This window comes from Pseudomonas sp. WP18 (assembly GCF_036689585.1).
In the GTDB taxonomy this organism is placed as follows: domain Bacteria; phylum Pseudomonadota; class Gammaproteobacteria; order Pseudomonadales; family Pseudomonadaceae; genus Aquipseudomonas; species Aquipseudomonas chlororaphis_E.
In genome coordinates, this window is sequence record NZ_CP144758.1 from 4,162,904 (window position 1) to 4,219,475 (window position 56,572).

At 62.1% G+C, this 56,572-nt stretch carries 53 protein-coding genes (2 of these 53 cut by a window edge); 25 read left to right on the top strand and 28 right to left on the bottom strand.

Annotated elements, in window-relative coordinates:
* Both folD and pbpG read left to right on the top strand, forming a co-directional pair.
* Positions 1–185: the 3' portion of a bifunctional methylenetetrahydrofolate dehydrogenase/methenyltetrahydrofolate cyclohydrolase FolD gene (gene folD, locus V5F23_RS18335; protein ID WP_338495975.1), read on the top strand. The gene continues 670 nt to the left of window position 1, outside the view; only the last 185 of its 855 coding nucleotides appear in the window; its start codon lies off the left edge, out of view; it ends in the stop codon at positions 183–185.
* A gap of 309 nt (positions 186–494) precedes the next feature.
* Positions 495–1,433 (top strand): D-alanyl-D-alanine endopeptidase, encoded by a 939-nt coding sequence (gene pbpG, locus V5F23_RS18340; RefSeq protein WP_123579785.1) that lies wholly within the window; start codon positions 495–497, stop codon positions 1,431–1,433.
* Positions 1,434–1,515: 82 nt separating this feature from the next.
* Here pbpG and V5F23_RS18345 read toward each other — a convergent pair whose 3' ends face one another.
* From V5F23_RS18345 to V5F23_RS18360, 4 genes are all read right to left on the bottom strand, one after another.
* Positions 1,516–1,716: a DUF6021 family protein gene (locus tag V5F23_RS18345; protein ID WP_042727842.1), complete on the bottom strand. Its 201-nt coding sequence runs from the start codon at positions 1,714–1,716 to the stop codon at positions 1,516–1,518.
* 99 nt (positions 1,717–1,815) lie between these two features.
* The gene (locus tag V5F23_RS18350) at positions 1,816–2,493 is read right to left on the bottom strand and encodes a PA2778 family cysteine peptidase (RefSeq protein WP_338495976.1); all 678 of its coding nucleotides are present in this window, start codon (positions 2,491–2,493) and stop codon (positions 1,816–1,818) included.
* 479 nt (positions 2,494–2,972) lie between these two features.
* Positions 2,973–3,731, bottom strand: a complete 759-nt coding sequence (locus V5F23_RS18355) for a TerC family protein (RefSeq protein ID WP_338495977.1) — start codon at positions 3,729–3,731, stop codon at positions 2,973–2,975.
* Between the two features lie 25 nt (positions 3,732–3,756).
* Complete coding sequence (locus V5F23_RS18360; RefSeq protein ID WP_042727845.1) at positions 3,757–4,008, bottom strand: hypothetical protein; 252 nt, start codon at positions 4,006–4,008, stop codon at positions 3,757–3,759.
* A gap of 137 nt (positions 4,009–4,145) precedes the next feature.
* Here V5F23_RS18360 and nhaR point away from each other — a divergent pair, with 137 nt between their 5' ends.
* A complete protein-coding gene (gene nhaR, locus V5F23_RS18365; RefSeq protein ID WP_042727846.1) occupies positions 4,146–5,042 on the top strand; it encodes a transcriptional activator NhaR in 897 nt (298 codons plus the stop codon).
* Here nhaR and V5F23_RS18370 read toward each other — a convergent pair.
* Positions 5,039–6,199 carry an MFS transporter gene (locus V5F23_RS18370; protein ID WP_338495979.1) on the bottom strand — a complete coding sequence of 387 codons (1,161 nt, stop codon included), beginning with the start codon at positions 6,197–6,199 and terminating at the stop codon, positions 5,039–5,041. The genes nhaR and V5F23_RS18370 overlap by 4 nt on opposite strands.
* A gap of 277 nt (positions 6,200–6,476) precedes the next feature.
* On the opposite strand from V5F23_RS18370, the gene sstT reads away from it, so the two are divergent.
* Complete coding sequence (gene sstT, locus V5F23_RS18375) at positions 6,477–7,706, top strand: serine/threonine transporter SstT (protein ID WP_042727848.1); 1,230 nt, start codon at positions 6,477–6,479, stop codon at positions 7,704–7,706.
* Between the two features lie 89 nt (positions 7,707–7,795).
* On the opposite strand, the gene V5F23_RS18380 is transcribed toward sstT, so the two are convergent.
* Positions 7,796–8,305, bottom strand: a complete 510-nt coding sequence (locus tag V5F23_RS18380) for a DUF1993 domain-containing protein (protein ID WP_042727849.1) — start codon at positions 8,303–8,305, stop codon at positions 7,796–7,798.
* Positions 8,306–8,436: 131 nt separating this feature from the next.
* Between V5F23_RS18380 and V5F23_RS18385 the strand changes: the two genes are divergently transcribed.
* Positions 8,437–9,084: a DUF480 domain-containing protein gene (locus V5F23_RS18385; RefSeq protein ID WP_042727850.1), complete on the top strand. Its 648-nt coding sequence runs from the start codon at positions 8,437–8,439 to the stop codon at positions 9,082–9,084.
* Here V5F23_RS18385 and V5F23_RS18390 read toward each other — a convergent pair whose 3' ends face one another.
* Positions 9,085–9,903 (bottom strand): shikimate 5-dehydrogenase, encoded by an 819-nt coding sequence (locus V5F23_RS18390; RefSeq protein ID WP_123579783.1) that lies wholly within the window; start codon positions 9,901–9,903, stop codon positions 9,085–9,087.
* A gap of 178 nt (positions 9,904–10,081) precedes the next feature.
* On the opposite strand from V5F23_RS18390, the gene V5F23_RS18395 reads away from it, so the two are divergent.
* Complete coding sequence (locus tag V5F23_RS18395; RefSeq protein ID WP_042727852.1) at positions 10,082–10,432, top strand: hypothetical protein; 351 nt, start codon at positions 10,082–10,084, stop codon at positions 10,430–10,432.
* A gap of 191 nt (positions 10,433–10,623) precedes the next feature.
* Here the strand turns inward: V5F23_RS18395 and V5F23_RS18400 are convergent, their stop codons facing one another.
* The 5 genes from V5F23_RS18400 to V5F23_RS18420 all read right to left on the bottom strand — a co-directional run bounded on the left by V5F23_RS18400 (position 10,624) and on the right by V5F23_RS18420 (position 18,313).
* Positions 10,624–12,141, bottom strand: coding sequence for a nucleobase:cation symporter-2 family protein (locus tag V5F23_RS18400; RefSeq protein ID WP_042727853.1), 1,518 nt, complete (start codon positions 12,139–12,141; stop codon positions 10,624–10,626).
* Between the two features lie 141 nt (positions 12,142–12,282).
* Complete coding sequence (locus tag V5F23_RS18405) at positions 12,283–13,101, bottom strand: arylamine N-acetyltransferase (RefSeq protein ID WP_042727854.1); 819 nt, start codon at positions 13,099–13,101, stop codon at positions 12,283–12,285.
* Between the two features lie 100 nt (positions 13,102–13,201).
* Positions 13,202–13,996, bottom strand: coding sequence for an exodeoxyribonuclease III (gene xth, locus V5F23_RS18410; protein ID WP_042727855.1), 795 nt, complete (start codon positions 13,994–13,996; stop codon positions 13,202–13,204).
* Between the two features lie 69 nt (positions 13,997–14,065).
* The gene (locus tag V5F23_RS18415; protein WP_123579782.1) at positions 14,066–16,645 is read right to left on the bottom strand and encodes an EAL domain-containing protein; all 2,580 of its coding nucleotides are present in this window, start codon (positions 16,643–16,645) and stop codon (positions 14,066–14,068) included.
* 96 nt (positions 16,646–16,741) lie between these two features.
* Positions 16,742–18,313 carry a diguanylate cyclase gene (locus tag V5F23_RS18420; protein WP_338473705.1) on the bottom strand — a complete coding sequence of 524 codons (1,572 nt, stop codon included), beginning with the start codon at positions 18,311–18,313 and terminating at the stop codon, positions 16,742–16,744.
* Between the two features lie 272 nt (positions 18,314–18,585).
* Between V5F23_RS18420 and chrA the strand changes: the two genes are divergently transcribed.
* On the top strand, positions 18,586–19,941 hold the full coding sequence (gene chrA, locus V5F23_RS18425) for a chromate efflux transporter (protein ID WP_042727857.1): 1,356 nt from the start codon (positions 18,586–18,588) through the stop codon (positions 19,939–19,941).
* A 132-nt stretch (positions 19,942–20,073) separates the two neighbouring features.
* Positions 20,074–20,562 carry a hypothetical protein gene (locus V5F23_RS18430; protein ID WP_042727858.1) on the top strand — a complete coding sequence of 163 codons (489 nt, stop codon included), beginning with the start codon at positions 20,074–20,076 and terminating at the stop codon, positions 20,560–20,562.
* A 50-nt stretch (positions 20,563–20,612) separates the two neighbouring features.
* Here the strand turns inward: V5F23_RS18430 and V5F23_RS18435 are convergent, their stop codons facing one another.
* On the bottom strand, positions 20,613–20,861 hold the full coding sequence (locus tag V5F23_RS18435) for a hypothetical protein (protein ID WP_212802828.1): 249 nt from the start codon (positions 20,859–20,861) through the stop codon (positions 20,613–20,615).
* Positions 20,862–21,124: 263 nt separating this feature from the next.
* Here V5F23_RS18435 and V5F23_RS18440 point away from each other — a divergent pair, with 263 nt between their 5' ends.
* The gene (locus V5F23_RS18440; protein WP_237614113.1) at positions 21,125–21,610 is read left to right on the top strand and encodes a hypothetical protein; all 486 of its coding nucleotides are present in this window, start codon (positions 21,125–21,127) and stop codon (positions 21,608–21,610) included.
* A gap of 159 nt (positions 21,611–21,769) precedes the next feature.
* On the opposite strand, the gene V5F23_RS18445 is transcribed toward V5F23_RS18440, so the two are convergent.
* Positions 21,770–22,651 carry a TIGR03915 family putative DNA repair protein gene (locus V5F23_RS18445; RefSeq protein WP_080921996.1) on the bottom strand — a complete coding sequence of 294 codons (882 nt, stop codon included), beginning with the start codon at positions 22,649–22,651 and terminating at the stop codon, positions 21,770–21,772.
* Positions 22,642–23,862: a putative DNA modification/repair radical SAM protein gene (locus tag V5F23_RS18450; protein WP_042727860.1), complete on the bottom strand. Its 1,221-nt coding sequence runs from the start codon at positions 23,860–23,862 to the stop codon at positions 22,642–22,644. The genes V5F23_RS18445 and V5F23_RS18450 overlap by 10 nt, the downstream gene beginning before the upstream one ends.
* Positions 23,863–24,029: 167 nt before the next feature.
* Between V5F23_RS18450 and V5F23_RS18455 the strand changes: the two genes are divergently transcribed.
* The 4 genes from V5F23_RS18455 to V5F23_RS18470 all read left to right on the top strand — a co-directional run bounded on the left by V5F23_RS18455 (position 24,030) and on the right by V5F23_RS18470 (position 26,150).
* A complete protein-coding gene (locus V5F23_RS18455) occupies positions 24,030–24,200 on the top strand; it encodes a YhfG family protein (RefSeq protein WP_123579870.1) in 171 nt (56 codons plus the stop codon).
* On the top strand, positions 24,200–24,799 hold the full coding sequence (locus V5F23_RS18460; protein ID WP_042727861.1) for a putative adenosine monophosphate-protein transferase Fic: 600 nt from the start codon (positions 24,200–24,202) through the stop codon (positions 24,797–24,799). Before V5F23_RS18455 ends, V5F23_RS18460 begins: the two co-directional genes overlap by 1 nt.
* A gap of 64 nt (positions 24,800–24,863) precedes the next feature.
* Positions 24,864–25,586: a metallophosphoesterase gene (locus V5F23_RS18465; protein ID WP_042727862.1), complete on the top strand. Its 723-nt coding sequence runs from the start codon at positions 24,864–24,866 to the stop codon at positions 25,584–25,586.
* An 87-nt stretch (positions 25,587–25,673) separates the two neighbouring features.
* A complete protein-coding gene (locus V5F23_RS18470; protein ID WP_042727863.1) occupies positions 25,674–26,150 on the top strand; it encodes an SMI1/KNR4 family protein in 477 nt (158 codons plus the stop codon).
* Between the two features lie 71 nt (positions 26,151–26,221).
* Here V5F23_RS18470 and V5F23_RS18475 read toward each other — a convergent pair whose 3' ends face one another.
* Positions 26,222–27,847 (bottom strand): methyl-accepting chemotaxis protein, encoded by a 1,626-nt coding sequence (locus V5F23_RS18475; RefSeq protein WP_042727864.1) that lies wholly within the window; start codon positions 27,845–27,847, stop codon positions 26,222–26,224.
* A 388-nt stretch (positions 27,848–28,235) separates the two neighbouring features.
* Between V5F23_RS18475 and dusA the strand changes: the two genes are divergently transcribed.
* Together dusA and tal are read left to right on the top strand one after the other, a co-directional pair.
* Complete coding sequence (gene dusA, locus V5F23_RS18480) at positions 28,236–29,231, top strand: tRNA dihydrouridine(20/20a) synthase DusA (protein ID WP_042727865.1); 996 nt, start codon at positions 28,236–28,238, stop codon at positions 29,229–29,231.
* Positions 29,232–29,409: 178 nt separating this feature from the next.
* A complete protein-coding gene (gene tal, locus V5F23_RS18485; RefSeq protein WP_042727866.1) occupies positions 29,410–30,336 on the top strand; it encodes a transaldolase in 927 nt (308 codons plus the stop codon).
* Positions 30,337–30,495: 159 nt separating this feature from the next.
* On the opposite strand, the gene rssC is transcribed toward tal, so the two are convergent.
* The 3 genes from rssC to V5F23_RS18500 form a co-directional block, all read right to left on the bottom strand.
* Positions 30,496–30,984, bottom strand: coding sequence for an anti-sigma factor antagonist RssC (gene rssC / locus V5F23_RS18490; protein WP_003183367.1), 489 nt, complete (start codon positions 30,982–30,984; stop codon positions 30,496–30,498).
* Positions 30,984–32,165: a two-component system response regulator RssB gene (rssB, locus tag V5F23_RS18495; protein WP_042727867.1), complete on the bottom strand. Its 1,182-nt coding sequence runs from the start codon at positions 32,163–32,165 to the stop codon at positions 30,984–30,986. Before rssB ends, rssC begins: the two co-directional genes overlap by 1 nt.
* A 360-nt stretch (positions 32,166–32,525) precedes the next feature.
* Positions 32,526–33,215 (bottom strand): VacJ family lipoprotein, encoded by a 690-nt coding sequence (locus V5F23_RS18500; RefSeq protein ID WP_042727868.1) that lies wholly within the window; start codon positions 33,213–33,215, stop codon positions 32,526–32,528.
* A 202-nt stretch (positions 33,216–33,417) separates the two neighbouring features.
* On the opposite strand from V5F23_RS18500, the gene V5F23_RS18505 reads away from it, so the two are divergent.
* Both V5F23_RS18505 and V5F23_RS18510 read left to right on the top strand, forming a co-directional pair.
* Entirely contained in the window at positions 33,418–34,038 is a 621-nt protein-coding gene (locus tag V5F23_RS18505) for a phosphatase (RefSeq protein ID WP_042727869.1), read from the top strand.
* 109 nt (positions 34,039–34,147) lie between these two features.
* Positions 34,148–34,414: a DUF4404 family protein gene (locus V5F23_RS18510; RefSeq protein ID WP_212802834.1), complete on the top strand. Its 267-nt coding sequence runs from the start codon at positions 34,148–34,150 to the stop codon at positions 34,412–34,414.
* Positions 34,415–34,677: 263 nt separating this feature from the next.
* On the opposite strand, the gene queF is transcribed toward V5F23_RS18510, so the two are convergent.
* Positions 34,678–35,508, bottom strand: coding sequence for an NADPH-dependent 7-cyano-7-deazaguanine reductase QueF (gene queF, locus V5F23_RS18515; RefSeq protein ID WP_042732700.1), 831 nt, complete (start codon positions 35,506–35,508; stop codon positions 34,678–34,680).
* A 61-nt stretch (positions 35,509–35,569) separates the two neighbouring features.
* Complete coding sequence (locus V5F23_RS18520; RefSeq protein ID WP_042732701.1) at positions 35,570–36,091, bottom strand: cupredoxin family protein; 522 nt, start codon at positions 36,089–36,091, stop codon at positions 35,570–35,572.
* A 152-nt stretch (positions 36,092–36,243) separates the two neighbouring features.
* Between V5F23_RS18520 and V5F23_RS18525 the strand changes: the two genes are divergently transcribed.
* Together V5F23_RS18525 and V5F23_RS18530 are read left to right on the top strand one after the other, a co-directional pair.
* The gene (locus tag V5F23_RS18525) at positions 36,244–36,924 is read left to right on the top strand and encodes a heavy metal response regulator transcription factor (protein ID WP_042732702.1); all 681 of its coding nucleotides are present in this window, start codon (positions 36,244–36,246) and stop codon (positions 36,922–36,924) included.
* Positions 36,921–38,279 (top strand): heavy metal sensor histidine kinase, encoded by a 1,359-nt coding sequence (locus V5F23_RS18530; protein WP_042732703.1) that lies wholly within the window; start codon positions 36,921–36,923, stop codon positions 38,277–38,279. The genes V5F23_RS18525 and V5F23_RS18530 overlap by 4 nt, the downstream gene beginning before the upstream one ends.
* A 137-nt stretch (positions 38,280–38,416) precedes the next feature.
* On the opposite strand, the gene V5F23_RS18535 is transcribed toward V5F23_RS18530, so the two are convergent.
* The 3 genes from V5F23_RS18535 to V5F23_RS18545 all read right to left on the bottom strand — a co-directional run bounded on the left by V5F23_RS18535 (position 38,417) and on the right by V5F23_RS18545 (position 41,666).
* Complete coding sequence (locus tag V5F23_RS18535; protein WP_047737749.1) at positions 38,417–39,661, bottom strand: lipoprotein-releasing ABC transporter permease subunit; 1,245 nt, start codon at positions 39,659–39,661, stop codon at positions 38,417–38,419.
* Between the two features lie 63 nt (positions 39,662–39,724).
* Entirely contained in the window at positions 39,725–40,408 is a 684-nt protein-coding gene (gene lolD / locus V5F23_RS18540; RefSeq protein WP_172679754.1) for a lipoprotein-releasing ABC transporter ATP-binding protein LolD, read from the bottom strand.
* A 7-nt stretch (positions 40,409–40,415) separates the two neighbouring features.
* Positions 40,416–41,666, bottom strand: coding sequence for a lipoprotein-releasing ABC transporter permease subunit (locus tag V5F23_RS18545; RefSeq protein ID WP_123579765.1), 1,251 nt, complete (start codon positions 41,664–41,666; stop codon positions 40,416–40,418).
* Positions 41,667–41,760: 94 nt separating this feature from the next.
* On the opposite strand from V5F23_RS18545, the gene V5F23_RS18550 reads away from it, so the two are divergent.
* Entirely contained in the window at positions 41,761–42,357 is a 597-nt protein-coding gene (locus V5F23_RS18550) for a PilZ domain-containing protein (protein WP_042732711.1), read from the top strand.
* On the top strand, positions 42,354–43,076 hold the full coding sequence (locus V5F23_RS18555) for a glycerophosphodiester phosphodiesterase family protein (RefSeq protein ID WP_042732712.1): 723 nt from the start codon (positions 42,354–42,356) through the stop codon (positions 43,074–43,076). The genes V5F23_RS18550 and V5F23_RS18555 overlap by 4 nt, the downstream gene beginning before the upstream one ends.
* Before the next feature lie 42 nt (positions 43,077–43,118).
* Here the strand turns inward: V5F23_RS18555 and sthA are convergent, their stop codons facing one another.
* Together sthA and V5F23_RS18565 are read right to left on the bottom strand one after the other, a co-directional pair.
* Positions 43,119–44,513 carry a Si-specific NAD(P)(+) transhydrogenase gene (gene sthA, locus V5F23_RS18560; RefSeq protein WP_003183399.1) on the bottom strand — a complete coding sequence of 465 codons (1,395 nt, stop codon included), beginning with the start codon at positions 44,511–44,513 and terminating at the stop codon, positions 43,119–43,121.
* A 212-nt stretch (positions 44,514–44,725) separates the two neighbouring features.
* On the bottom strand, positions 44,726–45,715 hold the full coding sequence (locus tag V5F23_RS18565) for an FAD:protein FMN transferase (protein ID WP_338498960.1): 990 nt from the start codon (positions 45,713–45,715) through the stop codon (positions 44,726–44,728).
* A gap of 233 nt (positions 45,716–45,948) precedes the next feature.
* On the opposite strand from V5F23_RS18565, the gene V5F23_RS18570 reads away from it, so the two are divergent.
* The gene (locus V5F23_RS18570; RefSeq protein ID WP_042732682.1) at positions 45,949–47,247 is read left to right on the top strand and encodes an MFS transporter; all 1,299 of its coding nucleotides are present in this window, start codon (positions 45,949–45,951) and stop codon (positions 47,245–47,247) included.
* A 147-nt stretch (positions 47,248–47,394) separates the two neighbouring features.
* Here the strand turns inward: V5F23_RS18570 and V5F23_RS18575 are convergent, their stop codons facing one another.
* Positions 47,395–48,858, bottom strand: a complete 1,464-nt coding sequence (locus V5F23_RS18575) for a glyceraldehyde-3-phosphate dehydrogenase (RefSeq protein ID WP_042732681.1) — start codon at positions 48,856–48,858, stop codon at positions 47,395–47,397.
* Positions 48,859–49,026: 168 nt separating this feature from the next.
* Between V5F23_RS18575 and mfd the strand changes: the two genes are divergently transcribed.
* The 3 genes from mfd to V5F23_RS18590 are packed head-to-tail and all read left to right on the top strand — an operon-like array spanning position 49,027 to position 55,758.
* Positions 49,027–52,476, top strand: coding sequence for a transcription-repair coupling factor (mfd, locus tag V5F23_RS18580; RefSeq protein WP_338496006.1), 3,450 nt, complete (start codon positions 49,027–49,029; stop codon positions 52,474–52,476).
* A gap of 10 nt (positions 52,477–52,486) precedes the next feature.
* Positions 52,487–53,053, top strand: coding sequence for a CsiV family protein (locus V5F23_RS18585; protein ID WP_042729265.1), 567 nt, complete (start codon positions 52,487–52,489; stop codon positions 53,051–53,053).
* A gap of 11 nt (positions 53,054–53,064) precedes the next feature.
* Positions 53,065–55,758, top strand: a complete 2,694-nt coding sequence (locus tag V5F23_RS18590) for a DEAD/DEAH box helicase (RefSeq protein ID WP_042729266.1) — start codon at positions 53,065–53,067, stop codon at positions 55,756–55,758.
* Between the two features lie 116 nt (positions 55,759–55,874).
* Here V5F23_RS18590 and nagZ read toward each other — a convergent pair whose 3' ends face one another.
* A protein-coding gene (gene nagZ / locus V5F23_RS18595; RefSeq protein WP_172679759.1) for a beta-N-acetylhexosaminidase crosses the window boundary here: on the bottom strand, positions 55,875–56,572 show its 3' portion. The gene runs 301 nt beyond the window's last position; only the last 698 of its 999 coding nucleotides appear in the window; the start codon falls outside the window, past its right edge — the gene reads right to left on this strand; its stop codon occupies positions 55,875–55,877.

The window sequence follows — 56,572 nt, forward strand, 5'->3', positions numbered from 1 at the left end:
GGGCCATCGTCATCGACGTGGGCATCAACCGCCAGGAAGACGGCAAACTGGTAGGCGACGTGGTCTACGAGACCGCCCTGCCCCGCGCCGGCTGGATCACGCCAGTGCCCGGCGGTGTTGGCCCGATGACCCGCGCCTGCCTGCTGGAAAACACGTTGTACGCAGCAGAAACGCTGCACAGCTGATACACGTTAAAAAAACCTGTGGGAGCGAGCTTGCTCGCGATAGCGGTGTGTCAGTCAACTGGATGTTGGCTGGTCCATCGCTATCGCGAGCAAGCTCGCTCCCACAGATGTTTCTGGCGACGGATTTTGCCGCCAAATTACATATTTTTCAGATTCGTTTCGCCAAAATCCCCCTCCATGAAACTTTATTTATTCACAAGCCTCGGCGATACAGGCATGTAGCGCTGCTGTCGCCCATACTCCTAAAATGCGACGGTTTTTTTAAAGCCGTTACTCAACGGCACCTTCAACTCCATCGAGTCTACTCGCGTGAAAATCCGTCTTTCGATCCTCAGCCTGCTCTTCGCTTTCACAGGCACCTTTATCACGCACACTGCCAGCGCACAGGAAACGATCGCGGCCCCACGGGACACCACCAAGCTGCAAGTTGCCTCGGGCAGCGCGCTGCTGCTGGACCTGCAGACGGACAAGGTGGTCTATTCGAATAACCCGGACGTGGTGGTCCCCATCGCATCGGTGACCAAGTTGATGACCGGCTTGATCGTGCTGGACGCCAAACAGAACCTCGACGAATACATTTCCATCACCATCGCCAACACCCCGGAAATGAAAGGGGTGTTTTCCCGGGTCAAGCTCAACAGCGAACTGTCGCGCCGGGACGTCCTGCTGATCGCCCTGATGTCATCGGAAAACCGCGCCGCCGCCAGCCTCGCCCACCATTACCCGGGCGGCTACGCCGCGTTCATCGCCGCCATGAACGCCAAGGCGAAGGCCCTAGGCATGACCAGCACCCACTACGTGGAACCCACGGGCCTGTCGATCCACAACGTTTCCACCGCGCGCGACCTGACCAAGTTGCTGATCGCCGCGCGCAAGTACCCGCTGTTGAGTGAACTGAGCACCACCAAGGAAAAGACCGTTACCTTCCGCAAGCCCGTCTATAGCCTCGGTTTTCGCAACACCGACCATTTGGTCCACAAGGCCAACTGGGATATTCAACTGACCAAGACAGGCTTCACCAACGAAGCCGGCCATTGCCTGGTGCTGGTCACGAAAATGGGTAATCGGCCAATGGCGCTGGTGATCCTCGATGCGTTTGGCAAGTACACGCACTTCGCCGACGCCAGTCGGATTCGCAGTTGGGTGGAAACCGGCAAAAGTGCGAGCGTGCCGGCGGTGGCGCTTCAATACAAGGCCGCCAAGAACCTAAAGAGCCGCCAGACCGGCGTGGTAGAAGCGTCCAAGTAATCTGTCCACGCCAGCCTGGACCCGTGGCGAGGGAGGCTTCAAACAGCCCGGCGCAAGCCAACCCTTGCCACGACCTGCCGGTTCAGGGTTTCAGATCGCCCAATGGGTCGTAGGCCCTGGATTGCGCCTTATCCTGCTTATCCTCGTCCAGCGGCGCCTTGGCCGGGCCGACCGGATCGACCTGAGGATCATCGAGGTCTGGCGAATCCGGGTCGAAACCCAGGTCATCACCGGACGAATGATCTGACGAATGTGGGCCCGTAGGTGTTTTCGACTGTGCCATCGCTGCCTCCTCAAATCATGGCCGGGAACGTCCCGACCCTGACGGTAAGAGCCTCAGGCGTGCCGGGTCGTGCCCGGCAAGTGACGAACGGGGCCGCCATCAATGTGCGGCATTCAGCGTCTGGGTGGCCCGTGCAGCGGCTTGTTCCTGCCCTGCCCCGGCCAACTCCTGCGCGGCCTTCAACCAGCGCTGGGCGTCGACATTGGCCGGAAGCTGGGTCGGCCGCTGCACCAGCACCGCCCAGGCGCCTGCGTTCTGGTAGTCCGATTCGAAAGCGCCGAAGCTCATCGTTTCACGGCGATTCATGCCGGATCGCAACAGGACCGTCTGCTTCTGACGGTTGTAGCCGGCCAGGATCCCATACCGTAGCTCAGGCCAGAACGGTGTACCCGCGTTATAGCGCACCAGGACCGGGTAGCCGGCGGCGACCTGTTCCAGCAACGCAGGCAACTGGGCACGCAGTGGATACACCACGAATCCGTACTGGCGCACCAGGGTTTGCATGTTCTGCTGCAAATCAGCCTCGCCGCCCGGCAGGTGCAAGGGTTTTTCCAGCAACCCAGGCGTGATCACCGTGCCTTGGAACGTCAACAGCGCCGCCAGGGATTGCGGCGCGCCCTGATACATCTCGCCTCGGTAAAACGGCACGCTGTTGAGCTCCACCCGCTCAGGCAGGCTCCGGATCCTTGGCGACACATCGCTCGCGCAACCCGCCAGGGTAGCCAGGCATACCGTCGCCAGGACCAGTGATCGAAAAGAGGGAATGAGCGGCAACATGAAGACTCTCTTGTTCAGGCACCCGACGTTAGAGCCGGGCTGGGGCTGTCGATCATAAAGCGCCCATGGGCCAGGGTATAGCCTTAAACAGCAGTCCCTATGGCTGGATAGAACGAACCGGTCCGTTCTGGCCGCCACCCATCGACTGCCTGAAACACTGCATGGACTAGACTGTCCATTGAACTGAGTGCGTTGTCCCGGAACGGGATAAAAGGAGGCACAGATGAGCCTGACGACGACAATTCTGATGCTGATATTTGGCTGGCTGAGTGTGGCGACCGCCATGTTGTGGGGTGTGCTTCGCATCGCTCGACGCCACCATCACGCGCCGTCCGTCCAACCGAAAAAAACCGCAGGACCCGCCCGGCGCCACGCTGCGGCACACTGACGTTTCTTTCCCATACATCGCGATCACGCCCACGCAGAGGTGGAAACGAGCCGCCCGGACCTGAGTCCGGGCGGTTTGCATGCGCCTGGAATCAGGCGTTGTCGGTCAAGGTCTTATGCGCCCTCTGCTTGGCGCGGCGGGACATCATGTTCAACACTTCGATGGCGGCCGAGAAAGCCATGGCGGCGTAGATGTAGCCTTTAGGCACATGGGCACCAAAACCTTCGGCGATCAGCGTCATGCCGATCATGATCAGGAAGCCCAGGGCCAACATGACCACCGTCGGGTTGTCATTGATGAACTTGGCGAGCGGTTCAGCCGCCAGCAGCATCACCAGCACCGAAACCACGACGGCGATGATCATGATCGGCAGATGCTCGGTCATGCCCACGGCAGTGATGATGCTGTCGATGGAGAACACCAGGTCCAGCATCAGGATCTGACCGATCGCGGCAGCAAAACCCAGGGTCACACCGGACGACGCGGTCTTGGGATCATGGGGCGCCGGGTCCATGCTGTGATGGATTTCGGTGGTGGCTTTCCACAACAGGAACAGGCCACCGGCGATCAGGATCATGTCTTTCCAGGAGAACGCCTGGCCCAGGATCTCAATGACAGGTTCGGTCAATTGCACAATGAAGGCGATGGTGCTCAACAGGCCCAGGCGCAGGATCAGCGCCATGCCGATACCGATTCGCCGTGCCTTGGTACGGTGCTGCACAGGCAGCTTGTTGGTCAGGATCGAAATGAAGATCAGGTTATCGATGCCGAGCACGATCTCCATCACGACCAATGTTGCCAAGGCGATCCACGCGGTGGGGCTGGCGGAAAGCTGTAAAAGATAATCCATGAGTCAGTCCTGGCTGATGTGCGGGTTAAAGGGTCTTGGTCGAGGTTTCGGGTTCTTCGGCGTCGTCCGCCGGCTTTTTGCCAGGGTTGATCAACCCTCCGCTGGCTTCGCTGAGGGCCTGTTCGGCGGCCTTGTGGGTATCGTCGATGGCCTGCTTGGCCGTTTCTGCGGCCTGCCCCATCAGTTGCTGGGCGCTTTTTTCGGCTTGCTCGCAACCTGCCAGCGCCATGGAAGCTGTAACGAGCATCGCGGCAAGACCCAAGGATTTATAGCTCATGAATGAATGCCTCTTTAGAAATACCAAGCGCACGAAAGGTGGCCCTCCAATGGCAGGGCATTCTAGAGACGACAACACTTCAGGAAAATTCGTATTTTTAGCGGTTATACTTCGTTTTTTACGAACTGTGTGACCCCATGCTCAATTACCGACAATTGCATTACTTCTGGGTCGTGGCAAAAACCGGCAGCATCGTGCGCGCCTGTGAACAGTTGAACCTGACACCGCAAACCATCAGCGGCCAGATCGCCCTGTTCGAACAGACCTATAACCTCAAGTTGTTTCGTCGTGTCGGGCGGCAGTTGGAACTGACCGAAGCCGGCCGCCAGACGCTCCCCTATGCCGAACACATGTTCCAGATTGGCGGGGAATTGGAGTTGATGCTGCGGGCCCAGCCCAACGAACAGCAGACGCTGTTTCGGGTGGGCGTGGCGGACGTGGTGCCCAAGTCCATCGTCTATCGCCTGCTGGCACCGACCATGGAGCTTGCCGAAGCGCTGCGTATCACCTGCCGCGAGGACAAGCTCGAACGCTTGCTGGCGGACCTGGCGATCCAGCGCTTGGACCTGGTGATTTCCGACAGCCCGATGCCAACCCACCTGGACATCAAGGGCTACAGCCAGAAGCTGGGCGAGTGCGGCATCAGTTTCTTCGCCACCGCCGCGCTGACCGAACGCTACGGGCAGGATTTCCCCCACGGCCTGCATGACGCCCCGCTGCTGATTCCCGGGCCGGAAACCGTGGTGCGCAGCCGCCTGCAACGTTGGTTCGCCGAACAACAGATCCAGCCGCGCATCGTCGGCGAGTTCGACGACAGCGCCCTGATGCAGGCCTTCGGTCAATCAGGCAGCGGGATTTTCATCGGCCCGAGCGTGATCGCCGAAGAGGTCAAGCGCCAGTACGGCGTCGAGGTGATCGGCCAGACCGATGCGGTCAGCGAATCCTTCTACGCCATTTCGGTGGAGCGCAAAGTCAGCCACCCGGGCATCGTCGCGATCGCCGAAGGCGCGCGGCGCGAACTGTTCAGCGCCTAGCCGTTGGAGCACACGGCGCGGGGCTTGAAGGTCATCATCAGCATGGCCAGCAGAATCGAGACCAGGATGAACCCGGCCGCGGCAAAACCCACCTTGCCCAGGCCGAGGGTATCGATGACCCGGCCACCGACCATTGCCCCCAGGCCAATCCCCAAGTTGGCCCCGGCGATGTTCAACGATGCTGCAAAGGCCGGGGCTTGCGGCGCGGCCTTCATCAACCGGACATGGCTGACCAAGAACAGCGCCGCCTGGGTCACGCCCCAGATGCCCATCGCCGCCGCCAGGCCGAGGGTCGAGTGGATGCTCGGCACCAGCGCCACCATGCCGCCGATCATGAACAGGCAGAACACCATCGAGGCGATCAACGGGTGCCGGTCTACCGCCCGTCCGCCCAGGGAGTTGCCCACCAGGCCCACCGCACCGAAGCCCATCAGGCACCAGCCCACCAGCGTGCCATCGAAGCCGGCGAGGCGTTCGAGGATGTCCGCCAGGTAGGTGTAGGCGGTGAACATGCCGCTGAAGACCAGGATCGACAGCAGCACATGCCCTTGCATCAATGGGCTGCGCAGGATCTTGAATTGCGAGCGAAAGCTCACCTGATGCTGGTGCAGGTTGGTTTTCGGCAGATAGATGAACAGCAGCAAGGCCTTGGCAAAGGCAATCACCGACAGGATCGCGAAGGCGCTGCGCCAGCCGAATGCATCAGAAATCAGCGTACCCACCGGAATGCCGAACACCGTGGCGCAGACGATGCCGAAACCGATCCGGGCGATGGCACGCCCGGCGTGCTCCGGCCCGACGATGTCCACCGCCGTTTCACTGGCCAGCGCCCAGAACACTGGCAGACCCAGGGCCGGCAGCAACCGGGCAACGGCCATCACCCAGATGTTGGGGGCAAACGTCGCCAACAGGTTGGCCAGGCCGAACATTATCAGCACGCTGATAAACAGCTTGCGCCGCTCGAAACGAGCGAACCAGGCGGTCAGGAACGGCCCGAACGCCGCCACGGTGAACGCAAACAACGTCACCAGCAGCCCGGCCTGGGGGATGCTCACCTCCAGATCACGGGCAATGGATGGCAACAGGCCAACGATGACGAACTCCGTGGTCAGCACGGTGAACCCGGCGGCCGACAACAGGAAAATCGGTAACAACATGCAAACTCCAGCAAAACGACGACACCAGCGGTAGCCCAAGGGCTCGCTGGCGGAGATAGAAAGTGAGAGGGGCACAGCCTAACAGAATGCGCCCGAGAGAAAAACGCAGTTGAACCGCGCAGTGACGGATCGTCACAGGTCCGTCAGACTTTTCGGCGGGCTGTGATAAAGTCCGCGGCCTGCAAACGCCGTCGTTCCCCCGGTCCGCTCATGTGGCCTGCCCGCTTGTTGCCCTGACGCGTCGACCGTCGCACACAATAAAATCAGAGATGCCGCTATGACTGCTTCGTCCCCGTCCGTTTTCCAACGCCTCACGCGCACCAGCCTGGTGACGCAAATCATCATCGGCCTGATCGCCGGTATCGTCCTGGCATGGCTGGCGCCCGAGCTGGCGAAATCCACCGCCTTCATTGGCAAGGTCTTCGTCTCCGCGCTCAAGGCCGTGGCGCCGATCCTGGTGTTCGTGCTGGTCATGGCGTCGATCGCCAACCACAAGCACGGCCAGGAAACCCATATACGGCCGATCCTGTTCCTCTATTTGCTGGGCACGTTCGCCGCGGCCGTGGTCGCCGTGGTGGCCAGCACGCTGTTTCCGTCCAGCCTGGTGCTGTCGAGCCAGGACGTTGCCGTCACCGCCCCCGGCGGCATCGCCGAAGTATTGCAGAGCCTGGCGCTCAGCGTGGTAGACAACCCGGTCCGGGCACTGATGGACGGTAACTTCATCGGCATCCTCGCCTGGGCCATCGGCATGGGCATCGCCATTCGTCATGCCGGCGAAACCACGCGCACCGTGCTCGACGACCTGTCCAACGGCGTAACAGTGATCGTGCGCCTGGTGATTCGCTTCGCCCCGCTGGGGATTTTCGGACTGGTGGCTTCGACCCTGGCCACGTCCGGCTTCGGCGCCCTGCTCGGCTACCTGCACCTGCTGACCGTGCTGATCGGCTGCATGCTGTTCGTGGCCCTGGTGGTGAACCCGCTCATCGTCTTCTGGAAGCTGCGTCGCAATCCGTTCCCGCTGGTGTTCACCTGCCTGCGCGAGAGCGGCATCACGGCGTTCTTCACCCGCAGTTCGGCGGCGAACATCCCGGTGAACCTGGAGTTGAGCAAGCGCCTGGGCCTGCACGAGGACACCTATTCGGTGTCGATCCCGCTGGGTGCGACCATCAACATGGCCGGTGCTGCCATCACCATCACCGTACTGACCCTCGCCGCCGTACACACCCTGGGCATTGCGGTGGATGTGCCGACCGCCGTGCTGTTGAGCGTCGTCGCGGCCATTTGCGCCTGCGGTGCTTCCGGCGTGGCGGGCGGTTCGCTGCTGCTGATTCCCCTGGCGTGCAGCCTGTTCGGCATTCCCAGCGAAATCGCCATGCAAGTGGTTGCGGTGGGGTTCATCATCGGCGTGCTGCAGGATTCGGCCGAGACGGCGTTGAATTCGTCCACCGATGTGCTGTTCACCGCAGCGGCTTGCCTGGGTGAGGAAGAGAAGCTCGCGCGCGCTTAGGTAGGGATGGAGCCTCCCCGACGTAACAAGCCAGCACAAAAAAGCCCGGAACGGCTCACACCGTTCCGGGCTTTTTCATGGCCGCGAGTTTAGAACGCGCCCATGTAGTCGCGCTTGCCCACTTCCACACCGTTATGGCGCAGCAAGGCGTAGGCGGTGGTGACGTGGAAGAAGAACTGCGGCAGGCCGTAGGTCAGCAAGTAGTTCTGGCCGCTGAAGCGCTTTTCCTTCGGGGTGCCTGGGCGAGTGACAATCTCGATGCCTTCCTTGCCATCGATCTGCGCAGGGCTGATGCCGTCGACAAAGGCCAGGACCTTGGCGATCAGGGCTTGCAGCTCGGCGAAGGTGGTTTCGCTGTCGTCATACTTCGGCACTTCGATCTCGGCCAGGCGCGCGGAAACGCCCTTGGCGAAGTCCACTGCGATCTGAACCTGGCGCACCAGGGGAAACATGTCCGGGTACAGGCGCGCCTGCAGGAAGGCTTGAGGGTCGATGTTCTTTGCGGTGGCGTGGGCTTCAGCCTTGTTCAGGACGTCGCTCAAGGCGTTGAGCATCTGCTTGAAAACCGGGATGGAAGCGGCGTACAGGGAAATGGTCATGGCGATCTCTTGCAGGTGGCTGGAATGGAGCGAATCAAACGGAGGCGATTATAGCCACGGCTTGTTGCATCGCTTGTCTTTTATTGCGCAAGGATTAGGCTAGGCGGCTTCCACAGCATAGGGAGCGCGCGATGAGCATCGAAGAACAAAACCAGGCCGAAGAACCACGGCTCACCAGCACGGAAATCCGCATCCTCGGCGCGCTGGTCGAGAAACAGGCGACCAACCCCGAGACGTACCCGCTGACCCTCAATGCCCTGGTCCTGGCCTGCAACCAGAAGACCAGCCGTGAACCGGTGATGAACCTCAACCCGGGCCAGGTCGGCCAAAGCCTGCGGGCACTGGAAGGCCGCGGTTTCACCAGGCTGGTCATGGGCAGCCGCGCCGACCGCTGGGAGCACCGGATCGACAAGGCCCTGGAGCTGGTCCCGGCCCAGGTGATCCTGATGGGCCTGCTGTTTCTGCGCGGCCCGCAAACGGTCAACGAGCTGCTGACCCGCAGCGCTCGCATGCACGACTTCGAAGACACCGAACAAGTGGTGCATCAACTGGAGCGCCTGATTGCCCGCGGCCTGGCGCTGCTGGTGCCACGCCAGGCCGGCCAGCGCGAAGACCGCTACGTACACGCCATGGGCGACCCGGCGGACATCGAAGCGATTCTCGCCGCCCGCCACCAACCCACCGAGCGTCATACGGCGGGCGGTGTGTCGCTGGAACGCATCGAAGAGCTCGAGGCGCGGATCGCGGCACTGGAAGAGCGCCTGGCAAGGCTGGAGTGATCAGGACCGGGCGAAGGCCACGGCTTTTTCAAACTGCTCAAGGTTGGGCCGCACCCCGGTATACAGCACGAATTGCTCCAGGGCCTGGAGCGCAATCACTTCCAGCCCGGTGATGACCCGCTTGCCTTCGGCCCGGGCGCGCACGATCAGCGGCGTTTCCGAGGGGATTGCCACCACATCGAACACGGTCTCGGCGGCGGCGATGGCCTCGGGGTCGAACGCCAACTGGTCGGCCTCCGGGCCGCCGGTCATGCCGATCGGCGTGACGTTGACCAGCATTTGCGGCCGCAGGCCACCCAGCTCGGCCTGCCATTCGTAGCCCAGGGATTCGGCCAGCGCCCTGCCGGCGGTTTCATTACGGGCCACGATCAACCCCTTCTTGTAGCCGCCGTCGCGCAAGGCACTGGCCACAGCCTTGGCCATGCCGCCGCTGCCGCGCAGGGCGAAGGTCGAATCCTTGGGTACGGCGTGGGTCTGAAGCAATTGCTCAACGGCGATGTAATCGGTGTTATAGGCCTTCAAATGGCCATTGGTGTTAACGATGGTGTTGATGGACTGGATCGCCGCCGCAGAAGGGTCCAGCTCATCGACCAAGGCGATGCAGGCTTCCTTGAACGGCATCGACACTCCACAGCCGCGAATACCCAGCGCGCGAATCCCGCCCACCGCGCCAGGCAAGTCCTGGCTGCTGAACGCCTTGTAATAGAAGTTCAGGCCCAGTTGCTCATAGAGATGGTTGTGGAAGCGCAGGCCGAAGTTGCCGGGCCGCCCCGACAGGGACATGCACAACTGGGTGTCTTTGTTGGGATTGATCTGCATGCGGTTCTCCTTGCATTCACTTTCAGACAGACGGGATCACCGCCCCGGCCGACCTTACACAATATTTACCCAACGGCGTTGTGAATCCTGAGAAAATCGCTGTCATAGCCAGTAACCCCGCGACCCTCATCGGGTCTGCTACAGACCACAGGCGACGGGGCCGGAACGAGGAACAGCCATGAAACGTAAACTTCCCATCATCGCCCTGCTCGTGGGGGCACTCGCGGTCACCGGCCAGGCTAGCGCACATGGTCGTGGTGGTTGGGAGGGGCCCGCAGTGTTCGGCGCAATCGTCGGTTCGGCCATCGTTGGCTCGGCCATCATCAACCGTGACCGGCCGGTGTATGTGCAGCAACCGGTCTATGTCCAACCGCAGCCGGTCTATGTGCAGCAGCCACCCCCCGTCTACTACCAACCTCAGCCGGTGTATGTAGAGCAACCCATCTACTATCGCCCAGCGCCGGTGTATTACGGGCCACCACGTGGCTATTACTACGGCCCACCTCGCGGTCATTACGGCCGCTGGTAACCCAATTGTTGTGACAAAAAAACCAGCCTGTGACCGCGCGTCACAGGCTGGTTTTTCAGTTATGGCGCAAAAAAGCAGCGCGATGTGGGAGCGAGCTTGCTCGCGAATGCAGTGGGCCTGTCACATCTTCATCACCAGACAAGCCGCCTTCGCGAGCAAGCTCGCTCCCACAGGTCAGTGCCGTTTATGGGTCAGACGTGCTCGCTGCTTTTCTGGCGCACCGGAGCCTGTTCGACTGGGTGGGACGGTTCGGCCACCACCGGGATTTCGTTGCCATCGCAGTCGTGCAGTTTGCCATCGCTGAAGTAATCACCTTCGCGCAGCGCCGCCAGGTCCTGGTAACGCAACACCCGCTCGGTACCCGCGGCGAAGACCGACTGCTGGTCGGAGTTGCCCGTGGTGAAGTGGTTGAACGCCAGGTTCAGCATGATCGCCATGATGGCCGAGGAACTGATGCCCGAATGGAAGATGGTCGCGAACCAGCTCGGGAAATGATCGTAGAAGTTCGGGGCCGCGATGGGAATCATGCCGAAGCCGATGGAGGTGGCAACGATGATCAGGTTGACGTTGTTGCGATAGTCGACTTTCGACAGCGTACGAATGCCACTGGCCGCCACGGTGCCGAACAGCACGATACCGGCACCGCCGAGGACCGAGGTCGGCACCGCTGCGATGACCCGCCCCATGAACGGCAGCAGGCCAAGCACCACCAGGAACACCCCGCCGGTCGCGACGACGAAGCGGCTCTTGATCCCGGTCACCGCCACCAGCCCGACGTTCTGGGCGAAGGCACTCTGGGTGAAAGAGCCGAAAATCGGCGCGATCATGCTCGACAGCATGTCTGCCCGCAAGCCGTTACCCAGGCGTCGGGAGTCGACCTTTGTGTCGATGATCTCACCCACCGCCAGGATGTCGGCGGAGGTTTCCACCAGGGTTACCATGATCACGATGCACATCGACAGGATCGCAGCGATGTGGAAGGTCGGCATGCCAAAGTGGAACGGAGTCGGGAAGCCGAACATCGGGCCCTGGCTGACCGCGGAAAAGTCCGCCATGCCGAGGAACACCGCAATCACGGTGCCGATGACCATCGCCAACAGAATCGACAGGCGCGAGATGGTGGCGCTGCCCATTTTGCTCAGCAGCAACACCAGCACCAGGGTCACCGCCGCCAGGCCGATGTTGGCCAGGCTGCCGAAATCGGCGGCGTGGCTGTTGCCCCCCATCGCCCAACGCGCCGCCACCGGCATCAGGGTCAGGCCGATGGTGGTGATCACGATGCCGGTGACCAGCGGCGGAAAGAACCGGGTGATGCGCGAAAACACCGGCGTAATCAGTAAACCGATCAGCGAGGCGGCGATCACCGCGCCGAGAATGGCTTGAAAGCCGCCCTCACCGCCGCTGCCGACAATCGCCACCATGGTCGCGACCCCCGAGAACGACACGCCTTGCACCAGCGGCAACTGGCAACCGAAGAACGGCAGGCCGAGGGTCTGCAACAGCGTCGCCAAGCCCCCCGCGAACAACGACGCGGCAATCAGCAGGCCGATGTCCGCCGGCGACAGCCCGGCCGCCTGGCCGATGATCAACGGCACGGCGACGATGCCACCGTACATGGTCAACACATGTTGCAGGCCGTAGGCCATATTCGCGCCGACACCAAGGTTCTCGTCCTCGGGCCGTGGAAGTGAAACATGGGGCGTTTTCATGGTTCGGGGGTTCCCTGTTTTTTGTTATGCGCACACTGTATTCAAAACTTAGGACAAATGTCCATAGAGTTGTATACAACTTACCAGTCGCATCATGGACAGAGAGTCAGCGCCAGGATCAGGCGCTCCCCACTGCCCTGCTCAGAGCAACCCCATCACAGCCGGACGCAAGAGGTCCCGGGGCGGCAGTCGCAGGTCGAACTCGGTTTCCAGCAGCGCCATCAATTCATCGGCATCGGCGATCACGCGTCGCTCGCTCTCCTGCCCTATCCGGTGCACGGCATAGCTATTGCCGTTCAGGGTCTTGCGCAAACCGTCACCGGTGCGGGCCACCATCAGGCGCCCCATGAACGGCGAGTCAGGGTGACTGCACACGTACCAGTTGCCGACGGTGTAGTCGATGTCTTCCTGGCGTTGCAGGTCGAACAGGTACATCGGTCGCCATTCGTCACCGACCTTGGCACGCAACAGGTAGCCGTCCTCGTGCACGTCGATGCGGTACGGTTCATGGGGGGTGAATTGGCTGTCCCGGCTGTCCAGCAGCAGCGGCGCGGTGGGCACCATGCCGCCAAAGCCGACGTCGGTGATGTAGCGCACACCGTCGAACGTCACCAGGCTCAGACGATGGGTGCGCGCAGGCCAGGCACCCTCCGGAGCGTTCATCACCACCCGTCCGGTGATGCTCCGGGCTTCAAAGCCCAATGCCTGTAACAAGGCCAGGAACAGTTGGTTGAGCTCGTAGCAATAGCCACCACGGCCTTGCTCGAAGACCTTTCGCTCAACCGATTCGAGGTCGATGGCCACCGGCTGGCGCAGCAATGTCGAGATCGTTTCGAAAGGGAATTGGGCGGTGTGGCGTCTTTGAAGTTGCCCTAGCGTCTCGAGCGTTGGGGCGGGCGGCGTGTCGAAACCCAGGCGCCGCAGATAGCGGGCCGTATCGCTCAGTTGTGCACGACTCATGACGGTGTCCTTTACCGGTCTGGCGCAGCGCTACCAGACAGCGCGCTGCGGATGGCGCCAGGTATAAGCCATTACCCGTCGGGTGACAACGCTTCGCTGCTCAGCGCCGCTTGCGCGAAGCCAGGCGGATCCAGGTGGGCGCATGGTCGCTGGGGTGTTCCTCGTTCCGGACCCAGGCATCCACGCCCGCCTCGCTCAGGTAAGGACTGGCCACCGGGTTGAGCAGCAAGTGATCGATGCGCAGTCCGGAGTTTTTCTGCCAGTGCTGGCGGAAATAATCCCAGAAGGTGTAGATCCGCTCGTCCGGGTACAGGTGGCGCAACGAATCGGTCCACCCCTGGTCCAGCAGACGCTGGTAGCACTCGCGGCTCTGCGGTTGCAGCAACGCGTCCTTGAGCCAAGAGCGCGGGTTGTAGATGTCCAGGTCGGTGGGCACCACATTGTAGTCGCCGGCCAGCACCACCGGGTGATCGCTGGCTTGAAGCCCTTGGGCGTACTCGATCAGCCGCTCGAACCAGGCCAGCTTGTACTCGAACTTCGGCCCTGGCTGCGGGTTGCCGTTGGGCAGGTAGAGACACCCCACCAGCACGCCGTGCACCGCGGCCTCCAGGTAGCGGCTGTGGCTGTCGCCTTCGCCACCGGGCAGGCCGCGACGGCTCTCCAGCGGCTGCGCATCACGGGCGAGAATCGCCACGCCGTTCCACGACGCCTGACCGTGCCAGATCGATCCATAGCCCACCGACTCGATCTCCGCCGCCGGAAAGTCCTTGTCGAGCGCCTTGAGTTCCTGCAGGCAGACGACATCCGGCTTCTCTCGCTCCAGCCATTGCAACAGGTTCGGCAGCCGCGCCCGGATGCCATTGATATTGAAGGTCGCAATACGCAGGTTTTTCATGGGCCAACACTCGAAAGACCGGGACACTGGCTGTGACCGGCGACAGCGCCCGGTGGTTGCAACGCGTTCTCAGGAGCCGGTTTTCGATAAGGCCTGACGGTCTTGCAGCAGGTGCGCGAAGGCCTGTTTGTCGATCGGGCGGCTGAGGAAGTAACCCTGCACTTCATGGCACTGGTCCGAGCCCAACGAGCCCAGTTGGGCCAGGGTCTCGACGCCTTCGGCCGTCACCGTCAGGCCCATGGCCTTGCCGAGGTTGATGATCGCCTGCACCACCGCCCGGTCATTGCTGCTATTGCTCATGGAGGCGATGAAGCGTTTATCGATCTTGATGCCGTCGAACGGGTACGTGCGCAGGTAGCCGAGGGACGAATAACCGGTGCCGAAATCGTCCATGTTCAAGCGCACACCCAGTTCCTTCAGGGCGTTCATGGTGTGCAGCGCGCCGTCCACGTCGTTGAGCATCACGTTCTCGGTGATTTCCAGTTCCAGGCGGCTGGCCGGAAACCGCGTCTCGATCAACACCCGGCGCACGTCTTCCACCACGTCGCTGCGCTCGAACTGCGCTGGCGACAGGTTGACCGACACCATCAGTTCGCCGGGCCAGCTCAGCGCGGTTTCACAGGCTTCGCGCAATACCCAGTGGGACAGCGGCACAATCAGGTCAGTCTGTTCGGCCAGCGGAATGAACGCATCGGGGCCCAGTAGCCCCTGGGTCGGGTGCTGCCAACGCACCAGCGCCTCGACGGCGACGATGTCACGCCCATCGACGGTGTAGCGCGGCTGGAAATGCAAGACGAATTCGTGTTGGCGCACGGCTTGGCGCAGGTCGCTTTCCAGTTGCCGACGGTGCTGGATCTGGTCGTTCATCTGCGAGGCGAAATAGCACCAGGTTCGCTTGCCTTCGGACTTGGCCTGATACAAGGCAATGTCGGCGCAACGGATCAGCTCACCGGGCACGTGGCCCTGGCGACGACTCACGGCGATGCCGATGCTGGCACCGATGTGCAGCGAATGGGTTTCGTAATGAATCGGTTGCTGCAGGCTCCCGATCAAGCGCTCGCAGAATCGGTCGATCTCGGTGGTGTGCTCCATGCCACTGAGCACCACCACGAACTCATCGCCGCCCAGCCGCGCCACCAGGTCCTGCTCGCGGGTACAGTCGCGCAGGCGCTGGGCCACTTCCAGCAATACCGCGTCACCGGCCGGGTGACCGAGGGAGTCGTTGATCGGCTTGAAGTTGTCCAGGTCCACCATGAGCAACGTCAAGGGTGGGGCATGCTCCTTGGCCAGCAGCGCGTCGTCCAGGTAACGTGCCAGCTTGTTGCGGTTCGGCAGGCCCGTCAGCGCATCGTGCAACGACAGATGCTGGACCTGGGCGTGGGCCGCCACCTCGTCGGTGATGTCACTGGCGGTGCCGCGGTAGCCCACCACCGCGGCCTTGTCGATAATCGGCCGCGCCGACACCCGGCAGAAGCGCAATTGCCCGGAATGATCGCGGTAGGAGCAACGCAGGTTGCTGGCGCTCTGCTCCTGGGTGAGCGTGCCCAACCAGAGGGCGATCGGCGTCGTGTCGCAGTACAGCAGTTGTTCGATGTCCTGCCCCAGCCATTGTCGATCGGAGAACCCGGTAACGGTGCCGAAGCGTCCGGACAAGTAGGTGATATGCCCTTCGCCGTCGATTTCCCAGATCCAGTCGGAGGCCGCTTCCGCCACGGCGCGAAAGCGTTCCTCGCTGGCTTCCAGGGCCTGCGTCGAGCGCTCCAGGCTGTCGTAGCTGGCATCCACCTGGCGCGCCGTGCGCAGGGCATAGCGGAAGAAATAAGCCGTCAGCAGCGCCAGGATCAGCAGCGCGCCGCCCAACGGCGGCAACAGCGACCACAGCAGATGCTGGCCCGGACGCTCCAGGCGCGAGACCAGGCTGTAACCGGTGCTGTCCAGCGGCACGGCGGGCTGGCCGGGCGCCAACTCGGAATCCTTGACCAGGTGCAGGTCGGTCAGCCCGTAGTTCTGGCCCAGCGCGCGCAGCTTGACATGGGTCAGTTGGTCGACGAACACCAGCACCGATGTACCTTGGGGCGCGACCCGAGGGCGCTCGTCATTGGGCAGGATCACCGAGGCCGTGACGATGGCCGGCCAGCCCTCGAACAGGGTGTAGCGGACCGCCGGGGCGGTCAGGTCGGCCTGCGCCTGTAACTGATCCACCAGCGGCTCCAACGGCATGTCCATGTGGGCGCGCGCGTCAGTCTGCTGGTGCTGCCCGCGTACCACGGCGTACTTGGTGCGCTCACGGTCGATGACGAACACGCCTTCATAGCCGTCATTGGTGAACAGGGTCTTGCCCATGTTCTGGTCGGCATAGGCCCATTGCACGTCGACCTCGCCGTTGAGGTGCTCGTAGGCCGTGGTCCAGTAGGTGTAGCTGGTGATGTAGTTCTTCGACGCCGTGATTCGGTTTTCCACCGCGCGTTCGGTGTAGAAAAAGTTCTTGCGCACATCTTGCGCGTCGAGTTGCCGTGCAATGTTGAACAGCGCGACGACGGCCACCAGCACCCCCAGTACAAACAGCCCACCGACGGCCGCCACCAGGCGACGGGTGATCGGGGTGTGACGAGGGGTGTTCGAACGCGTAGTCGTGGCTGCAAAATCCATTGGCCTGCTCCTGTCCTGTCGACACCGGCTTCGATGTCAAGAAGCGCCGTGTCTGAACAATGGACCCTGGCCAGGCCTCGATGATTCCAACCAATCTCAGCGGTCCGAGCGCTCCAGCGCGTCGAGGCCGCCTTCCATGGACAAGGCCGCCACGCGATTGCGCCCATTGTGTTTGGCTTGATAGAGCGCCGCATCGGCCCGCTGGATGAACACCTCGATGCTGTCCAGGCTGCTGGGGACGAAGGCGTAGCAGCCCAGGCTCACGGTCAGGTAGCCGGTGGGGGAACCGGAATGGGTGATGTGCTTGTCGATCACCCGGCAACGGATCTGCTCGGCCAACGCCAGGGCGCCTTGCAGGTTGGTGTCGGGCAGCAGCACCCCGAACTCCTCGCCGCCATAGCGCACCGCGAGGTCGGCCTTGCGGTGGCAGCAGTCCTTGAGCACCTTGGCCACCTCCGCCAGGCAATGGTCCCCGGCAACGTGCCCGTAGGTATCGTTGTAGCGCTTGAAGAAGTCGATATCGAGCATGATCAGGCTCAGCGGGCTGCGCTGGCGGGCGCCGCGGCCGAACTCGACATCCAGCGCCCGCTCGAACAGCCGACGGTTCGCCAGCCCGGTCAAGCTGTCGTGGGTGGCGATCATTTCCAGGGTTTTCTGGGCCTTGCGCAAGTCCGCCTCGATCCGCTCGCTGTTGCGCACCTGGCGCACGAAGACCCAGCCGAACAGGCAGATCCCCACGACCACCAGGGCCACGATCAGGCTGGACTGGAATGCCCTGTCGTGCCATCCGGCCAGGATCGCATCTTCAGACATTGCGGCGGTGACCATCAGCGGGTAGCTGCGCAAGTGATCGTGCCCGTAAAGCCTGACCACGCCATCGACGGTAGAGCGGATGATCGAATCGCCCGACATCGCGCCCGGCAGGTCGTGATTGAACAAGTTCTCCTCGGACAGTGGCCGGCCGATCCGCGCCTCATCGAAGGGGCGACGGGCCAACAGCGTCCCGTCGGACAAGGCCAGGGCCATCTCGCCTTTATCGTCCAGGCTGAAGCTTCTGAAGAACTTCTCGAAGTAGGACATCTTGATGCCGGCCATCAGGACGCCCTGGAAGTCACCGTTCGCATCGTTCAGGCGCCGGGAGATCGGAATGATCCATTCACCGTTCTGGCGGCTGTGAATCGCCGGCCCGATGTGGGCGATCAGGGACGCATTCTGTTGGTGGAAAAGGAAGTACTCCCGGTCTGCCACCCCTGCCCCCCTTTGCAGATTGTCAAAGGAGGTCACGACCCAGTGGCCGTGCTTGTCGAACAGAAACAGACCATGCAACTGCTCGAGCGATTGCACCCGGCGTGCGAAGTTGTTTTGCAGGCGCGACTGCAAGGCCGGGCCGAACCCATCGACCTGGATCCAGTCCGCCAGGCTGTCGAGGACCACATCGGCCTGCAGGAACGTGTCCTGGGCCTGTTGGGCCATGGCCCGGGTCAGGTTGGCCGAGGCGATCCGCGCCGTCTCCAGGTCGTGACGGCGGGACTGCTCCACTTGCAGGTAAAGCAGACCACACAGGCACAGGCACACCGCCGCAATGAAAATGACTGCGGCCTTGAGCAAGGGTAGGCGTTTGAGGGCACCGCCGGGGGGATGGAACGGGTCGATAATGGGGATAGGCAAGCGAATTCCTGAGGGGGGCAAAACCCTGGGCAAACCGCTCAAAGCCCCCAATGCGCAAGAGCTTAGCCTACCGCTTGTGGAGCAGCAATTTGCCTGTATTTGCCAGCCGATAGGTGGCGTAATGGATCCAAAATCCGCCCGTGGGTCGCGACACGTTACGGGCAAAAAAAGCGCATGGTCTTGCTTGACTGCCCGACATCAGCCCGGCTATCTAGGTCAACCCGCGCCTGCCGGCGCAACTCGTCCTCGACTGCCAAGTGCCCTCGCCGACCATGAACACACCGACCCGAACCGTCGACGAAGCCTTGTCCCGCCCTTCTGCCGTCGGCTTGCGTGAAGCCTTCTGGTTCTGGCTCAAACTGGGTTTCATCAGCTTCGGCGGCCCCGCCGGACAGATCTCGATCATGCACCAGGAACTGGTGGAGCGCCGGCGCTGGATCTCCGAGCGACGCTTTCTGCACGCGCTCAACTACTGCATGCTGTTGCCAGGGCCGGAAGCCCAGCAACTGGCGACCTACCTGGGCTGGCTGATGCATCGCAGTTGGGGCGGCGTCATCGCCGGAGCGCTGTTCGTGCTGCCCTCGTTGTTCATTCTCATCACCTTGTCGTGGCTGTACATCGCCTTTGGCGAAGTGCCGGTGGTGGCGGGCCTCTTCTACGGGATCAAGCCAGCCGTGACGGCCATCGTGGTGCATGCCGCCCACCGGATTGGTGCCCGCGCGCTGAAGAACAGCTGGCTGTGGGCGATCGCCGCCGCCTCGTTCACCGCCCTATTCGCCTTCAACGTGCCCTTCCCGCTGATCGTGCTGGGTGCCGCTGCCGTCGGTTACCTGGGCGGCCGCTGGGCGCCGGAAAAATTCAGCCTGGGCGGCCAGGATGCCAGGCACTCATCCTTCGGCCCGGCGCTGATCGATGACGACACCCCGACCCCGGACCATGCCCGGTTCAGCGCCTTCAGGCTCGCTCGGTTGGCGATCGTCGGCGCCCTGCTCTGGATCTTGCCAATGGGGCTGCTTACCGCTGTGTTCGGCTGGGACGGCACCCTGACGCAAATGGCCTGGTTCTTCACCAAGGCCGCGCTGCTGACCTTTGGTGGCGCCTACGCGGTCTTGCCCTACGTGTACCAGGGCGCCGTCGAACACTTCGGCTGGCTGACGCCGACCCAAATGATCGACGGCCTGGCCCTGGGCGAAACCACTCCTGGCCCGTTGATCATGGTGGTGGCATTCGTCGGTTTCGTCGGCGGCTACGTGACGCAAGTGTTCGGCCCCGACCAGGCTTTCCTCGCCGGCGCCGTGGCCGCCGCGCTGGTGACCTGGTTCACCTTCCTGCCGTCGTTCCTGTTCATCCTGGCGGGTGGCCCCCTGGTGGAATCGACCCACAACGCGCTGACATTCACCGCACCGCTCACCGCGATCACCGCCGCCGTGGTCGGGGTGATCCTCAACCTGGCCTGCTTCTTCGGCTACCACGTACTCTGGCCCCAAGGCTTCTCCGGTGCCTTGGACTGGCCCTCGGCAATCATCGCCTGCGCCGCGGCCGTGGCCCTGTTCCGCTACAGGCGCGGAGTGATCCAGGTGTTGCTGGCGTGCGGGCTGACCGGGTTGGCGGTGCATCTGTTGCGTTAGTTTTATCCAGGATAACGTCGGCTACCGCCTCGGCCAACACAACCGCCCAGCAGCGCTCATGACGCAGCGCAAGACGGACGCCGGTGTCCTTAAGCTAAGCTCAACCCCATCATCACGACAGGGACAATCGACATGAGCAAGGCAGACGAACTGGCCGCCAAACTGAGGCAAGCCCAGCAGACCCAGGCCGACAACGACCACTGCGCCGACCTGGCAATCGAACACTGGCCCGCCCAGGTCAACGAGCTGTACCGCCAGATCGAAGCCTGGCTGGCCCCGGTCTGCGAGGCCGGCCTCGACATTCGGCGTAACCCTACCCACGTCTTTGAAAGTCATTTCAGCGGGTCGACATACAACTATGCGATCGATCAACTGGTCATCGAGGGAAATGCCCGGCGCCTGACCTTCGATCCCGTTGCCCGCTTCACCCCAGGCGGCGCCGGGCGCATCGACATTCACATGACCGGCCAGCAAAGCTGCCTGCTTCGCAGCCTGGGTGAACATGGCGAATCGGTGTGGCACATAAAGACCGTGGATCAAGCTGCGCAGTCGCAGCCTGACCCCATTGCCATGGACGAAGAGGCGATGCTTTCGGTGGTGGAAAAAGGCCTGGGCCTTTAACGAAAAGGGGCGACCTTCACAGGTCGCCCCTTTTCATTGAACAGAACCGATCAGCCGCCGGTTGGCGTGGCGGTGGCGACGAGCACATCAGGCAGGATGTCGATCGACGACGGTGTCACGCGCGTCGTCGACCTGCCCATTAGCAGGTTCAAGGCGTTGTCGATTTCGTCCGCCGCGCCTTGGGCGTAATGGGCGTTCGCCCAGCTCCAGTAGCGTTCGGACACCAGCCCGCCGACCGCCTGTGCGCACAATTCGTCACTGCTGAGACCCATCTTTCCCGCAGCAGCGATCACGGCCATAAGGGCTTGTTCTAAATGGGAAATACGCTCGGTGGTCACAACGAAAAACTCGGAAGATCACGAGCACGAAGTTTACCAGCATATCAATATGCCACCAACCACAGGCGCTCAACGGTCGTCGCCTTTCGCCGCGCGGGAGCGCCTTCGTAGGCCGGCGGGCATTGGTTATGAATACACTCTTTAACAATTTAATCACTGCTGGCGCCTAAAGTCCCTCGTTAGCGAGCCGATAGCCTCGAACACCTACACATTCAGGCGTGAGCATGATCAACATCAACGCACAAATCTCCAGCAGCCTCCAACAATCGCTGATCAAACTGGAGCCCAAGAAGTCCGAAGATGAATCGCAGACATCGGCGATCGCCCCCACCACCGGCGCGCCAGTGGCGGGCGTGAAGGTCTCGCTGTCGGGTGTCGGCCTGCAAAAATCCGCAGATGAACGCGCAGCCAATGCCAACAAGGACATTGAAGAAAGCGGGCTGCCTGACACCGTGCAGAAGGTCCTGAAAATGATCCGGGAACTGAAGCAGAAGATCGCAGAGAAGCAATCGGAAATGCAGGCGCTGATGGCCGACCAGAGCATGACTCCAGAGACCAAGCAGACCAGGATGGGCGCGCTCCAGGCAACGCTTTCCACCCTGACCGCCAGCCTGCTGACAGCGACCGCGTCCCTGGACAAACTCACCAAGAACGGCAACTTGTCCGCTACCCAGGTGCAACAGGCCAGTCAGTTGGCGATGAAGGGCTAAAGCGCGAACCCGTTACGCTCACAAAACCCTACCCATGGTGCGGATGGGAGGGATTGAAAAGCAGCTAGCAGCCCTGACGAAGGAGTTGCATAGAATGTTGGCAACGCCCAAGCCTGGCCAATTCAGAGCCCAGGCCTGGATGTGAGCTGAAAAGCCCAATCAATCAGGCGTGAGGCACACGCCCAACGAGGTGCCATCATTTCTCGCGGCCACCACAATCCGCTTGCCGGCCTGCTCCTTCACCTCTATCGCCTGCCCATCGCGCTGCTTACCCTGGCGCGCCTGCCCGACCAATTGGGGAATCAATCCGCCCTCCGGCAGGTGCTGCCAGAAGCGCCCGGGCATGTGCTGGCGCAGCGCCTGGGGATTGAGCCGCGCCGGGTTGAAGATGTGTCGGTAATAGGTGCGCCACAGCTCGGCGCCCGGATCGTCGGCGTGACGTGCCCACTGTCGCCACTGCTCAGGGCACTGGCGCCGGTAGTCAAGCGACTGGCCGTCGAAGCGGATACCGTCGCGGGGCGTTGCGATCAGCCAGCGTTGCCGTCCCAGTCGTTCGGCAAAATGACCACTGGCGCTCTCGAGGATGTCATGGGCGGGCTCATGGAACGACACAAGGTCCAGTTGCAGTCGCTCGGCCAACGCGGGTGGCAAAGGAACGAAGCGCACGAAGGCGTGCAGGTGATGAGCTTCGCGACTGACCTGTTTGATCCGTCGCTGCAGTTCACTGCCCAGGCGATCGCCGGCGAGCATGGCGGTGCGGTCGCCATGGGCCACGCGCCAGAGCACTTCATACAGCAGGTTCCAGCGTTGTTCGCCGAGGTAACGGCCCGCCTGTTCGAGTTGCGCCAACAAGGCCGCCGGCACCCGCGTGCGGAACGGGCCTGGGCCTGATGGCAGCGGCGTCGGCACGGCCAACAGGTCGGTGATGGGACCTTGGGCCCACGTCACGTCACTGGGGTCGATGCCATGCCCAAGCAGCGTCCGGGCCTGGTCGCGCCAGGTCGAGAAGTCGTCATCGCAATCCAGCGCGATCATCCCCATAGCCCCATCTGCACAGGTCGCTGGGGATCGCGCAGACGCGCCCGCAAAAGGCCGCTGCGCACCTGGGCTTCAGCGGGCCGGTAGTCGCTGGTGATGATGAACGGCCGCGCCTTTTCCAGTACGCAACGCAACTGCACCAGGTCGTCATAGCGGACCCGACGCTCCCGCCGTAGCACCACCAGTCGTTGCACGCTGCGCAGGCCGATCCCGGGAATACGCGCCAGCAACGCAGGCTCGGCGCGGTTCACATCCAGCGGGAAAACCTCCCGGTTGGCCAGCGCCCAGGCGAGCTTGGGGTCGATGTCCAGGTCGAGGTTGCCGGCGTTACCCAAGAGTTCGCCGGCCTTGTAGCCGTAGCCGCGCATGAGAAAGTCAGCCTGGTAGAGCCTGTGTTCGCGCAACAAGGGCGGCGCTGCCAACGGAACGCTGGCGGGGCTATCGGGAATAGGGCTGAACGCCGAGTAATAGACCCGGCGCAAACCATAGCCTTGGTACAGCGATTCGGCATTCTGCAAGATGGCATGGTCATCGGTGGCATCGGCGCCGACGATGACCTGGGTGCTTTGCCCGGCTGGCGCGAACCGCGGCGCCCTCGCCTCCCCGGCCACCGCCTGCTGTCCGTCATGGATGGTGCCCATGGCCTGGCGAATCGTGGTCAGCTGCTTTTCCGGTGCCAGGCGCTTGAGGCTCGCCTCGCTGGACAGCTCGATATTCACGCTCAAGCGATCGGCCAGCCGCCCGGCCTCTTCGATCAACAGCGGGTCGGCGTCGGGAATGGTCTTGAGGTGGATATAGCCACGAAACTGATGGTCCTCGCGCAGCAACCGTGCCACCCGCACCAATTGCTCCATGGTGTAGTCAGCCGAGCGAATGATGCCGGAGCTCAGGAACAGGCCACTGATGCAATTGCGGCGATAGAAATCTAGGGTCAAGCGCACCACTTCCTCTGGCGTGAAGCGCGCTCTCGGCACGTTGCTGGAACGACGGTTGACGCAATACTGGCAGTCATACAGGCAGAAATTGGTCAGCAGCACCTTCAACAGCGACACACAACGCCCATCCGGCGTATAGCTATGACAAATACCCATGCCATCCGTAGCGCCCAAGCCATCGCGCCCCCGGGAGCTGCGCTTGGGGGCACCACTGCTGGCGCAGGACGCGTCATACTTGGCAGCGTCGGCGAGAATGCCGAGCTTGGCGATAAGTTGCATGAAGGCCTCTCGATACTGGTTATAAACACAGTATTTTGAGATGCATGGCATTGCAAGGGCCATTGATCAGCTCACTTCCCCCAGGAAGGCCCATAGCGGCTGCGTCATAGGTCCGACCTCGCGAGATGGGCTATAATCGGCTTACGTTCGCCATTGAGATCAAGCCCATGGGCACTGTCAGCCTTGAAGCGAAAAAAGCCTACGCGGCCAGGACACGTCGTTCCAACTATGCCGCCAGCCTGCGCCTGGAAGGTTTCAAAGTGAGCTTCTCCGAGAGCGATTGCAAAATGCCAACGCGCGAAGAAGTGTTGAAAACCTTCACCAAGACCCGAGCCTGATGCCGGACAAATATGGTGTCGGCGAAGACGCCTATTGCTACCCCGGCTCTACAATCCTGCGTAATAAACTCGATATCCGTGACGAATCGACCTTGAGCGAAGCCGAACAACAGCTCTCGGCCATCGCCGCGGACAACGTCGAATTCAGCCCTCCCCCTTATAGCCTGGGTTATCTTCAGGGCATTCATCAGGTGCTCTTCTGCGACCTGTATGAATGGGCCGGACAATTGCGAACCGTTGGAATGGCCAAGCAGGACACCCGTTTCTGCCAGCCGTCATTCATGGAGGCGCAAGCCGGGAAAATCTTCAAGGGCATGGCTGCACAGAACTGGTTTGAAGGCATGGGTCGCGCAGACCTGATCAACGCCGTGGCAGAGGCCTATTCAGAGATCAACGTCATCCATCCTTTTCGCGAAGGCAATGGCCGCGCTCAAAGGATTCTCTTCGAACACCTCATCATGAACGCCGGTTTTGAGATCAGTTGGTGGGGCATTGAGAAAGAACAGTGGATCGACGCCAACATCGCGGCTTATCACTGCATGCTCGAGCCCATGCAGCACGTGTTTGAAAAATGTATTGGCAGCCCGATTCGCCCGTAAGATAGCACCGGTCATCTAAAACGCGTTTTCCACAGTCTTGCGACTTCCCCCCTAGAACACCGGCATGAATACGATAAGCACATTCCCCTCCAACCCAGAAGGCCGCGACTTTGTCGTGGGGGACGTTCACGGCCACTTCAAACTTTTAAGCATCCTGCTGGAACGCTCGAAGTTCGATGTGGAACGGGACCGTCTTTTCTCCGTCGGCGACCTGATCGACCGCGGCCCCGACTCCCTGGAAGTGCTCGACTGGCTTTCGCAGCCCTGGTTTCATGCTGTGCGGGGCAATCATGAACAGATGCTGATCGACTGCATCGGCGGCAACGGCGACATTCCCAGGCATACCCGCAACGGCGGTGCCTGGCTCTATGAACTGCCGCCCCCCGTCCAGCATGAACTTTCCAAGGCGCTCCAGGCGCTGCCATGGATCATTGAAGTCGACTTGCCGGACGGCAACACCGTCGGCATCGTGCATGCCGAAGCGCCACAGACGCAGAAAGGTGACGACTGGCAGACAGCCAAAGCAGCCCTGCAAGGGCAACTGGGAGAAATTTGCCGCCTGCGCGCGCTAAGCATGGCGCTGTATGCCAGGGAAAGGATCGAGGAGCAAAACAGTGAACCGATCAAGGGAATACACCAGCTCTACGTCGGCCACTCGACCGTACCGAGCGTGAAGCGCCTGGGCAACGTCGTCTACATCGACACCGGCTGCTCCTTTGGCGACGGTGCCTTGAGCCTGATCGAGCTCAACAGCGAAACCGTCACCCACCTGCGCATGAGCCCATGATCGCTGCGCCGCACAGAATTCCATGCCCATTCAATCGGCTTTGAATCAACGATATTCAACTCGCGCCGCCGTGAACAGGAGAACGCCATGCATGAGCAGCCTCAAACCCACCGCATTCACGAACTGCTGACCCTCGTCGGCCTGCGTGTAGCGCCGCAAGTGGCAGCCACGTTTCGTCCACCCGCCACTCACGCAGATATCACCCGGATCGAACAAACCCTGGGCGCGCCACTGCCGCCGTGCCTTGCTCAGCTATTGCTTTGGCATGACGGACAAGAATGGAACGCGCCACTGCGCGACAGCGACAATCGCCGCCTCCTTGCAGCCCATGAAATTGTCGAGGTGATGACGTTTTTCCTCGATCCAGAGGAGGAGTTTCTCGAGCCATGGGGGCGCTATTGGGTGCCGTTTTTGACCAATGACTCGGGCGATTACGTGGTGGTTGATGCCTCGCCAACCGGTAGCGGGGAGCTCATCGCTTATTGGCACGACTGGGAAAACCGGGATGTTGAACATCACTCCCTGCTGGAATGGGCGCAGGGGCTGGTTGAAGAGCTGGGCTGATTACCAACACTCCCTCTGTTCCAGCATGCCGCTCGACGCTACGACGAGGGCATGCTGGAACAACGACCTTGTCAGACCTTGAAGCGAGCAACCAGGCGATTCAACTCAACCGCCAGGCTGGCCATCTCACCGCAGGCACTGGCGGTCTGACTGGCGCCCGCCGAGCTCTGGACAGAAAGCTCGCGAATACTGGTCAGATTCTGGTCGACCTCGCGGGCCACCTGCGATTGCTCTTCGGAAGCGGTGGCGATCAACAGGTTACGCTCGTTGATCTGGGTGATGGCCTCGGCGATCTGCTTGAGCGACATATCGGCTTTCTGCGCCACCGAGATTGAGCCGTTGGCCATCTGGGCGCTCACGCTCATGGCCCCCACCGCCTGGGTCGAATCGGCCTGAATCGCGCTGATCATTTGTTCGATTTCCTGGGTGGATTGCTGGGTGCGGTGTGCCAGGGCCCGCACTTCATCGGCCACTACCGCAAAGCCTCGGCCTTGCTCACCGGCGCGGGCGGCTTCAATCGCCGCGTTCAGCGCCAGCAGGTTGGTCTGCTCGGCAATCGCACGAATCACCTCGACCACCTTGCTGATGTCCTGGGCCCTGCCTGACAACGCCTTGACCTGGTCACCCGTGGAAACCACGTTACTGGCCAGGCCTTCAATCGCTTTTAGCGTTTGTGCCACATTCTCGATACCCGAGTGTGTGAACGCCATAGACTCGCGAGAGGATTGCGCGGCGGCTTCGGCGTTACGGGCAACTTCGTCTACCGCGGCGCTCATTTCAGTCACCGCGGTGGCGGCCTGATTGACTTCATCGTTCTGCTGCACCAACCCGCGACTGGCCTCTTCAGTCACTGCGGTCATTTCTTCCGAGGCCGACGCCAGCTGGGTGGAGGAATCGGCGATATGGGCGATCGTTTCCCGCAGATTGCTCTGCATCTTCGCCAAGGCCCCCAGCAGGCGCCCAGCTTCATCGCGACCCGTGATCCCGATCTCTCGGGAAAGGTCGCTGCTGGCAATCCGCTCTGCAACCGCCAGGGCGTCGCTGATGGGCGAGGTGATGCTGCGGATCAGCACTGCCGCCAGCGCCACGGTGAGTACCACGGTCACCACAAGCAGGCCGATCACCAGCGTCACGCCATTGCTATAGGTGGCGGAGGCATCCAGGCCTGCACGCTTGGCGCCCTCCTCGTTAACGCTCAAGAGCGCGTCCGTCTTGTCCTGCAGGGTGTTGGTCATCGGGCTGATGCGTGTGTTGATCAGGGCAATGGCTGCGGTGTTGTCACCCTTTTGCAGCAGCGGCTCCAGCTCATCCAACAGTTTGAAATACTGCTGCACATCAGCGGACACCGCCTGGTAACGCTCACGTTCTGCCGGCGAGGAAACCAAGGGCTCGTAATCGCTCACAGCGTTCTGCAGCGTGCTGCGAAAGCCGCTCAACGAAGTAATGCGGGCTTGGCGCTGTTGTTCATCGGTGGTCACCGTGATGCGGATGCTTTCAAGCCGCAGGCGCAAGATAGCTGTCTGCATCTTGCCGGCCTGCCGGATGCTCGCCATCCAGTTGGTTTCGACATCCTGCTCCGAGTCCCGAAGCTTACCCATTTGCATCACGGCAACAATGCCCAAGACAAAAACCACCAGGACAATGAGTGAGAAGAAGGCGGCAGACCTTGGGGCAAGGTTCATAGCTCTAACGTTCATGTTTTTATCTCTTGAAAGGGTCGATACGTCGCTGCTGTCATTCCAGGCTATCGACTAAGGTGCTCTGCCCTGCACACCACCCGTCAGGTCAGCCCTCTAGACATCCACCCCCTCGCCTTACCGTCCAGATTCCCGATGCCTCTATACCTAGCTCCCCCGCAGCAATTGTCTCGTCGCCTCAGTGTTGCACCCATGATGGATTGGAACCTCTCAAAAAAGGGCACAAAAAAGGGGGACAGATTTATTTAGTCTCGACCTCGTACCTACACGGATCACAGAGAAAAAGATCGCCGACAAGCGAAGCCCCGGACAGTCGCCTCCTGTCCAAACCTCACCGACCCCTTTCCTGATAAACTGCGCCCCCTCGCCTTACCGTCCAGATTCTCCGATGCCTCTATACCCAGCACCCCAGCAATCCTTGTCCCGGCGCTTCAGCGTTGCCCCGATGATGGATTGGACCGACCCCCACTGCCGCTACTTCCTGCGCATCCTGTCCAAGCACGCCCTGCTTTACACCGAGATGGTCACCACCGGTGCCTTGCTCAACGGGGACCACGAGCGTTTCCTGCGGCATCACGAAGCCGAACACCCCCTGGCGTTGCAGTTGGGTGGCAGTGTTCCGGCCGATCTAGCCGCTTGTTCGCGCATGGCCCAGGAGCACGGTTATGACGAGGTCAATCTCAACGTCGGCTGCCCCAGCGACCGGGTGCAGAACAATATGATCGGCGCGTGCCTGATGGGGCATCCGGGGTTGGTGGCCGATTGTGTGAAGGCCATGCGTGATGCGGTGTCGATTCCGGTGACGGTCAAGCATCGGATCGGGATCAACGGGCGTGACAGTTACGAGCAGTTGTGCGAGTTCGTGGGGACTGTGCGTGACGCTGGCTGTACCAGTTTTACCGTGCACGCGCGAATCGCCATCCTGGAAGGCCTGTCGCCGAAGGAGAATCGCGATATCCCGCCACTGCGTTATGACGTGGTGGCGCGGTTGAAGGCGGATTTTCCAGAGCTGGAAATCGTGCTCAACGGCGGGATCAAGACACTGGCGGCCTGCCATGAACACTTGCAGACCTTCGACGGGGTGATGCTGGGCCGCGAGGCGTATCACAACCCGTACCTGCTGGCCGAGGTGGACCAACAGTTGTTCGGCAGCACCGCGCCGGTCATCAGCCGGGCCGAGGCGTTGGCGCAGCTGCGACCTTATATCGCCAGTCACCTGGCCGCCGGTGGCGCGATGCACCACATCACTCGCCATGTGCTCGGCCTGGGCACCGGCTTTCCGGGGGCGCGGCGGTTTCGGCAGTTGTTGTCGGTGGACATCCACAAGACCCAGGATCCGTTGGCCCTGCTGGACCAGGCCGGGCAGTTGTTGGAAGGACGCTAACCGTCACTTGCTTTGAACCTGCGTCCGCTTTTGGCATCGTATCTACCGATACCGCCCCGGCCTTTCAAACAGCCGTTTTCAGGTTGCTGCCGCTGGGGCCTTTCGATACCTCTACACGCCCTTGAGTGGCTGCCGGCCCTCGGGTAATGTCAACAGACCCATAGGACAGAGCACGCTCATGACTTCCAAGCTGGAACAACTCAAGCAATTCACCACCGTCGTCGCCGATACCGGCGACTTCGAAGCCATCGCCCGCATCAAACCCGTGGACGCCACCACCAACCCTTCCCTGCTGCTCAAGGCCTCGGCCATGAGCGGCTATGCCGAGCTGCTCAATGCCTGCGTGGCAGACTGCAAGGGCGATGTCGGCCTGGCCAGCGACCGTTTTGGCGTGGCAGTGGGCGGGGAAATCCTGAAGGTGATTCCGGGGCGCATTTCCACCGAAGTGGACGCACGTCTTTCGTTCGACACCGACGCCATGCTCAAGCGTGCACATCGCCTGATCGACCTGTATGAAAAGGCCGGCATTGGCCGTGATCGCGTGCTGATCAAGATCGCATCCACCTGGGAAGGCATTCGTGCCGCCGAGCAGTTGGAGCGAGAAGGCATCCAATGCAACCTGACCCTGCTGTTCTCCTTCGCCCAGGCCGCCGCTTGCGCCGACGCCGGGGTCTTCCTGATCTCGCCGTTCGTGGGCCGTATCTACGACTGGTACAAGAAAGCCAATGGCAACGACTACACCGGCGCCGATGATCCGGGCGTTCAGTCGGTGACACGCATCTACAACTACTACAAGGCCAATGACTACAAGACCGTGGTCATGGGTGCCAGCTTCCGCAACCTCAACCAGATCGAACAACTGGCCGGTTGCGACCGCTTGACCGTCAGCCCGGAACTGCTGGAGAAACTGGCCGCCGACGAAGGCAAGCTGGAACGCAAGCTGGCGCCAGGGCAGGCTGGGGAAGCACGCCTGAATCTCAATGAAGCGCAATTCCGCTGGTTGTCCAACGAGGACGCCATGGCGACCGAGAAACTGGCCGAAGGTATTCGTCAGTTTGCGCGGGACCAGGAAAAACTGGAAGCGCTGCTGCAAGCCAAGCTTTGAGGTGAGGCACTAGCCAGAAAAAGGGGCGAACCTTGATAGGTTCGCCCCTTTTGCGTTTGTGGAAACGGGTTTACTCGCGAAGAGACCAGCACTCCAGCATTGATGTCGCCTGTTCTCCCCTCTTCGCGAGCAAGCCCGCTCCCACAGGGTCGAGGGGCTTCAGCCGCCTGGGCGCTCCAAGGCGTTCACCAGGTCATGGAAAGCTTCACGATTGGAATCGTTCAGGCCCATCAAAATCTTGTGGGCTTCGAGCACCTTGATTCGCACTTCTTCCTCGGACTGGTCCTGGTCAGGCAGGTCGTCCAGGCATTCCGGGCACGGCACGGGGTCGCCAACGATGTTGAAGACCTGGTCGAAGCCCATTGATTGCAAGAGGCGGGTGATGTCGTTATGGGTGGTGACGACCGTTGGCAACAGGCCGACCTTCTGCCGCGACAGGATCGACAGCTTGGCCAGCAGGCCCAGGGTGGTGCTGTCGATGCTGCGGGTTTCGGTCAGGTCAATCACGATGGCGCTGAAGTTCAGCGCCGTGAAGATCCGCTCAATAGTCGCATCCAGCGCCGAACACAGGGTCAGGCGCACTTCACCGACAAACTTCAGGACAAAGGTGCCGTCCTGCTCGGCGAACTGGATTCTACCGGTACTCATCAAAGGTTCCTGCTCAACACTAACAGGGCGATATCATCCGGCATCTCCCCGAGCGTGGCTAATCCAAACACTTGGCGCAAGCCTTCCAGGCTGCCGCCCGCTGCACTCACCCGCTCAGGCAAGGCCGCTTCTTTCTCTTTGAGTGTAGGCTCTGTCAAAAGATCCAAAATGCCATCAGACATCAGCGTCAGGCTGAACGTCGGCGGCAGTTCCAGTACGTGGTCTTCGTAGGTGGCCTCGTTGAACAGGCCCACCGGCAAGCCACGCCCTTCCAGGTAACGAACACTGTCTGGCGTATACAACACAGGCAACGGCAGGTGACCGCCGATGCTATAGGTCAACAAACCAGTCTCCTCGTCGATGACTCCACCGACCATTGTGACGTGTTTGCCCAGCTTACAACTGATCAGGCCTCGGTTGATATGCCCAAGGACCTCAGAAGGCTTGAACTCCGGCAACGAGCCATTGCGCTTGGACTCGAACAGCAAGCGCGTGGTCATGAACTTCAGCAGCACCGTGACGAACGCCGACGACGCGCCGTGGCCGGAAACGTCCGCCAGGTAGAATGCCACGCGTCGCTCATCGACTCGGAAATAGTCGACGAAATCCCCCGACAGGTACAACGACGGGATGATCTGGTGGGCAAACCGGAAGCCATCGACGGTCCAGGGGCTGACCGGCAGCATGTTCATCTGCACCTGGCGGCCGGCGTTCTGGTCTTCCTGCAGCAGGTTCAGGCTGGCTTCCAGCTCGCGGTTGGCGGTCTCCAGCTTCTCGCGGTAGCGCTGGTTCTCCACCAGCAGGCGAGAACGGTCCAGGGCCCGGCGCACGGAGTGCTCGAGCACCGCAAGGTCTTCAAGGGGCTTGATCAGGTAGTCGGCCGCGCCCAGGCGCAATGCCTCGACCGCGTCGTTCATCACGCCCGCGCCCGAAACCACGATCACCGGGGTCTGCGAGGAGATCCCGCTGACCTGGCGAATGAGTTCGAGTCCGCCCATCTGCGGCATGCGCAGGTCGCAGATGACCAGGTCGGGCTTGTCTTGCTCGAATACCTGAAGACCCTGTTGGCCATTGCTGGCCTGCAGGACGCTGAAACCACTGTCTTCCAAGTAGGCCGCGAGGCTCGCTCGCACCACTTCGTCATCATCGATTATCAGCAGCGTGGCACTGGTTTTTGGCATGTGGGCAAACGGCGCCAGAATTAGGTTGGCGTAGCGGGCTGGACCGTCAGGCCTTTGCACGCACTACTGGATTCGCTTTCTAGCCTCTCTGTCGTACCGGTTTCAGGTCGCTGCCCTGCACGCGGATTCATCAGAGGTGCCCTTCTAAGGCGCAGACGGTACTCCCATCCGCGGGGCGTTTCAAGCTCAGGCGGATCGCCGCTTGCCGTCTTTATTTGTCAAAGTACAGAGAGTTATAAGAACCGAGCGAAGCGTAACCCAATGGAAGGATCACCCCCCTTTGAACGCACCACAAAAACACAAAAGGCGGCCCCTGGGCATTCATGCCAGGGCCGCCTTTCGCTCAGTCGGGAGCCGATATCAAAAATCGTCTTCGACCTGGCCATCCTTGACCTTGAATTCGCGGTTTTGCAGATAGGCGTTGCGAATGAAGACGTATTTGTCGCCGCTCACCAGCTTCTCGGCCGACAGCAGGCTGGCGCGCGTGTCGACGATGTTCAGGCCGAAGATCGAGTTACGCACCGAGACATTGTCGATATAGCGATAAGGCGCGGCGTAGCTGTCGACATACTTGGCCGGCGCATCACGCAGGGTGCTTGGCCCCAAGAGTGGAAGCACCACATAAGGACCGCTGCTCACGCCCCAATAGCCCAGGGTCTGGCCGAAATCCTCGTCGCTGCGTTGCAGGCCCATCTGGGTGCCCACGTCGAAGAAGCCCAGCAGGCCGAAAGTGGTGTTGAAGATCAACCGGGCGGTGTCGACCCCGGCAGCGGCCGGTTTGGCCTGCAGCACGTTGTTGGCCAGGTTGCCCACGTCCCCGATGTTGCGGAACATGTTGTGGATACCGTCTTCCAGGAACTGCGGCGTCACGTACTGATACCCCTGGGCCAGCGGCTTGAGCGCATAGGTGTCGAGGGTGTCGTTGAAGGTAAAGATCGGACGGTTGATGCTTTCCCAAGGATCTTCTTCCGTGGCGGCCTGGGCTGCAAACGGAACCAGCAGGACGCTGGCGGACAGACTCAGCTGAGCTAGACGATGGCTCCAGCGCATAGGGGAAAACTCCTCGGTTTATTCAGGCAAGGGCGCCGAGCCCAGGCGGTAAGGTCGCTAGTATAAGACGGAAAGCGAGGATAGGCAGCATGGAAAAGAGAAGGCGGCTGTAGGACGTTTCTGCTGCCGAGCACCTTCACAACTCTGTCACCGGACTGTCATTGAGGCCCGTTAGGCTGCAGGTTATTTCAAGGACGTTCCCATGCCTCGCGCCGAAGCCCTGCCCTTCCCTGTTCCCGGCCTGACTGCGGTCCTGTTCGGCCTGAGTGGTTGCCTGGTGGACTTCGGCGCCAGGGTTCGTCAGCCGGGCGCCAAGCCGACCGAGCACGCGCAACCGACGCCGGGGGCGCTGGAAAGCCTGCATCACTTGCAGCAACTGGGTATTCCCTGCGCCTGGCTCGACGACTTGCCGCCGGCCACCAGCCATGGCCTGGCGGCGGCCCTGCCGACTTGGGTCAAACCCCCGCAACTTCCTGCAACAAATAATCCTTGGCCCGCCCCGCACGCCTGCTGGCAGGCACTCATGGCGCTGAACGTCCAGCAATTGGACGGTTGCGTACTGGTCAGTGGCGAACCGGGGTTGCTGCAATCGGGGCTCAACGCCGGACTGTGGACCATCGGCCTGGCGTCCTGTGGCTCGCTGTGTGGCCTGGCACCGGGCGAGTGGCAGGCGCTGGGGCAGCAGGAACGCGAGTCCAGGCGCGCCAGGGCCACCGTGCAATTGTTCAGCCTGGGCGTGCATTCGGTGATCGATCACCTGGGCGAGCTTGACACCTGCCTGGCCGACATCAGCCTGCGCCGGCTCAAAGGCGAGAAGCCATGACCGGGATCATGCAGGGTGCGTGAGGGTGGATTACTCTTAAGGCAGGCCACGGACTTTTGACGCACCGTCGCGGTCCATGGCTGTGCCTATCAATAAAGGGAGTACGCCAATGCCTGCCCGCCGCGAACTGCAAGCTCAACTCGATACCCTGCGCGAGCAATTGGACCAGAACCCGCCGCTGTCCGAGCCAGAGCGCGAGAATCTGCATCAACTGATGGCTCAGATCGAGGCTGAGATCCAACTGGAAAATCAGCTTCAGGACAGCAACCTGGTCGACGGCGTGAACCTTGCCGTGGAACGCTTCGAACTGGAACACCCGACCATCGCCGGGACATTGCGCAACATTGTGCAGACCCTGGGCAACATCGGGATCTGAACCTCTCGGACAAAAAAGCCCCGCGCCACGGCGTAACGCTGTTCACTTAAGATTTATCACTGGTCGTGGCGAGGGAGCTTGCTCCCGCTGGAGCGCGCAGCGGTCCCACGCTTTTGGGGCCGCTACGCAGCCCAGCGGGAGCAAGCTCCCTCGCCAGGCGGTAACGTGCTTAAGTGAACGGTATTACGCGCCATGGCGGGGCTTTTCTATTTCCTGCCACCTGAAATGCCATTTGCTGTGGGAGGATTCGCTATTACCGTGGGTTATTGGCGAACCAGGCGCTGGTTGGGCAGTTGCACCGCTTCAGTGCTGCGATACGGGTTGATGTCCAGGCCGCCACGGCGCACATACCGCGCGTACACCGTCAACTTCTGCGGCTTGAGCAGTCGCTGCAGGTCAAGGAAGATCCGCTCCACGCATTGCTCGTGGAAATCCGAATGCTGGCGGAAGCTGACGAGGTAGGCCAGCAGGCTCGCATGATCCAGTGCCGCGCCACGATACTCCACCGCCACGCTGCCCCAGTCCGGCTGACTGGTGACCGGGCAGTTGGACTTGAGCAGGTGGCTGTGCAGGCTTTCCTCGACCATGCGCGAGTCATCGCACCGCAGCAATTCCGGGCGCGGGTGTTCGTACGAATCGACACGGATGTCCAGATCATCGATGCACACGCCCGGCAACGCCACCAAGCCCTCGCGCTCTACATCCTTGAGGCTGCGAATCCGCACGCCTACCGGCTTGCCGGCGGCGGCCGACAGGTCTTGGCGCAGGGTCGCCTCCAGGCTTGCCGTGTCAGCGAACGAGGTCTGGTTCAAGGAATTGAGGTACAGCTTGAAGGATTTGGACTCGATGATATTCGGTGAGTCCGCCGGGATCGCGAATTCCCCGATAGCCACCACCGGCTTGCCGGACGGCAACAGCCATGACAGCTCGAAACAGTTCCAGAAATCCACGCCCTTGTAGGGAAGGGTCTCGGCCGTCAGGCCCAGTTCCGCCCATTTCGCGGTGCGCGGGATCGGGAACAGCAATGACGGCGTGTACGTGGCGATGTATTCACTGGATTTGCCCAGCGGCGAATGTTCGGCTGCGGGATGCATGACGGAAACCTGACTGAAGAATCAGCCGATTCTATCAGCCTTTGCCGCAGCCTTTGAGTGCTTACTGACTGACTGTCAGGTCTCCCTTCATTCCGGCCTGGTAATGCCCGGGGATGTTGCAGGCAAATTCAAGGCGCGTGGCCTTGTTGAACGTCCAGGTCAGCTCGGCGGTCTTGCCCGGCTCCACCAACACGCTGTTCGGGTCATCGTGACGCATGCCGGGCGAGCCTTGGCCCATGTCGCCATGGGCCATCCCGTGCGTCATGGCGGTCGGCGTCAACTGGCCGCTCTGTTGCATCTTGAGCATTTCCTGCTGGTGTTCGGCGTGCATGGCGGCATCGCCGAGGTTGAACTCGTGCAGCAACCGGCCTTTATTGATGAGCACGAACCGCACGGTTTCACCGGCCTTGATCTGGAGCGCGCCGGGGTCGAACGACATGTCCCCCATCACCACTTCGATACTGCGGCCGGCCGTGGCCGCCGGCGCAGGCTGGCCAAAATCAAGATGCCCAGGCGACGCCCATGACGGTACACCGAACATCAGCGTGCAGGCGGCCAGGGCCAGGCGACTTCCCCTCAACATGTTTCAAACTCCATTCGGATTCAGCTTGTGGGAAACTCTAGCTCGCCGCGCCTGCCAGCCGGCTGACGGCATGATTACAACTTTGTCAGGTTGCGCCACCGCCCCGCCTGCCACGGTATAACGCCCCCGTCCCAACCTGTCTTGAGCTGCCCATGAAACTGCTGATCGTCGAAGACCAAACGAAAACCGGCCAATACCTGCGCCAAGGCCTGAGCGAAGCCGGCTTCAACGCCGACCTGGCGGCCGATGGCATCACCGGCCAGCAGTTGGCCCTGAGTGGCGAATACGCCGTGTTGATCCTCGACGTGATGCTGCCCGGCCGCGATGGCTGGCAGATTCTGCAAGCCGTCCGCGGGGCCGGCCTGGACACGCCGGTGCTGTTCCTCACGGCCCGGGACGCCATACAAGACCGGGTGCACGGCCTGGAACTGGGCGCCGATGATTACCTGGTCAAGCCTTTTGCCTTTTCCGAGTTGCTGGCGCGGGTCCGCAGCCTGTTGCGTCGTGGCGGCTCGACACCCCAGGAAACCAGCCTGCAACTGGCGGACCTGCGCCTGGACCTGATCCGCCGCCGCGTCGAGCGCGCCGGCCGACGCATCGATCTCACCGCCAAGGAATTCGCCTTGCTGGAAATGCTCCTGCGCCGCCAGGGCGAGGTGCTGCCCAAGTCGCTGATCGCTTCGCAGGTCTGGGACATGAATTTCGACAGCGACACCAACGTCATCGAAGTGGCGATCCGGCGCCTGCGCCTCAAGATCGACGACGAATTCCCCAGCAAACTCATCCACACCGTGCGCGGCATGGGCTATGTGCTTGAAGAGCGTGGCCTGTGAGGGGGCCATGGTCGCTGAGCAGTCGCCTGGCCTTGCTGTTCGCCGCCTGCACCGCCGTGGTGTCGCTGTTGGCCGGGGTGCTGTTCAGCCGGGCCAGCGAAGCGCACTTCATCGAACTCGACCAGCAACTGCTGGAGGGCAAGCTGATCGGCCTGCGCCGCGCCTTGCAAGATCTCAACGCCGAGCAGGCCCAACGCCGCCTGGAAGATGAACTGAGCCGCCAGGCCGACCTGGCCCTGCGCATCAAGGGCAGCGACGGTGTGCGCTGGTACGACAGTTCGATCCGGATTCCGGCCCGGCTGCCGGAGCGTCCCGGCCTGTCGACCGTCAGCGAAGCCGACAGTGACTACCGCGTGCTGAACGCGCCGCTGTACCCCGAGCGCGCAGACTCGCCGCAACTGACCCTGCTGCTGGACATCACCCACCACCAGCATTTTCTCCAGCGCATGCAACGGCTGATCTGGCTGACGGTCGGCCTCTCGGCCCTGGCCACCGCCCTGCTCGGCGCCTGGACCGCCCGGCGCGCCCTGCGACCCTTGCGGCGTATGGGGGTGATCACCGGCGGCGTTTCGGCCCACTCCCTCAACGCCCGTCTACCCGAAGCGCAAATGCCCGCCGAGCTGGGGGAACTGGCCCACAGCATCAACGCCATGCTCGGACGCCTGGATGACGCCTTCCAACGGCTCTCGGCGTTCTCCGCCGACATTGCCCATGAACTGCGCACCCCGCTGTCGAACCTGCTGACCCATACCCAGGTCACCCTCACCCGCGAGCGTTCTCTGGAGGATTACCGCGAGGCATTGCACAGCAACCTCGAAGAACTGCAGTGGATGGCGCAACTGGTCAACGACATGTTGTACCTGGCCAAGGCCGACCATGGCCTGCTGGCGCCGAATCGCGAGCCGCTGGCGTTGGCCGAGGAAGTGGACGTGTTGCTGGAATTCTTCGCGCCCCTGGCCGAGGACGCCAACGTGCGCTTGAGTCGCGAGGGCGATGGCGGCCTCGACGGCGATCGCAACATGTTGCGCCGGGCCCTTTCCAACCTGCTGGACAATGCGCTGCGCTTCACCCCCGAAGGGGGCGACGTGCGGGTGCGCATTGTCGATGAGGTCCAAAGAGTCCGTGTCAGCGTGGAGAACAGCGGCGAGGAAATCCCGGCAGATCGTCTGCCACGCCTGTTCGACCGTTTCTACCGCGCCGACCCGGCCCGCCAGGAAAGCCGCAGCGAACACGCCGGCCTCGGCCTGGCCATCACCCGCTCGATCATCCGCGCCCATGGCGGAGAGATCCGCTGTGAATCAGCCGATGGCTGGACCTGCTTTCTGATTGAGTTGCCAAAGCTCCATCAAGCCTGACACATCCCCTTCTGTGGCGAGGGAGCTTGCTCCCGCTTGACCGGGCTGGCGCTCCAGTGCGCAGCGCTCGCCATCTTTGGGGCCGCTACGCAGCCCAGCGGGAGCAAGCTCCCTCGCCACAGGGGGCTGCGCCGGCCTTACGAATACCGCAACGCCTGCGCCGGCTCGATCTTCGCCGCACGCCAGGCCGGGTAGACGGTGGCGAGGAAACTCAGGATGAACCCGGCCGAGCAGATCAACACCACGTCGCCGCGTTGAAGCTCCGACGGCAGGTTGCTGACGAAGTACACATCGGAACTGAAGATGTGCTGGCCGCTGACCCGCTCCAGCCAGCCCACCAGCGCACTGACATTCAGCGCTGCGATCACCCCCAGCACGCCGCCAATCAGCGTACCGACGATGCCGATCACCGTGCCCTGGACCATGAAGATCGCCATGATCTGTCGTGGCGTGGCGCCGATGGTACGCAGGATCGCGATGTCCGCGCCCTTGTCGTTCACTACCATGATCAGGGTGGCGATGATGTTGAATGCCGCCACCGCGACAATCATCAACAACAGCAGGCCAATCATGGTCTTTTCCATTTTCATGGCACTGAACAGACTGCCCTGGGTATGGGTCCAGTCGTCGGCCTTGTAGCCGGAACCCAGGCCCGCGGCGATGTCACCGGAAACCTTCGGTGCCGCGTACAGATCCTTCACCGCCAGGCGCACGCTCTGCACCTGGTTTGGCTGCCAATGCTGCATCTGCGCGGCGTCGGCCAGGTGGATCAGGGCCATGGAACCGTCCAGCTCGGCGCCCACCTTGAACACGCCAACCACGTTCAAGCGCTGCATGCGTGGGGTGATGCCACCGGGTGCAGTGCTGACTTCCGGCACGATCAGGGTCAGCTTGTCGCCGACGTTCAGGCGAAAACGCCGGGCGGTGATTTCACCGATCACCACGCCAAACTCGCCCGGTTTCAAGGCGTCGAGGCGGCCTTGGACGATATGCTGGGCGACGATGGACACCTTGCCTTCCTGGGCCGGGTCGACACCGCTGATCTGGATCGGCTGCATCGAACCCTTGTAGCTCAACATGCCCTCCAGCTCAGTGAACGGCACGGCGGCGGTCACTTCGGGATTCTTCAGCGCGGCCGCGGCGACCGGTTGCCAGTCGTCGATCGGATTGACGCCGACGATAGTGGCGTGGGGCACCATGCCGAGGATGCGCGAACTCATTTCGCGCTGGAAGCCGTTCATCACCGACAGCACCACGATCATCGCCAGCACACCCAGGGCGAGGCCGATCATCGAGGTCATGGAGATGAACGAGACAAAGCGATTGCGGCGCTTGGCGCGGGTATAGCGCGTGCCGATAAAGATCGATAACGGTCTGAACATTCGCGGGGCACCGTATGAAAATAAATGACCCGGCACGTGCATCGCGTGCCGGGTTGCGGTCGGTCAGATGGGCGTCAGGCAGCCTTCCTGCAAGTGCAGGACGCGGTCCATCTGCCGGGCCAGGTTCATGTCGTGGGTCACCACCAGAAACGCAGTGCGCATCGAGGTGCTCAGCTCCAGCATCAGGTCCTGGATGCCTTGGGCGGTGTGGGAGTCGAGGTTGCCGGTCGGCTCGTCGAGCATCACCAGCCCAGGCTTGTTGACCAGGGCCCGGGCAATCGCCACGCGCTGGCGCTCGCCACCGGACAGTTCGGCGGGTTTGTGCTCCAGGCGATGCCCCAGCCCTACCCGCTCCAGCAATGCCGTGGCCCGTTGGCGGGCTTCAGGAATCGCGGTGCGGCCAATCAGCAGCGGCATGCAGACGTTTTCCAGGGCGGTGAATTCAGGCAGCAAATGGTGGAATTGGTAGACGAAACCCAGGGCGCGGTTACGCAGCAGGCCACGGGCCTTCTCGTTCAGCGCCGAAAGCTCTTCGCCCGCCAGCCAGACGCTGCCGGAGGTCGGCGTATCGAGACCGCCCAACAGATTGAGCAAGGTACTTTTGCCAGACCCGGAGGTGCCGACGATCGCCACGCGCTCGCCAGGGTGCAACTCCAGTTGCAGGCCCGACAACACCACCACCGACTCCGGGCCTTCCTCGTAGGATTTGCCCAGGTTGCGGCAACTCAAGATCGCTTTTTCACTCATGCCCGACTCACTCATAACGTAACGCCTCCGCCGGCTGGGTGCGTGCGGCACGCCAGGCTGGATACAGGGTGGCGAGGAAACTCAGGACCAACGCGGCGCCGCAGACCATCAACACGTCATCGGCTTGCAACTGCGACGGCAGGTAGTCGATGAAGTACACGTCGGCGTTGAGAAACTTGTGCCCGATCAGGCCTTCGAGGGCAGCGATCGCGGCGCTGACGTTCAGTGCGGCGAACATGCCGACCAGGGCGCCGACGACCGTGCCGATCACGCCGATGACCGTACCCTGGACCATGAAGATCCGCATGATCTGCCCCGGCGTCGCGCCGAGGGTCCGCAGGATGGCGATGTCGCCCTTCTTGTCGTTGACCACCATCACCAGCGTGGAAATGATGTTGAACGCCGCCACGGCGACGATCAGCAGCAACAGCAGGCCGATCATGGCTTTTTCCATGCGGATCGCCTGGTACAGGTTGCCGTGGGTGCGAGTCCAGTCACGGGCGTAGTAGCGGTCTTCGCCGAGCTGCTGGGCAATGTTCCAGGCGGCACGCGGCGCCTGGAACAGATCGTCGAACTTCAACCGCAGGCCCTGGACCTGGTCCGGTTTCCAGCGATGCAGGCGCGCCAGGTCCTGGAGGTTGGTCACGCCCAGGTAACCGTCCAGCTCGCCGGCGCCGACGTGGAAGATGCCGACCACGGTAAAGCGTTTCATGCGCGGGAACATGCCCCCGGGCGTCACGGTGACTTCCGGCGCGACGAACGTCAGCTTGTCGCCGATGGCGGCGCCGAGCTTGGCCGCGGCCTTGTCGCCGATGACGATGCCGAAGCTGCCGGGCGCCAGGTCATCGAGTTTGCCCTGCTTCATGAAGTTGTCGATGATCGACACCTGTCGCTCCAGCCCGGGGTCGATACCGTTGAGCAGCACTTTGGAGACCTTGCCGTTGTTGGTCAGCAACCCCTGCATCTGGGTGAACGGCGCAACGGCCAGCACCTGCGGGTTCTGCTTGACCTTGGCGGCCAGGCTCGGCCAGTCGCTGATGGCCTCGCCGGATTCGAGGGTCGCGTGCGGGACCATGCCCAGCACACGGGTGCGCATTTCATGATCGAAGCCGTTCATCACCGACAACACGACGATCATCACGACCACGCCAAGGGCCAGGCCGATGATGGAGGTCAGGGAAATGAACGATACGAAATGGTTGCGACGCTTTGCACGGGTATAACGCGTGCCGATAAATACGAAGAGAGGTCTGAACATGTCGGGGCTTGTTCGGAGGGAAAAGGAACGTCCTTGTGGCGGGGGTCACAAACCAGCTTTACACTCAGACCACCGCCGCTACCATGGGTTCGCCATGTCGACATTAGATGAAGAAGATCGCCGCGAATACTACCGTATCGAGGACATGATCGCACTGGAAATTCGGCCCCTGTCCATTCCTGAAGCTGCCGGCCAGGAAGTGTTGCAGGATGCGTCTCCATTGTTCAACTTGCTCAGCGAACTGCACCTGAGCGAATTCGAGTCCCAGCATCTGCTGCGCCAGATCAGCGAGCGCGAACGCAGCATCGCGGCGTACCTCAAGGCCATGAACCGCCGCATCGACCTGCTCAGCCAGGTCGTGGCCCTGACCGTGCTCGGCGAGATCGGCGAGCCGCAGCCGGTGATCATTTCCGAAGGCGGCATCGATTTCCAATACCCCACGCCCGTCGCCGTCGGCGCCCACCTGTCAATCAAGCTGGTGCTGATGCCCCAGGCCCTCGGCCTGTTGCTGCGCGCTCGGGTGACCCATTGCGATCCCAAGGGCGGCGGCTATGACGTCGGCACCGAATTTGAACGCCCGACCGACGCCCAGCGTCAGTTGCTGGCCCGCTACATCCTGCAGAAACAGGCGCAAGAGCGGCGCCTGGCGCGGGAACTGAACGAATCAGGTATCAATAAGGAAGAACCGTGACCCTCATCTATGGCCACCGCGGCGCCAAGGGCGAAGCACCGGAAAACACCCTGACCGGTTTTCAGGAATGCCTCAAGCACGGCGTGCGCCGTTGCGAACTGGACCTGCATTTATCCATGGACGGCGAGTTGATGGTGATCCACGACCCGACCCTCAAGCGCACCACGGATCGTCGGGGCAAGGTGGTGGAGCATTCCGCTGCCGAGCTGGTGACCTACGATGCGCGCAAGGGTGGCCCGGGCTGGATCAAGCCATGCCCGATCCCACGCCTGGAAGAGCTGTTCGAGCAATGTGATTTCGAGCACTGGCAACTGGAGGTCAAGAGCGCCTCGCGCACCCGCGCTGCCGCCACGGTGCTGGGGATCCGTGAAATGGCCCAGCGTTTCGGACTGCTGGACAAGATCACCATCACCTCCAGCTCCCGGGAGGTGCTCAAGGCGGCCCTGGAGCTGACCCCGGACATTTCCCGCGGCCTGGTGGCCGAATACGCCTGGCTCGACCCGCTGAAGGTTGCCCAGGGCTATGGCTGCGAGATTCTGGCGTTGAACTGGACCTTGTGCACCCCCGAGCGCCTGATCAAGGCCCAGCGCCAGGGTTTGCATGTGTCGGTGTGGACCGTCAACGAACCCGCGCTGATGCGCAGGCTCGCCGACTTTGGCGCTGACAGCCTGATTACAGACTTTCCCGGTTTGGCCACCGCCACGCTCGGGAATGGCTGAAATCGGTCTCCCCGGCCGGCTCAGGCCACCGGCCGGAGCCACTCAAAAAAGCCGGTTGAGCCCGTCGTAGGCCGCTACCCGATAGGCTTCGGCCATGGTCGGGTAGTTGAAGGTGGTGTTAACGAAGTACTTGAGCGTGTTCAGCTCACCCGGCTGGTTCATGATCGCCTGGCCGATGTGCACGATCTCGGAGGCCTGGTAGCCGAAGCAGTGCACGCCGAGCACTTCCAGGGTCTCGCGATGGAACAGGATCTTGAGCATGCCTTGCGGCTCGCCGGCGATCTGCGCCCGCGCCATGCTCTTGAAGAAGGCCTTGCCCACTTCATACGGCACCTTGGCCTGGGTCAGTTCCTGCTCGTTCTTGCCGATCGAGCTGATTTCCGGAATGGTGTAGATACCGGTCGGCACGTCGTTGACGAAGCGCCAGCTGCCGTTGTCGACGATGCTGCCGGCGGCCGAGCGACCCTGGTCGTGGGCGGCACTGGCCAGGCTTGGCCAGCCGATCACGTCACCGGCGCCGTAGATGTTCGGCACACAGGTGCGGTAGTTTTCGTCGACTTCGATCTGGCCGCGGCTGTTGACCTTCACGCCGATGTTTTCCAGACCCAGGGTGTCGGTGTTGCCGGTACGCCCGTTACACCAGAGCAAGGCGTCGGCCTTGATCTTCTTGCCGGACTTGAGGTGCAGGATCACACCATTGTCGACACCTTCGACGCGGTCGTAGTCTTCGTTATGACGCACCGTGATGTTGTTGTTGCTGAAGTGATAGCTCAGGGCCTGGGAGATTTCCGAGTCCAGGAAGCTCAGCAACTGGCCGCGGTTGTCCACCAGTTCCACCAGCACCCCCAGGCCGCTGAAGATCGAGGCATATTCGCAACCGATCACGCCGGCGCCGTAGACGATCAGCTTACGCGGGGTATGGCCCAGGCTCAGGATGGTGTCGCTGTCGTAGATACGCGCGTGGTTGAAATCGATGTCGGCCGGACGGTACGGGCGCGAACCGGTGGCGATGATGATGTGCTTGGCCACCAGTTTTTCGACCACGCCATTGCCGCAGACCACTTCCACCGTCTGCTCGTCGGCGAAGCTGCCGGTGCCGAAGAACACGTCGACCCGGTTACGGGCGTAGTAGCCGGTACGCGAGGCCACTTGCTTGGAGATGACCTTCTCGGCGCTCTTGAGCACGTCCGGGAAGGAGAACCAGCGCGGCTCACCGATGGCCCGGAACATCGGGTTGGTGTTGAACTGCATGATCTGCCGGACCGAGTGACGCAAGGCCTTGGACGGGATGGTGCCCAAGTGGGTGCAGTTGCCGCCGACCTGCCGACGGCTGTCGACCATCGCCACCTTGCGCCCTGCCTTGGCGGCGTTCATTGCCGCGCCTTCCCCCGCCGGGCCGGAACCCAGTACCACCACGTCGTAGTTGTAGACAGCCATGCGTACTCCTCAGAACAGGCCGCGGCACCCGGTATGGTACCTGCGGCTAAATCATGCCGGGTCGCGGCATGAAGGAACAATTTTCAGGCCGGTTCACGAGCCCGGCCACAGTCTATAGAAGCGTCAACGCCGCGCACATTACCCCTTGGTCGCGTCAGAGGCTAGTTTTGCCTGCGCTATTTCGCCACAGGTAGCCTTTCGTCAAGCTGTCATCACTGGGTTTTCCCGCTACTGATCCGTTCAAACGCATCATTGGTACGCGTGACAAAACGCTCGCCGTCACGCATCACGAAAAATACCCCGATGCCGTGTTTCTCGGCATAGTCCCACCCCCGTTCAGGCCCGAGGATCAGCAACAGCGTCGACAGTCCATCGGCCATCAGCGCCGAAGGATGAATCACCGTGACCGACGCCAGGTTGTGCAGGACCGGTGCACCGGTGTGTGCATCGAAGGTGTGGGAATAGCGCGCGCCGTCCTGTTCGAAATATCGGCGGTAATCGCCAGATGTTGAAACCCCGTAGCCATCGACTTCGATAACGCGTTCAGCCACCTGCCGGTCATCCCGGGGCTCTTCCAGGGCGACGCGCCAGGGCGAGCCATCGGGCTTGCGTCCAACCGCCTTGAGTTCGCCAGTGGCTTCGGCCAGGTAACTGTCGATGCCCAGGGCCTTGAGCCGGGCAGCGATCCGGTCGACCGCGTAGCCGGCGGCGATACTGTTGAAGTCGACTTCCACCGCGGCGTCCTTGCACAACCGGTCGCCCTCGATGCGCAAATGACCATGACCGACGCGCTGGCGGGCCTGGGCCAAGGCCTCGGCGCTGGGCACTTGCTCGCCCCGGGACTGCGGGCCGAACCCCCACAGGTTCAGCAACGGTTCTACCGTCAGGTCAAAGGCGCCGTCGCTCTGGACGGACAACTGCTCGCCCACCCGCACCAACTCCAGCACCGCAGCCGGCATCACCTGGCAACTGTTGGCCGACAGCGCGTTGAAGCGCTCGATGTCCGAGTCGCTGCGGTAGGTCGAAAACTGCCGATCCACATCGGCGAGGATACTTTCCACCTCGGCCTGCACCGCTTCCGGACGAGGCGTGGCCCGATGGCTGACGTATTGAATGGAATAGCGACTGCCCATGGTCGGACCGTCGAAACGCTCCAGGGTGTCGCCGTTGCCACAGCCGGACAGGATGCCCACGAAAAACACAAGCTTGCGCCAGCGTCCAGTTAACAAATCTTCATCTCCCCTCAAAACCACGCCCGCCATTATGGGCTTGAGCGCCAGTCAGTCCAGACGCAAAACCTGTGGGAGCGGACTTGCGCGCGAACGCGATTGCGCGGGCGGCATCTCTCTTGGATGTGCCGCCCTCTTCGCGAGCAAGCCCGCTCCCACAGAGAGATACAACCCCCTACAAGATTTGCCAGAGTGAGTACCCCTTCATGTCTTCCAATACAAGCAACGGCAAGGCGATTTTCCGCGTTGTCAGCGGCAACTTCCTGGAGATGTTCGACTTCATGGTCTATGGCTTCTACGCCACGGCCATCGCCAAGACGTTCTTCCCGACCGACAGCGCGTTCGCCTCGCTGATGCTGTCCCTGGCCACGTTCGGTGCCGGGTTCCTGATGCGCCCCCTGGGGGCGATTTTCCTCGGTGCGTACATTGACCGCCACGGCCGGCGCAAAGGCCTGATCATCACCCTGGCAATGATGGCCGCCGGCACGATACTGATCGCCTGCGTGCCCGGCTACGCCACCCTGGGCGTGGCGGCTCCCTTGCTGGTGCTGCTGGGCCGCCTGCTGCAAGGCTTCTCCGCCGGGGTCGAACTGGGTGGCGTATCGGTGTACCTGGCGGAAATCTCCACGCCGGGGCGCAAGGGCTTCTTCGTCAGTTGGCAATCGGCCAGCCAACAAGCGGCCGTGGTCTTCGCCGGCCTGCTGGGGGTGGGCCTCAATCACTGGCTCAGCCCACAGGAGATGGGTGAATGGGGTTGGCGCGTGCCGTTCCTGGTGGGTTGCATGATCGTCCCGGCGATTTTCGTGATCCGTCGCTCCCTGGAAGAAACACCTGAGTTCCAGGCGAGAAAACATCGCCCTACCCTGTCGGAGATCATCCGCTCCATCGGTCAGAACTTCGGTATCGTCCTGGCCGGCATGGCACTGGTGGTGATGACCACGGTGTCGTTCTACCTGATCACCGCCTACACGCCGACCTTCGGCAAAGCCGAGTTGAACCTGTCGGACCTGGATGCATTGCTGGTCACCGTGTGCATTGGCCTGTCGAACTTCTTCTGGCTGCCGGTGATGGGGGCACTTTCGGACAAGATCGGACGCAAGCCCTTGCTGCTTGCCGCGACGATCCTGGCCATCCTGACCGCCTACCCGGCGCTGTCCTGGCTGGTGGCGAACCCCAGTTTCAGCCATTTGCTGATCGTCGAATTGTGGCTGTCGTTCCTGTACGGATCGTACAACGGCGCCATGGTGGTGGCCTTGACGGAAATCATGCCGGTAGAAGTGCGCACCACCGGTTTTTCCCTGGCCTACAGCCTGGCGACCGCAACGTTCGGCGGGTTTACGCCGGCGGCCTGTACTTATCTGATCCATGTGCTCGACAACAAGGCGGCGCCGGGGATATGGCTCAGTGGTGCGGCGGTGCTGGGGCTGATTGCAACCCTGGTACTGTTCAAGGGCAATCGTCATGCGTTGCGCACTGCGCAGGCTTCGGTAGTCGGAGGCGCCTGATCGATCGCCTTCGCGGGCAAGCCCGCTCCCACAATTTGTCCGCTTATTGAGCGAGCTTGCCCGCGAAGACGACCTACCCGTCACAGCAAAAAACCAGACAAAAAAAACGCCCCGACAAGTCGGGGCGTTTTCATGTGCGGCGAGAGCTTAGCGCGGGAACGCTGGCGGGTTCACACCGGCCATGTCTTCCATCACGCGAACCACTTGGCAGCTGTAACCGAACTCGTTGTCGTACCAGACGTACAGCACAACGCGGTTGTCGTTGCAGATGGTGGCTTCAGCATCGACCACACCGGCGTGGCGCGAGCCCACGAAGTCGGTGGACACCACTTCCTGCGAATTGACGAAGTCGATCTGCTTGTGCAGGTCGGAGTGCAGCGCCATGTAGCGCAGGTACTCGTTCATCTCTTCGCGGCTGGTGGCTTTCTCAAGGTTCAGGTTGAGAATGGCCATCGACACGTTTGGCGTCGGAACGCGGATGGCGTTGCCGGTCAGCTTGCCGGCCAGCTCAGGCAGGGCCTTGGCAGCGGCGGTGGCCGCACCGGTCTCGGTGATGACCATGTTCAGCGCGGCGCTGCGGCCACGGCGATCGCCCTTGTGGAAGTTGTCGATCAGGTTCTGGTCGTTGGTGTACGAGTGAACCGTCTCAACGTGACCGTTGACGATGCCGAACTTGTCGTTCACGGCCTTGAGCACCGGCACGATGGCGTTGGTGGTGCAGGAAGCGGCGGAAACGATCTTGTCGTCAGCGGTGATATCGCCATGGTTGATACCGTGGACGATGTTCTTCAGCTTGCCTTTGCCAGGCGCGGTCAGGACCACGCGGTCGATACCCGGGCAGGCCAGGTGCTGGCCCAAGCCGTCGGCGTCACGCCATACGCCAGTGTTGTCCACCAGCAGTGCGTCCTTGATGCCGTACTGGGTGTAGTCCACCTCGGTCGGGTTCTTCGCGTAGATCACCTGGATCAGGTTGCCGTTGGCGCAGATGGTGTTGTTTTCTTCGTCGATGGTAATGGTGCCATTGAACGAACCATGGACCGAATCACGGCGCAGCAGGCTGGCACGTTTGGTCAGGTCGTTCTCGGCGCCCTTGCGCACCACGATGGCCCGCAGGCGCAGGCCGTCGCCGCCACCGGTCTTCTCGATCAGGATGCGCGCCAGCAGGCGGCCGATGCGGCCGAAGCCGTACAGGACCACGTCGGTGCCTTTACGCGCCGAAGCGTTCTGCTGGCCAACCACGTCGGCCATTTCCTCGCGCACGAACTGCTCGGCAGTACGGCCGTTGGCCTGGGTCTTGAACTTGACGGCCAGCTTGCCCAGGTCCACCGAGGCGGCGCCGAGCTTGAGCTCGCTCATCGCCTTGAGCAGGGGGAAAGTTTCGTGGACGGACAATTCGCTGTCGTCGGACTGACGGTGGCGAGCAAAGCGGTGGGCTTTGAGAATCGCGATGACAGACTGGTTGATCAGGCTGCGGCCATAGATCGAGCTCACCACGTTGTTATTGCGGTAGAGCTGACCGATGAGAGGGATCATCGCTTCGGCGAGCGCTTCACGATCAATCCATTCACCAAGACACTGGTCGGGCTTCTGAGTCACGGGAACCTTCCACATGTAGGGGCTGAAAAAAGGGGCTACATTATGCCGCCGAGTCCACGGCGGAGCAATGCGCGCCTGTCGCACCATGGTTTTCCTGCCTGCCAGGCCAGTCTGCGACTGACAGCAGCCCCCTTCCCCCGCTACACTTGTCGACTTTGTCGCAACGCTGGAGCTCAATCTTCCGTGCCCGTTCTGCGTCTTCCGCATCTCCCTGCCGCGGCAGGTAAACAGCACTGGGGCAACCTGCCCGGTGCCGCCCTGAGCCTGGCCATCGCCGAGGCTGCCAGCGCTGCCAAGCGCTTTACCCTGCTGCTGACCGCCGACAGCCAAAGTGCCGAACGGCTGGAGCAGGCGCTGGGGTTCTTCGCGCCGGACTTGCCCGTGCTGCATTTCCCGGACTGGGAAACCCTGCCCTACGATCTTTTTTCGCCCCACCAGGACATCATTTCCCAGCGAATCGCCAGCCTCTATCGGCTGCCGGAGCTCAGTCATGGCGTTTTGGTAGTGCCAATCACCACGGCCCTACATCGCCTGGCACCGACCCAATTTCTGCTCGGCAGCAGCCTGGTGCTGGACATCGGCCAGAAGCTCGACGTCGAGCAGATGCGCACCCGCCTGGAGGCCAGCGGCTATCGCTGCGTCGACACGGTGTACGAGCACGGCGAGTTCGCGGTACGCGGCGCGCTGATCGACCTGTTCCCGATGGGCAGCAAGCTGCCGTATCGCATCGACCTGTTCGATGACGAAATCGAGACCCTGCGCACCTTCGACCCGGAAAACCAGCGTTCCATCGACAAGGTCCAGTCGATCCGCCTGTTGCCGGCCAAAGAGTTCCCGCTGCAGAAAGAGGCCGTGACGCGCTTCAAGGCGCGCTTTCGCGAACGCTTCGACGTGGACTTCCGGCGTTGCCCGATCTTCCAGGACCTGAGCAGCGGGATCACTCCCGCCGGCATCGAGTACTACCTGCCGCTGTTCTTCGAAGAAACCTCGACCCTGTTCGACTACCTGCCCCAGGACACCCAGGTGTTCTCCTTGCCCGGTATCGAACAGGCGGCAGAGAACTTCTGGAACGACGTGCGCAACCGCTACGAAGAGCGTCGCGTCGACCCTTCCCGGCCTCTATTGCCGCCGGCCGAACTGTTCCTGCCGGTCGAAGACTGTTTCGCCCGCCTCAAGCACTGGCCACGCGTGGTGGCGAGCCAGCAGGACGTGGAAACCGGCGTTGGTCGTGAGCGCTTTCCGGCCAGGCCGTTGCCCGACCTGGCGATCGAAGCCAAGGCCTCGCAACCGCTGGCGGCATTGGCGGGTTTTCTCGACGGTTTTCCTGGCCGCGTGCTGTTCACCGCCGAAACCGCAGGGCGCCGCGAAGTGCTGCTGGAGCTACTCGAACGCCTGAAGCTGCGGCCCAGGACGGTCGAAAGCTGGCCGGACTTCATCGCCAGCAAAGATCGCCTGGCGATCACCATCGCGCCGCTGGATGAAGGCCTGGTACTCGACGACCCGGCGTTGGCCCTGGTGGCCGAGAGCCCACTGTTCGGCCAACGTGTCATGCAGCGTCGGCGCCGCGAGAAACGCGCCGACGCCGCCAACGACGCCGTCATCAAGAACCTCACCGAGTTGCGCGAAGGCGCCCCGGTGGTGCACATCGACCACGGCGTGGGCCGCTACCTGGGCCTGGCGACGCTGGAAATCGACGGCCAGGCCGCCGAATTCCTGACCCTCGAATATGCCGAAGGCGCCAAGCTCTACGTTCCCGTGGCGAACCTGCACCTGATCGCGCGCTACACCGGCAGCGACGATGCCCTCGCCCCCCTGCATCGCCTGGGCTCGGAAACCTGGCAGAAAGCCAAGCGCAAAGCCGCCGAACAGGTGCGCGACGTGGCCGCCGAATTGCTCGACATCTACGCCCGCCGTGCCGCCCGCGAAGGGTATGCATTCGCCGACCCGAAGGCCGACTACGAAACCTTCAGCGCCGGCTTCCCGTTCGAGGAAACCGTCGACCAGCAGACCACCATCGAAGCCGTGCGCGCCGACATGCTCGCACCCAAGCCGATGGACCGCCTGGTGTGTGGCGACGTGGGCTTCGGCAAGACCGAAGTGGCCATGCGCGCCGCGTTCATCGCCGTGCACGCCGGCAAGCAGGTAGCGATCCTGGTGCCCACCACCCTGCTCGCCCAACAGCATTACAACAGTTTCCGCGACCGTTTCGCCGACTGGCCGGTGACCGTGGAAGTGATGAGCCGCTTCAAGTCCGCCAAGGAAGTGAACGCCGCCGTCGCGGACCTGGCCGAAGGCAAGATCGACATCGTCATCGGCACGCACAAGCTGCTGCAGGACGATGTGAAGATCAAGAACCTCGGGCTGGTGATCATCGACGAAGAACACCGCTTCGGAGTGCGCCAGAAAGAACAGCTCAAGGCTTTGCGCAGCGAAGTCGACATCCTCACCCTGACCGCCACGCCGATCCCACGCACGCTCAATATGGCGGTGTCGGGCATGCGCGACCTGTCGATCATCGCCACGCCACCGGCCCGGCGCCTGTCGGTGCGTACGTTCGTCATGGAGCAGAACAAGAGCACGGTCAAGGAAGCCCTGCTGCGCGAGTTGCTGCGTGGCGGCCAGGTCTATTACCTGCACAACGACGTGAAGACCATCGAGAAATGCGCCGCCGACCTGGCCGAACTGGTGCCGGAAGCCCGCATCGGCATCGGCCACGGGCAGATGCGCGAACGCGAACTCGAACAGGTGATGAGCGACTTCTACCACAAGCGCTTCAACGTGCTGATCGCCTCGACCATCATCGAGACCGGCATCGACGTGCCGAGCGCCAACACCATCATCATCGAGCGGGCCGACAAGTTCGGCCTGGCCCAGTTGCACCAGTTGCGTGGTCGGGTCGGGCGTAGCCACCACCAGGCCTACGCCTACCTGTTGACACCGCCGCGCCAGCAGATCACTCCGGACGCGGAAAAGCGCCTGGAGGCCATCGCCAACACCCAGGACCTGGGCGCCGGCTTCGTGCTGGCCACCAACGACCTGGAAATCCGCGGCGCCGGCGAATTGCTGGGCGACGGCCAGAGCGGCCAGATCCAGGCCGTCGGCTTCACCCTGTACATGGAAATGCTCGAACGGGCGGTCAAGTCGATCCGCAAGGGCGAACAGCCGAACCTCGACCAACCGCTGGGCGGCGGACCGGAAATCAACCTGCGGGTGCCGGCGCTGATACCCGAAGACTACCTGCCGGACGTCCACGCGCGGCTGATCCTCTACAAACGCATCGCCTCGGCCAGCGACGAGGAAGGCCTCAAAGACTTGCAAGTGGAGATGATCGACCGCTTCGGCCTGCTGCCGGAACCGACCAAGCACCTGGTCCGCACCACGCTGCTCAAGCTCAAGGCCGAGCAACTGGGGATCAAGAAAGTCGATGGCGGCCCCAATGGCGGGCGCATTGAGTTCGAGGCCCAGACACCGGTCGACCCACTGGTGCTGATCAAGCTGATCCAGGGCCAGCCCAAGCGCTACAAGTTCGAAGGCGCCACGATGTTCAAGTTCATGGTGCCCATGGAACGCCCGGAAGAGCGTTTCAATACCGTAGAAGCGCTGTTCGAGCGCCTAACCCCGACCACTGCTTGAAGGACGCCACATGCGCCTGTTTCGCTCACTGACCTTGTTGATGACCCTGGTCGCTCCCCTGGCGTTTGCCGACGACCTGTATCAGGTTGAAATGATCCTGGTGCGGCAGAACGCGGAGCCGGCAATCATCAGCCGCGCCGCGCCGGAAGACTGGGACGCCGGCGCGCGACGCCTGGACGCCAATGCCCAACGCACACCGGCACTGGGCGCCATCGTGGAAAAACTCAACGCCAGCGGCCAATACACGGTATTGATGCACAAGGCCTGGCAGCAGAACGTCGGCGAACAGGGCAGCAAGATTGCCATCAGCGAGGGCACCGAACAGTTCGGGCAATTCCCCATCGAGGGCACCCTGGAACTGAAACTGGGCCGCTTCACCGACGTCGACGCCGACTTCTGGATCAACCAGATCGACGCCAATGGGCTGGTCACCGCCAGCGAACGCCTGAAACAGCAGAGTCACACCAAGAATGGCCAGCTGAACTTCCTCGACAATGGCCACCTTGGCCTGCTGATCAAGCTCACCTCGCTGACCGCGCCTGCACCCCGCCAGTCCCCTGACGTCATTCCGGACTGAGTGGCGCACCTATGCCCTCGCCCCTGAGCAAACCCCTGGCCCCTTCCTGGGTCAATCGATTCAAGGAACAAAGCCTGGAGCGTGGGCGCCGCTATGCGCTGGAAAACCGGGTCAGGATCGTCGAGGCCGGCGACAGCACCATCACCGCCAGTTGCGAAGGCTCTGGCAGTAGCGTCTACCGTCAGACCATTCGCCTCAAGGAGTCGGCCAAAGGCACGCTGATCCTGCTTGACGCCGCGTGCTCCTGCCCGGTGCGCATCAACTGCAAGCATTGCGCGGCGGTTCTTCTGCAAGTGCAGGAAACCCTGGCCTACCCGGCTGCCGAAAAAGACGCGCAGTTGCTGGAAAAACTCCAGTCGGTGCTGGACAACCGCAGCCCCAAGGCACCGCCCCAGGTGCTGGTGGACAACGTGCAACCACTGCCACGCCTGTGGCTGGCAAGCATCGAGTTCAGCGCCTTCGAGCCGCGCAACGGCAAGATGCAACGCTACATCCAGCACCGTGCGGCGCTGTCCTTCAGCTACTTGGGCGAGTATGTCAGCGGCCAACGCAACAGCGACGTGCTGCTGCGCCAGGAAACCCAGACGCTGCGGATAAAGCGCCATACCGATGTGGAACAGTCCTACCGCGAACAACTGCGAATCCTCGGATTCAAGGTCGCGACCCGGCAGAGCAAGGCGTTGCCGGAAAGCGCCGGCGAGCTGTATGAGATGGTCAACGACAGCGCCTGGTTGACCTTCACCCTCAATGACCTGCCCAAACTTCGTGAGCAAGGCTGGGAGTTGCAGATCGACGAGGAATTCGGCTTCGACCTGACCGCCGTGGATGACTGGTATGCCACGGTGGAGGAAACGCCGGAGCGGGACTGGTTCGACCTCGAGCTGGGGATCATCGTCAACGGCGAGCGCCTGAGCCTGCTGCCAATCCTGTTGAACCTGATGCGCTCGCACATCGAGCTGTTCAACCCGGAACGCCTGGCCAGGCGCCGCGACGACGAGCTTATCCTGGTCAACCTGCCCACTCGCCCGAACGCCGAGTTCGGCCCGCAACAAGTGGCCCTGCCCTACGGTCGGCTGAAACCGGTACTGGCGACCCTGGGCGAGTTCTACTTGCAAGAGCCCGGCACCACCAAGCTGCGCTTGAACAGCGCGGACGCCTTGCGCCTGAACCCGCTGCAAGACATGCCGCTGAGTTGGGAAGGCGGCGAATACATTCGTGGCCTCGCCCAACGCCTGCGCGACATCAAGGACTACACCGCCGCCGCGCCCGAAGGCCTGAACGCGACGCTGCGACCCTACCAGCTCGAAGGCCTGAGCTGGATGCAGTCGCTGCGCCAGCTGGAGGTCGGCGGCATCCTGGCGGATGACATGGGCCTGGGCAAAACCCTACAGACCCTGGCGCACATTCTCAGCGAAAAAAATGCCGGGCGCCTCGACCGGCCGTGCATGGTGGTGATGCCCACCAGCCTGATTCCCAACTGGCTCGACGAAGCGGCCCATTTCACGCCGCAGCTCAAGGTGCTGGCCCTGTATGGCGCCGGGCGCAAGAAACACTTCGAGCGACTGGCCGACTACGACCTGGTCCTCACCACCTATGCGCTGCTGCCCAAGGACGTCGAGCGCCTGGCTGCACAGCCGCTGCATGTGCTGATCCTCGATGAGGCCCAATACATCAAGAATCCCACCAGCAAGGCCGCCCAGGCCGCCCGTGAGCTCAATGCGCGGCAACGGCTGTGCCTGTCCGGCACACCGCTGGAAAACCACCTGGGTGAACTCTGGTCGCTGTTCCACTTCCTGTTGCCGGGCTGGCTCGGGGACGTCAAGAGCTTCAACCGCGATTACCGTACCCCCATTGAAAAGCGCGGCAGCGACGTCAGATTGCAGCACCTCAACGGTCGGATAAAACCTTTCCTGCTGCGCCGGACCAAGGAACAGGTGGCGACTGAGTTGCCACCCAAGACCGAGATCATCCATTGGGTGGAACTCAGCGACGCCCAGCGGGACGTCTACGAAACCATGCGCCTGGCCATGGACAAGAAAGTGCGCGACGAAATCACCCGCAAAGGCGTCGCCCGCAGTCAGATCATCATCCTCGAAGCGTTGCTCAAGCTCCGCCAGGTGTGCTGCGATCTGCGCCTGATCAACGATGCCGCCCTCCCCACCCGAGGCAGCACTTCGGGCAAGCTCGACAGCCTGATGGGCATGCTGGAGGAACTGTTCGAAGAAGGCCGGCGGGTGCTGCTGTTTTCCCAGTTCACCTCGATGCTGGCGCTGATCGAAGATGAGCTGAAGAAACGCGGCGTCGACTACGCCATCCTGACCGGACAGACCCGCGACCGACGCACCCCCGTCAAGGAATTCCAGAGCGGCAAGCGTCAGATTTTCCTGATCAGCCTGAAGGCCGGCGGCGTAGGCCTGAACCTGACCGAAGCCGACACGGTGATTCACTACGACCCATGGTGGAACCCGGCCACCGAAAACCAGGCGACCGACCGCGCTTACCGTATCGGCCAGGAAAAACCGGTGTTCGTCTACAAATTGATTGCCCGGGGCACGGTAGAAGAAAAGATTCAGCTACTGCAAAAGGAAAAATCCGACCTCGCCGCCGGCGTCCTGGATGGACGCGTGGCCGGCGACTGGAAGTTGCAGAGCGACGATATCGAAGCGCTGTTTGCGCCGTTGCCGGACAAGCTGGAAAAGCGCTGAGGCGGCGCAGTGTTGCGTTGACCTTGATGGCGCCTGCTCGCGAATTCGGGAGGTCAGTCGCCACGGTACTGACTGACCTCAATCCTTGCGGGCAACCTGCCCCAGCCCAGCGCCCCTCAATCTATCAATTGCGCCGCTTTCAACGCCCCGACCGCGGTCAGCCAGCGAGGGTCCTGGCGGTACTCGGTGGAGGCAAAGGCGCGGCCGCGCATCCGGGCGATCCGCGCCGAGGGCGTGACCTTCAAGCGCTGGGCGGCACTCAAGGCCAGCTCGGCGGCCGCGCGATCGTTGCACACCAGGCCCATGTCGCAACCGGCCGTCAAGGCGGCTTCGATACGACTGGCGGCATCGCCCACCACATGGGCGCCGGCCATCGACAGGTCATCGCTGAAAATCACCCCGTCAAAACCCAGCTCGCCGCGTAGGATATCCTGCAGCCAGCGCCGGGAAAATCCGGCCGGGTTGGGATCGACCTGAGGATAGATCACATGGGCCGGCATGACCGCCGCCAGTTGCTGGCTGAGCCTGGCAAAGGGTACCAGATCGTTGGCGCGGATCTGTTCCAGGCTACGTTCGTCGTTGGGGATCGCCACATGGGAATCCGCCTCGGCCCAACCGTGCCCGGGGAAATGCTTGCCGGTGGCGGCCATTCCGGCGGCGCTCATGCCACGGATGAAGGCCCCGGCCAATAGGGCTGCGCGCTCGGGATCACCTTCGAAGGCGCGACTGCCGACGACCGCGCTGCGCTGGTAATCGAGGTCCAGCACCGGCGCGAAGCTCAGGTCCAGGCCAACCGCCAGCACCTCGGTCGCCA

Bases quoted from the DNA above. Each gene is read 5' to 3' on its own strand.
- V5F23_RS18345 (WP_042727842.1), bottom strand. From the start codon at position 1,716: ATGGCACAGTCGAAAACACCTACGGGCCCACATTCGTCAGATCATTCG.
- V5F23_RS18350 (WP_338495976.1), bottom strand. From the start codon at position 2,493: ATGTTGCCGCTCATTCCCTCTTTTCGATCACTGGTCCTGGCGACGGTA.
- V5F23_RS18355 (WP_338495977.1), bottom strand. From the start codon at position 3,731: ATGGATTATCTTTTACAGCTTTCCGCCAGCCCCACCGCGTGGATCGCC.
- V5F23_RS18360 (WP_042727845.1), bottom strand. From the start codon at position 4,008: ATGAGCTATAAATCCTTGGGTCTTGCCGCGATGCTCGTTACAGCTTCC.
- nhaR (WP_042727846.1), top strand. From the start codon at position 4,146: ATGCTCAATTACCGACAATTGCATTACTTCTGGGTCGTGGCAAAAACC.
- V5F23_RS18370 (WP_338495979.1), bottom strand. From the start codon at position 6,199: ATGTTGTTACCGATTTTCCTGTTGTCGGCCGCCGGGTTCACCGTGCTG.
- sstT (WP_042727848.1), top strand. From the start codon at position 6,477: ATGACTGCTTCGTCCCCGTCCGTTTTCCAACGCCTCACGCGCACCAGC.
- V5F23_RS18380 (WP_042727849.1), bottom strand. From the start codon at position 8,305: ATGACCATTTCCCTGTACGCCGCTTCCATCCCGGTTTTCAAGCAGATG.
- V5F23_RS18385 (WP_042727850.1), top strand. From the start codon at position 8,437: ATGAGCATCGAAGAACAAAACCAGGCCGAAGAACCACGGCTCACCAGC.
- V5F23_RS18390 (WP_123579783.1), bottom strand. From the start codon at position 9,903: ATGCAGATCAATCCCAACAAAGACACCCAGTTGTGCATGTCCCTGTCG.
- V5F23_RS18395 (WP_042727852.1), top strand. From the start codon at position 10,082: ATGAAACGTAAACTTCCCATCATCGCCCTGCTCGTGGGGGCACTCGCG.
- V5F23_RS18400 (WP_042727853.1), bottom strand. From the start codon at position 12,141: ATGAAAACGCCCCATGTTTCACTTCCACGGCCCGAGGACGAGAACCTT.
- V5F23_RS18405 (WP_042727854.1), bottom strand. From the start codon at position 13,101: ATGAGTCGTGCACAACTGAGCGATACGGCCCGCTATCTGCGGCGCCTG.
- xth (WP_042727855.1), bottom strand. From the start codon at position 13,996: ATGAAAAACCTGCGTATTGCGACCTTCAATATCAATGGCATCCGGGCG.
- V5F23_RS18415 (WP_123579782.1), bottom strand. From the start codon at position 16,645: ATGGATTTTGCAGCCACGACTACGCGTTCGAACACCCCTCGTCACACC.
- chrA (WP_042727857.1), top strand. From the start codon at position 18,586: ATGAACACACCGACCCGAACCGTCGACGAAGCCTTGTCCCGCCCTTCT.
- V5F23_RS18430 (WP_042727858.1), top strand. From the start codon at position 20,074: ATGAGCAAGGCAGACGAACTGGCCGCCAAACTGAGGCAAGCCCAGCAG.
- V5F23_RS18435 (WP_212802828.1), bottom strand. From the start codon at position 20,861: ATGGCCGTGATCGCTGCTGCGGGAAAGATGGGTCTCAGCAGTGACGAA.
- V5F23_RS18440 (WP_237614113.1), top strand. From the start codon at position 21,125: ATGATCAACATCAACGCACAAATCTCCAGCAGCCTCCAACAATCGCTG.
- V5F23_RS18445 (WP_080921996.1), bottom strand. From the start codon at position 22,651: ATGGGGATGATCGCGCTGGATTGCGATGACGACTTCTCGACCTGGCGC.
- V5F23_RS18450 (WP_042727860.1), bottom strand. From the start codon at position 23,862: ATGCAACTTATCGCCAAGCTCGGCATTCTCGCCGACGCTGCCAAGTAT.
- V5F23_RS18455 (WP_123579870.1), top strand. From the start codon at position 24,030: ATGGGCACTGTCAGCCTTGAAGCGAAAAAAGCCTACGCGGCCAGGACA.
- V5F23_RS18460 (WP_042727861.1), top strand. From the start codon at position 24,200: ATGCCGGACAAATATGGTGTCGGCGAAGACGCCTATTGCTACCCCGGC.
- V5F23_RS18465 (WP_042727862.1), top strand. From the start codon at position 24,864: ATGAATACGATAAGCACATTCCCCTCCAACCCAGAAGGCCGCGACTTT.
- V5F23_RS18470 (WP_042727863.1), top strand. From the start codon at position 25,674: ATGCATGAGCAGCCTCAAACCCACCGCATTCACGAACTGCTGACCCTC.
- V5F23_RS18475 (WP_042727864.1), bottom strand. From the start codon at position 27,847: ATGAACGTTAGAGCTATGAACCTTGCCCCAAGGTCTGCCGCCTTCTTC.
- dusA (WP_042727865.1), top strand. From the start codon at position 28,236: ATGCCTCTATACCCAGCACCCCAGCAATCCTTGTCCCGGCGCTTCAGC.
- tal (WP_042727866.1), top strand. From the start codon at position 29,410: ATGACTTCCAAGCTGGAACAACTCAAGCAATTCACCACCGTCGTCGCC.
- rssC (WP_003183367.1), bottom strand. From the start codon at position 30,984: ATGAGTACCGGTAGAATCCAGTTCGCCGAGCAGGACGGCACCTTTGTC.
- rssB (WP_042727867.1), bottom strand. From the start codon at position 32,165: ATGCCAAAAACCAGTGCCACGCTGCTGATAATCGATGATGACGAAGTG.
- V5F23_RS18500 (WP_042727868.1), bottom strand. From the start codon at position 33,215: ATGCGCTGGAGCCATCGTCTAGCTCAGCTGAGTCTGTCCGCCAGCGTC.
- V5F23_RS18505 (WP_042727869.1), top strand. From the start codon at position 33,418: ATGCCTCGCGCCGAAGCCCTGCCCTTCCCTGTTCCCGGCCTGACTGCG.
- V5F23_RS18510 (WP_212802834.1), top strand. From the start codon at position 34,148: ATGCCTGCCCGCCGCGAACTGCAAGCTCAACTCGATACCCTGCGCGAG.
- queF (WP_042732700.1), bottom strand. From the start codon at position 35,508: ATGCATCCCGCAGCCGAACATTCGCCGCTGGGCAAATCCAGTGAATAC.
- V5F23_RS18520 (WP_042732701.1), bottom strand. From the start codon at position 36,091: ATGTTGAGGGGAAGTCGCCTGGCCCTGGCCGCCTGCACGCTGATGTTC.
- V5F23_RS18525 (WP_042732702.1), top strand. From the start codon at position 36,244: ATGAAACTGCTGATCGTCGAAGACCAAACGAAAACCGGCCAATACCTG.
- V5F23_RS18535 (WP_047737749.1), bottom strand. From the start codon at position 39,661: ATGTTCAGACCGTTATCGATCTTTATCGGCACGCGCTATACCCGCGCC.
- lolD (WP_172679754.1), bottom strand. From the start codon at position 40,408: ATGAGTGAAAAAGCGATCTTGAGTTGCCGCAACCTGGGCAAATCCTAC.
- V5F23_RS18545 (WP_123579765.1), bottom strand. From the start codon at position 41,666: ATGTTCAGACCTCTCTTCGTATTTATCGGCACGCGTTATACCCGTGCA.
- V5F23_RS18550 (WP_042732711.1), top strand. From the start codon at position 41,761: ATGTCGACATTAGATGAAGAAGATCGCCGCGAATACTACCGTATCGAG.
- sthA (WP_003183399.1), bottom strand. From the start codon at position 44,513: ATGGCTGTCTACAACTACGACGTGGTGGTACTGGGTTCCGGCCCGGCG.
- V5F23_RS18570 (WP_042732682.1), top strand. From the start codon at position 45,949: ATGTCTTCCAATACAAGCAACGGCAAGGCGATTTTCCGCGTTGTCAGC.
- V5F23_RS18575 (WP_042732681.1), bottom strand. From the start codon at position 48,858: ATGTGGAAGGTTCCCGTGACTCAGAAGCCCGACCAGTGTCTTGGTGAA.
- V5F23_RS18585 (WP_042729265.1), top strand. From the start codon at position 52,487: ATGCGCCTGTTTCGCTCACTGACCTTGTTGATGACCCTGGTCGCTCCC.
- V5F23_RS18590 (WP_042729266.1), top strand. From the start codon at position 53,065: ATGCCCTCGCCCCTGAGCAAACCCCTGGCCCCTTCCTGGGTCAATCGA.